A 56,826-nucleotide genomic window follows, 5' to 3' on the forward strand; every position below is an offset into this window, starting at 1 on the left:
GGTGTAAGGGGAACGGAGGGGTGAATGTTGCGGATGCGCTTCGGTCTCTCGCTGGGCTCGGGTTCGGTTGCGAACATGGCCAGTTGGGTGTTGCTCACGCTTCCTCCTGCTTGGGTGTGGAGGTGGGGTAAGCGCACGCTGGCCTGCGTGTCCTCAAGCGCCGCAACTGTGCTGGCATGGGGAGGAAGGGCTAATAGGGGCTGGCCTTCTCAGGCCCGTTCTGACGGGATCCCCGTGCCGCGTCGCCGAGGCGGTGGGGGCCGAAACGAGCAGCAGCCCGCCGCTGGGTGGGGGCGGGCTGCGTGCTCTGCTGCGTTCGATGGGTCAGTCGGTGTCTGCGCCGCTGTTGGTGCCCACGGCGTCGAGGAGCGCCTGGAGGCGCTCTGCGGTCGGTTGCGGGGACAGGTGCCAGGTGCCGGTTGCCACCTGGGTTCCTTCGTTGAGTACGGCCCAGTCGTACCCGTAGCTGGATCCGAGTGGGTTGTGGAGTTGGAGGATGAAGTCGTTCAGGAGGGGGACTTCGACGTAGTGGCCGGCGCTGTCTGCTGAGGTGGTGTGGGGTACCTGAAGGCTGGCCAGTTCTGCCGCGAGGTTGTCGTGGGTCGCCTGGGAAGGTGCGGTGAAGGGCGCCTCGATGGGCGGGGGGCTGAGCAAGCTAAGAACGGCTGCCATGCTGCCCGGTGCGGGGTCCGGAGCTACGTGGCGGAGGAAGTCGGCGAGGGCTGATTCCGCGGTCTGCTTCGCCGCCGCGACTGTCTCGCAAACGCCGTGGCTGGGCAGTCGAAGTGGAAGCGTTGAGGTGAGGCTGTATCCCTCGCCGCGGTGGACAGACCGGCAGATCGTGAACAGTGGGCCGAACCATGTGCCTGCGTAGCCGTGTTCGGAAATGCGGGACTTACCGTTGCGACGCCAGGCGAGGCGTGGTGGGCGCGATTGCACGGGTGGCCTTTCGTGGGTTGGAGCCTGTTGGTGGGGCGGTAATGCCCTGGGACCGGGCCGGATCCTCTGGACCGTGTGTCGCCGTGGGCTGCGGCCCGGTCCGTTGGGGACTCTTCATGTGCGGTGGCCAAACCGCGCAAGCGTGCTTTCAACTTCGCTGCCCGCACTGAATTCCAGATCTGGGCGCAGTTGCTGCGGGTAGGAGTTCGCAACCATCCGCTTTGTGGCTTGCTGGATGTTGATCAGGCCCCACATGACGCCATCTCCCCGCGCGGGGTGATCTGTGGGGGCCTGGTAGTCGCGGATGTTACGGGACGGGGAGGCGAGCCGTGTTCCGCCGGGCAGGTCGTAGGTGATGAGGGCTTCGGCTGCGTCGGTGGCGTTTGGCCAGATGAGGGCTCGTGCTGCCCACGGTGCTTCACCGCAGTTCTGGGCTGCGGTCAGGAGGTGCTCGAGGTCGGTCCAGTGGAGGGGCGGCGGCGTCCTCGAGCCTGGGTGGCTGCCGCGGAATCGGGGCGGCGGGTGGAGCGTGCCCTGGGGCTTTCCCAACCGGTCAAGGCCGCTCTGGGGTGTCTGGAGGCGGGCGAACCCTCGTCGGCGTGGTGGATATGGATGGGCTGGTCGAAGCATGAGGGGAGGTACCCGCGGAGCCGACCGTGGTTCGCCGGCGCTGCGGTGCCTGGAAGGCAGCATGAGTTGGGGGGCTCACCGCTTCGGTGAGCCCCCCCAACGGCGGGCCTAGTTGCTCTCCCGGCGGCCGGTTCGGGCTGCCTGGTCAGCCTGCCGTAGTCGCCTTCGGGCTGCCTCGGCGTCGTGCATCTGCTGCAACCCACCGAATGAGAGACGCTTGAGCGCCCGGCGGCGCCGGTTAGCGACCATTCCCACGCGGGGTGGTCCGTCAACAGCCAGGGTGTCGGCGGCCGCCTGCGAGGAGTAGCCCGCCTCGTTCATGTGGTCCTGGCTTGGGAAGACGTCTGCGTGCCGTTCCGATGCGAGGTTGATGAGGTGGTCCTGCTTGCCTCCGAGGCTGTAGACCCATCGAAAATTTGTCGGCGGATTCGGTTCCACCATGCGACGGAATCTTGCGACTGACTTGGTGTACGCATAGAACGAGATTCCCTCCGGCGCGCCTCGCATGATGTCCAGCCATATGGCCAAGTAGGAATCAGAGAAGAAATCCCCAGAATCATGTATGCGAATTCTTGCATTCTTGTACCGGGGATGCTTCAGCTCGTCGGCCATCTGTGCCGCCCACAGCAGCGGCGTATCCATGACGAGTTGCAGGTTCCGAATGTGCGCGGCCCTTACGTTTGCGTAGCGGTACGCGCCTTCTAGGGCGTAGCAGAGGTGCTTGCTCTGGGTGCCGTCGCCCTGGTCGGCGCCAAGAGCACACACCCCGGCTTCGGGGCAAACGTTGATTGTGCGCCCGTCCGGCAATTTCACTATCCAAGCTGGAAGGGTCCAATTCCAGATTCCCTGGCTGCGCATTTTCGAGTTTTGGGTTAGCAGAAACCTTGTAGCCATCGAGCACTCCACTGTGAGAGGAATCTGGGTGGGGTGCGATGCAGGAGGCCGTCGATGAGTACGCGGTGCGTCTCGGGGCCGTACCAACGCCCGGCCGCATCGGGGCGGCGGGCTTCGCAAGATGCCGGGAATTGACGGTGGCGTCGTCCGGCATACGTAGCTTGGTGGAAGGGGCGTCAAGACGCGCAAGTCCGCTACCTGTTGTCTAGGAAATGCTGGTTGCGTAGCAAAGGCCCGCGCCCCGAGGAGGGCACGGGCCGGCGGATCTGTGGTGGTAGTCGCGCTGCGCTAGCGGCTGAGAGGGGCCATCGGAGGGGCACGGGGCGGGATGGACGGCGCGGTCGTGCGTAGTTCATGCTTGACCTATGAGGAGTCTTGTGGTGCGATGAAGTACATGACGAGTGCTGCAATTCGCATGACACGCCCGACGGTTGAGGTGCTGCGCCTGCTGCTCCCAGCTGCAGTCGATGACCCACTGTGGGCGGCGAGGATCGGCGAGGAGGCCGACCTCGGCAAGAGCACGGTCTCGCAGATCCTGGCCAGACTCGTCGAGCTGGAGTGGGTCACCACTAGCCAGGAAGAGAAGGGCTCACACCCTGGACGACCGCCGCGTACCTTCTATGTGCTGACTGACACCGGCCGTCGTGAGGCACACGTCGCCCTCACTGCGCGCACCATGAAGCTGCAGGTGGAACGGGGAGGCGCAGGGAAGACTTCCATGCAGGGCACGCCGTCCGTCCTCGGCGAGGCATCGGACCGGGACCTTGTCGAGATCCTTGCTCGCTCGGGCGCAGGTGATGCCCTGGGCTACGGCATCGTGCTGGTCGACTCTCCCGGATTCGGCAGCAGCTTGCCCGCATCGCCTGAGCAGCTCCGCGCGTTTGGACTGAACACGCCTGAGCTGCCACGCCCCGGTCAGGACCAGCAGCCCGAGTGACCGGCGGCCTCACCCGACACAGCAGACAACGGGATAAGGTCAGGCGCGGCATCGGGCCCGGACGCACGCCCACATGTGCGGGAGCGAAGGCAGACGACCCCGGGGCGGTTCTGCGGGGGTGGGGCCGCCGGCCTGAACTGTGACGGCGGCCCGGGCAGCACCCGCAACCCCCGCCCCCGACGGTGACGGGGCGGTCGGGAAACGTCCGGACATGACAACGGCCCGCGCCCGAAAGGGAGCGGGCTGCGAACGAGGCCGGGCCGGGTCAGACGGTGAAGGGGTTGGGCTTGCCGTTGTGGTAGGTGATCTCACCCGTGGTCAGGTTGACCGTGAGCAGCGAGTCCCAGCGGATGTCGGCTTGCAGCTCGGACAGCTCCGTGAGGACCTCGGCAGCGCCGGTGTTGTCGATGTTGATGCGCGTGACCGTGCCGTCGGCGTGGAGCAGCCGGGCGTCCCCGCTGTCGTAGGAGTAGCCGCCGTCGTACGCGGTGGTGTCGAACCGGGCGTGCGTGACGGGATCGGTACTCTCCACGGCTTCGGCATTGACCCAATCGGTGATCTCCTCACGCAGGCAGTCGATGAACGCCTGCCGCTGTATGGGCGTCACCGCGCGGTCGCATGCCTCAGCCAGGGTGTGGATGCCGTCGGCGTCGAGCGTGGCCAGGGCGGCGTCACGGGCCTCCTGGTCGGTGGTGCTGAACGTCTCCACGTGGACCGGGGCAGGGTCCGGGTACTGCTCGCCGGGCATACGGGAGACAACGACCAAACTCGGATGGCGTGCGGCGAGGTCCTCGGCAACCTGCCGCTCGGTGCAGTCGATGAGCGTCGGGGCCGGGTAGGCCCAGCATGCCCATTCGCGGCGGTCATCGGAGGCGCTGGGCTGCAGGGCTGGGGCGGTGTCGGTGGTGCCGTTCACGGTGGGGTGCCTTCCTGGACAGTGATGTGGTGTGGGGCCCGCCGCATCGCAACAGCTGGCCCGTGGACCAGGGACTGTGGCGGGGGCGCTGCCAAGCCCCGCAACCTCGTCAAGGCCGGGCCGGTGGCGGGCAGAACTCCCCCGGCCCGCGCCCACCCGGGCATGACAACAGGCCGCCCCCGAAAGGGAGCGGGCCGTGAACAGCTGAGTCCCATTGGGTGGGCGTGCAGTCGGCGGACGAGAGGCGGGACAGGGTCCGGTCGGGTAGCACCCGCAGGACAGCGGGTGCCGCGGCTCGGGCCGCTCGGGAGGTGCTCGGTGTGGCTGTGACGGACATAGATGGTCTCTTCGGGAATCTGGAGGTGGATCACGCACGCCAGGGTTGTGGTGCTCTGGGGCGTGCGTGCAGGGGAAGCTGCAGGCTGGGCGCAGAAGCGGCAGCGCGGCCGGCGACAGCACCATCGGCGGTTGGTTGTCAAAGGGGCGCAACTCTTGGTGTCGCCCGCCATAAGGTCGCCGGAGGCAGAAAACGGCCCGTGCCCCTGCTGGAGCGCGGGCCGTTGTTGGCGGGTTTGCCGCCGCTGGCCTTATGTGCTGGCCGGGCGGCTCACTCTGGGGCCCACTCGTGGGCGCGTGCCGTGAGGGAGGTGGCGCGGTCCATCGTGGCCTTCAGGACGTCGTCACAGACGCGGCCAGCCTGGGTGACGAGTTGGGCGCTGGCAACTTCGACAACCCCGCTCCGGTCGGAGGGCACGTGGCGCACGCGCTGTCCGATGGTAAAAGCCAGCTCATCGGTGCTGAGGCGGCGCAGGCTGATGCGGCGCAGGTTCAGCTTCGCGGACCGCACGGCGGGGTGGTGTTCGTACTCCCTGATGGCCTCGAGCGGATCAGAGGACTCGAAGCGGTGTACGTCGCGGCCGTCGGCGTCGGTGACCGCCCAGTACGGCGCTTCCTGGCCCACGGCGCCCTGCTGGCTCGGCGACTGATGTCCGTCTTGATGATGGGAGGCTGTGACGACTACGTCGCCGGTGGTGTCCACGAGCCAGGCATCCGTGCGGAGCAGTCGGGCGACCGCGGCGTGGAGGTGAGCGGTGTGGGGGCGGCTCCGGGTGTCACGGATGCGGCCTTGTGCTGCCCAGTAGAGGCAGATTCGGCCGTCGGGCCGGGGGGCGACGATGATTCCGGTGACAGCGGGGTTGCAGGTCCAGCCGCTGTCCGGAACGTTCGCCAAGAGCTTGTCGTCCAGGGACGCGAGTGCTGCACGCACTTGGGGGTAGCCGGCGTGCCGTGGGGCGGCGCCCGGGTTGGTGGGGTGTTGGGTCATGAGGAGTTCCTAGGTCGTCAGGTTCGAGCCGTCGCAGGCGACGGGCGTGCGCGTTGACGCACTCTGGGCGACGTTGAGGGAGGAGCGCCTAAGCCTCGCAACTCCAACAGACGGAGTCGCTGGGATGAGCACGGCCTGGCCGAGGGGCGTTTCGGCGAGGCCGGGAGGATGTCGGGCCTCGGAACTGGAGTGGAATCTACGCACGCGGCGGGCCCTACCCCCCGGTGCGCTTGCCTCGCCGGGGCTACTCCGGGAGCTGCCAGAAGTGCTGGAGCTTGCTCCACAGCTCCGGAGGGTCCACAGGGGCCGCGACCACCGTGTCACCGTCCTGAGGAGTCCGTGGCTGGTAGTACCAACCGTGCGTCGGGTCGTAGGCCAGCACCGCGCCGCGCAGGCGCTCCACCCACTGATCGACTAGCCGTCGCTGGAAGTCGCTGAGCCGGTCCCCGTCCCGCATCAGCGTGTAAGCCATCAGCATCTGGGCGGGGTGGTCGGTGAGGTGGCTGTGATTCTCGGGGATGCCCCAGATGTGGCCGACGTACATCCGTACCTGGCCCTCGCGCACCGTGCGGCGGTCGGGGAAGCCGAGCTGATCCATCTGGTGAACGACCCACGTCGTGGTGACCCCCAGCTCCTTGGCGATCTCCTCATCGGTGAAGCCGTCAATGCGTAGCCTGGCGACGTCGTGGCGGGACGGGAGCGGGGCATTCATGGTGCTGGCCTTGCTGTGGTGCTGTGCTCGACCAAGTGACCCTACGCGACTCGCCCGTCAGGGCCGCGTAAGGTAGGGCCACCCGCGGGGGGTCAGTGCAGTGCCCCCGCTGTCGCTGCTGTCAGAGTGCAGTGCCCGGCCCAGAGTCACGGCGAGCGCGCCTGTATTCAGCCGCACCGAATAGAGCGACCCGTCATCGTCCGCGCCCTTCACCTGCACGAAGATCACCGCTGCTTCCCTTATACGTGTTCGCTCGGATGCCTAGGGTGGCGATTCGGTGGGCTGTCAGTGGCTGGAGTTAGGGTGCGCGACATGGCCACTCCCATCCCCATTCCTGCAGCTCCGAAGATCGCAAACGGTTCGTGCCGACGGTGCTTCGACCCGTGCGTCCGCTACGGCGTGGGTGGCAATCCGTTGTGCGACAAGTGCCTGTCCGCGCAGATGGAGCTGTGGGGGCCGGGTGTGCGGCTGGCTGGCCGCGGGGCTGCCGTGCCGGTCGGGAGTTCAGAGCAATAGGGCAGATGGCCCCGCCGCGACAAGCGAGCCAGTTGGGCGAGGCCGCGTAGGGCGCCCGCCCGTTACTCACCACGCAACCGGGCGGGCTGTTGTGGGTCTACGGGCTGCGCTCCGCGCGGGCGGGCATTAGCAGGTTCCAGCCGACCCCAGAACACTCCTGCGGGACTGGCGGGAAGGTATGTCCCTGCACGTCCGTACTGGTGAAGCGGTGGCCCTGGCCGCAGGTGCATTCGCAGATGCCGCTGGCGAGGACTTTCTCGCCCGGGCTATGCATGCGGGTCGTCGCGTCCATCGTGACCTCCTCGCCGACCGGAGCCTGGGTGGAGCAGGCCCCGGCCTGCAGGGCGTGACCGCCGAGAGGGGGCGGCTCCCGGGGAACGAACCGCCCGGTCGGTGGGCGAAACGGGCGGCGGGTCGCCTTACCTGGGACGCGATGCCGAAACCCCCGTGCCTTCAGGTCGCGTCCAACTCCGGCGGCGCGACGACGCGCATGCGGCACCGGACTAGGCCGTCGGGTCGGTCGTCGAGCATGCTGCTCCCGTCGCCGGCGCGGGCCTCGATCCAGGCGCGGACGCGGGCGACCTGGTCGACGGGGCCTGTGAGGACGATGTCGACAGCGTCGCGGTCGGGCGGAGGGAAGAGGTCGTCTTCGACTGTGCTCATGGAATGTGAACGTTCGACGGGTGTGGGCCGGGCACGCGGGGGGCGGTGACCACTCGAAGGAGTGAGCGTGGGCGGCCGGGGTTGGCTGTGCCGCTCCCCCGCCATAGAGTCGAACGCATGAACGATTGGCGTGATGCAGTGGAGGCGCCGCCCTGGGAACCCGGGGAACCTCCTGCGTGCGTCGAACCCATCCCGGAGTACCCGCGGCAGCGTGTGCACTTCCAGCTCGACGGCCGGCTCTACCGGGCGGCGGTGATGGAGCGCCGCGAGCACGCGGACGGCCGGAAGGCCGTGCACCTGATGCTGTGGCCAACGCTGTCGGACGGCCAGCGGAAGGCGTGGTTCTGGTGGGACCCAGAGGTGTTCGAAGTGCGGGCGCCGGTAACCGCGCTCAGCCCGGTGGAGGGGCAGCTCCTCGATGGAGACGTGGTCCGCGTCCCCCGCGGCAAGGTGCCGCATGACCAAATCCCGAAATACGAGAGCTTCCAGCCCGGGCAGCAGCCACAGGTCCAGGTCCGTGTGGGCGGCCATTGGCACGATGGCGTCGTATGGCACAAAATCCGGTACCGGGACGGGCGGCACGCGGTCCAGGTGAAAGTGACGTTCCTCGAGGGAGACGGCTTCCGCGTCGTCTACTGGCGCACCTACTGGTGGAACCCAGACGCGATCCGCGTCGTGCCTTGATCGCTGGTTTCGGGCCACATGCGCCGCGGTGGCGGGCTGCCATGCGAACGGAGTGGCTCGGCGTCAGCGAGGGACCAGGACTACGACCTTCTGCTTCCAAGCGCGACGTCGTCTCTCATTCACCCCGTGCGCTTCGAAAAGATCGGGGCCGCGACCACGACGACGTTCGTCTTGCCCTCCGCCTCCAGGGCCGCCTTCCGATTCTCGGCGGCGCTGCCTCCGTAGGACACCACCGACGTGACGCGACCGCTCGGCCCGTCCCACTGCACCCTGAAGTTCTTAACCCCGCCACTTTCTCATCAGGGTGTGACAAGGCCCGGCCCGCGTTCCGAGCAGGCGGCCGTGATCATGGGCACTCGCCCCCAAGATGCGATCGACAGTTCGTGACGGCCGCCGGGTTATCCCCAGAGCACGCAGCTACTGCAGGACCGCAATCAGCGCTCGTTCCGGCCGACATACCGGGCACTGCGCAGCGTCAGGCTGTTGCAGCACCTCCCAGGCCCTATGCGGGTCTACCTCCTCCCGGCTGCTGCGTACGCTGCCGCAGTCGCCGCGGTGTACCAGGAGCTGCGGGCCCTCCTGGCCCGGCGCCTGGACGCGCCGCTCGACCAGCCACCGCGCGATGTGCCCGGCGCGCGTCGTCGGCACGAGGACGTAGTCCTCTCCCTCAATCGGGCTGCAGGTCGCGGATGGTGCCCAAAAGGACACCGGTGCTGGCACCGCCTTCATCACGCCGTGCACGTCGTTCTTCTCCAGCAACGTGATCACGACCTGGTACCACCACGAACCGTCGTGTTCTTGGCGCCGCTCCAGCACCATCGCGCGTAGGTCCTGACCGTCGGGCAGCCGGACTATCGCCCACGGCCCGACTCCGTCGCCGCTGTCATCTGCGCTGGTCACCGCCCTACGCTACCCGGCGACCTCCCGCAGTCCGGCAGGTTCGGCTCGGCTGTGGCGTGTCCGCCGGCGTTGTGGCGATCGGAAGGCCCGGGCAGGCCTCCGCCTCCCGCACCAGGGCGTCGCGTTCGATGTCGTCGACCGCCTCATACCGGTGGGCCTTCACCGTCACCCAGTCGACCAGGTATCCGCAGCGCGCGGCTGCACCAGGTGCCCTGCTGCTGCGCGCGAGTAGGTCGTCTCCCCGTTTGACTCTCCCGTTATGGGAGGGCTGAGGGTCGAGCGTATCGGCGGCCATGCACCGCTGACCTGCAGGAATCCCTCGAAGGTAAGGAGAAATGGCGTGGCTGTACAACTGCACGCAATCACGTTCGACTGCGTCGACCCCCAGGCGCTGGCGCGGTTCTGGGCCGCGGCCCTGGGCCAGGACGTCGACCCGTCGGACTACCCGGGCATCGTCACGATCGGCATGGGCCAAGGCAACCCCTTCTACGTCTTCCAGAAGCTCGACGCTCTGCCCTCCGGTCGGAACCGCGCTCACCCCGACTTCTCCACGGACGACTACGAGAGGGACTGTGCGCGCCTGGTTGGCCTCGGCGCGAGCGTCGTGGCCGAGGTGAAGGAGAACGGGATCCGGTTCACCACCTTCACCGACCCGGAGGGCAACAAGTTCGACCTCACTGACGAGTAGCCTGCCTCGTCACGCCCTGCTCGCGTCTGTCTCGCGGCGGGCGGGGCGTGGCGAAAGGACTCTCCCCAGGGGGAAGGAAGAGCAGAGGATGCCTGCCATGGGAACGGTCTTGCTGAGCATCGGCGACTTCGCGCGGATGACATACCTGAGCGTGAAGTCGCTGCGCCACTACCACGACATTGGGCTGCTGGAGCCAGCAGACGTCGACCCCGCGACCGGATACCGGCGGTACTCGCCGGACCAGGTTCCCCTGGCGCAGGTAGTCCGCCGCTTCCGGGATCTGGGAATGCCCTTGGAGGAACTTTCCGCAGTGGTGCACGCCCCTGACGTGGCCTCCCGTAAAGCGGTGATCTTGCAGCATCTGGAGAGGGTGGAGGAGCAGCTGCGCCAGACACAGGAGACGGTGACGTCGCTGCGTAATCTGCTGGACAATCCTCCGTCTCGGGTGCCGGTGGAGTTTCGTTCGACCCCGCCCACGGCTGTGTTGGCGGTTCGGGCCGTGCTGGATCAGGAGCTGGTGCCCCGGTGGCTGTCGCAGGCACTGGCTGAGATCCACGAGGCTATTGTCGCTTGCCCGCAGGTCGCGGCGGCTGGGTCAGAGGGGGCTCTGTACGCTCCCGCTTTGTTCGAGACTGAGCGCGGTGAGGTCACCGCCTTCGTGCCGGTAACCGGGGCGATGCAGACAGCGGTGGCAGGCCGTGTGGAGGCGTTGGTGTTGCCGGCCGCGGAGTATGCGGTCGCCGTCCACATCGGCCCTGCGCAGGACCTGGACCAGACGTTCGCCGCGCTGGGCACCTTCGTGGCCGAGCACGCCATCAGCGTCGAAGCGCCCCTGCGTGAGCACTATCTTCGCGGTGGGCTTGACGCCCGTACTGAGAGCAAGACGTACATCGAAGTCTGCTGGCCCGTCTTCCGCACCAGTGATGCCGGCGGGGGCCCGGTAAGCCTCACCCCTAGAGTCTGAAGACAGGCCAGCCGATGGGGGGATGCTGGCCTAGGCGTCGCATCGTCGGGTATGCATGGGCTGCGGCCCAGACGGGGGTCCGCCGGCGCGCCCTGCCGGAGCGCCGCATCAGCAGTATGTGAGGGACGAACACCGTGGCATCTGGCGTCGTGAAGTGGTTCAACTCGGAAAAGGGCTTCGGCTTCATCGCCCAGGACGGGGGCGGCCCGGACGTGTTCGCCCACTACTCCAACATCGCCGGCAACGGCTACCGCGAGTTGGTGGAGGGTGAGCACGTCAGCTTCGATGTGACGCAGGGGCAGAAGGGCCCGCAGGCGGAGAACATCGTCCGCGGCTGACTGTCTGCCGTCGGCGTGTCCGCATTTTGAGCGGGGTCGCCCTCTCCTGGAGGGCAACCCCGCTTTGCGTTTCCCTGGAAGCCGAGGCTGCTGACCGACGGGCCACTGGAGCAGGTGCGGTGCGGGAGCACGATCTCGCACCGCCGCTCAGGACCTATCGGCGACGCAACATCGCCCGCACCAGGGGAACCAGCTCTCGCAGTACGGAGGACACCTCCTCCGGACGGGCGCGGCGAATCGCGGTGAGCGCGATCGCGACGAAGCCAGCAGATACAACCGTGAGTACGACGACGCCACCGACAATGGCGTAGGACATGTGGGGCCGCATTCTTGAGAGAGCCAGTCACTGGGCCTGTCGGCCTAGTGAGGCTCTGCGTGGCAGGCGCACCGCACTCGTCCTCGCTGCTGCAGAGTTCTCTCAGCGAGGACCTTTGAACGGACGCTGAACCAAGGTAGCGCGCGAAACACGCAGCGAGTGGCAGGTCGTTCATTATTCGCCCGTTTGGGCTGGCCGGGGTGTGAATGCCATCCGCCCCAGGTCCGATGGAGTGCATGTCACCCGCCATCAGCCGCCTCGCGATCACCTTCGGACTCGTGTCGATTCCCGTGACGGTCCACTCGGTTATCGAGGAGCAAGGCGTGTCGCTGCACCAGGTCCACGCGGAGGACGGCGGACGCATCAAGCTCCGTCGCCGGTGTGAAGTCTGTGGCCGGGAGGTGCCCTTTCAGCAGGTCGCCCGCGGCTACACCGATCCTCACGGCCGGACGGTGGTGCTGACGGAGGACGATCTGGCCGACCTCCCGCTCCCCTCCATCAAGGCCGTCGACGTCGTGGCATTCGTCGACGCAGCGTCAGTGGATCCCCTGCAGCTGTCGCGCTCATACTTCCTAGGCTTCGACACTTCGGCGGCCAAGCCGTACGTTCTGTTGCGCGACGCGATGCGCGAGGCCGGTCGGGTCGCCATCACCAAGGTCACGATGCGCACTGGCAGCAAGGAGCAGCTGGCGTTGCTCCGGGTCAGGGATGATCTGCTGGTTCTCCAGACGATGAACTGGGCTGACGAGGTCCGGTCCGCCGAGGGCCTCGCGCCGGCTGCTGACGTCACTGTGCGGCCGCAGGAGGTGCAGATGGCCATGGGTCTGATGGACGCGCTCTCTGCCGACTTCGACCTGGCGGTGCTGCGCGACCGGTACCGCGATGCCATGACGGAGCTGGTGACCGCGAAGTTGGAGGGCGAGCCTCTACCGAAGACCGCTGGGGTGGCGCCGGCACCCGGGGACGTCGTCGACCTGATGGCGGCTCTGCAGGCCAGCATCGAAGCGCACCGGCACGAACCGGCGGAGGAGGAGGGACGCCCCGAGAAGTAGACGAGCTGAGCACACCGGACTGGTACGCTGCCGTTCGGCTAGACGCGTACTGCCTCCCGCCGTCTGCTCCCACGCAGCGGACGACCACGGGTGAAGGTCCCAGAGTGGCCCGCGTTCCCGTCGATCAGTGTGTGCATCGAGCAACGGGGCGGGCAGGGCGTGGGCGGATCCCGCCGGATTCCGAGGCCACGATGCCCAAGCACCTCAGCCGCGCGGCAGCCCTTGCCCGCCAGATCCACGCCGCCACCGGCATCATTCGGTACACCGACGCCTTGGCCCTGGTCACCCCGAACACGCGGTGGCTGTCTCTGGCCGCAGAGCTCCGTACGGCAGGCTGTTCCGAGGCCGCAAACAATCTCACGGGCATCGCCTACGTCTGCGCCGAGGCCGGCGCTTGGTTCGAGGCCTGCGGGCTGGTCGAGCAGGCGTTCAAGGAGAAGGACTACCCGAAAGTCCAGGAGATCGGTGACCCGTGTCTACAGGCCGCCGAGGCAGCGTTGCGGCGGGCCGGGTTCGAGTCAGCCACCTGGGACACCGATGCGGAGGCCTATCACGCAGCGTTCCTCGCCTTCTCTGCCGCGGGGACCGGAGTCGGCAATGGGCAGAGCTTGGCGCGTGCCGGGCTTCTTGTACTCGACTCCGACCCGCTGATGTGCTCGGACATCATCCGAACCCGCGGACGGGCCCCCTTCACTTACCGGACTGTGAACGCCCTCACCGGTCCCGACACGCCCGTGGCCGTGGCCGCCAGGAAGGCCGCCCGGTTCATGGCCGCAGCCTCCACGGTGGGGCACGGCGGAGACGAAGACTGGGATGAGGCTGCTGCGCTCATGGTGGAGGCCGCCTGGCACGCCTGCCTTGCCTCCGGCCGCATGCCGCTGCAGGGACTGCGCGGGTTCCGGCTCTACTTCAAGGACGTCATGCGCAGCCGGCACCGCGAGTTGGTCCGCGACTGAGAGGGCAGTTCGAGGTGGCCGCTCAGACCTGAGCGGCGTCGTTGCGCAGCTCCACACGGCGGGGTAGTCGTAGGGACGTAGCCGGCTGACCGTGTCCTGAGCGAGGGCGAAGCAGCCGGCTGCGTTGGTGCCGGTCGCGGTGCGAGCCGTCCTCAGTTCGTACCTGCACATCGACTCGCGGGGTGGCGTTGCTAGGGTCCGGGACGTGAGCGTTGAAGTGAGTTGGACGTGCCGGTGGTGCGACCGGGAAATCGACTGGTCGGCATGGTGGAGGCCTCGCGGCTACTGCTCTCGTTCTCACCGTTGGAAAGCTCGTGCCGCCTTCGTCCTCGACCTGTTCAGCTTCTGACCGTGGACCCGCAGCCAGACCGGCCGAGAGAGGCCCACCTTTACGTATGGACCCTCACGGCCTTGGCGTTCCCGCCGTCCAGCTCCCCGCGTGGGCGATCCTCCAAGGCCATGGCCTCAGCTCTTGCGCAAGTGACCCACTTTTTGCCGACTGTCCCGTGGGGCGCGGACTATCAGCGGCGTCCGATCGGTGGGCCGTCTCGATGTCAGTCTGCTGGTCGGCACTGGGGCTCCTTTCATGCCGAACCACCGCGCGCTCCGAGACGTCCCTGGCACGGGCCTTTGACGGAGATCTGGCCGTTTGAAGGTCGCGTTCCCCGCTGGTACGTGTGGTGGCGTCTGTTCGCCGAGCAAGACGGCCACTGCGCTACCTGCCCGGGCCCTGCAGAGGTCGTCGACCACAACCACCACAGTGGCCTGGTGCGCGGGCTTCTCTGCTACGACTGCAACCACACCGAATCTCTCCACGCCCGCGAGGTCGCACTCGGCATACACCGCGTCGACCGCTGCTGGTTTCAGGACTACTGGGACACCCCGCCCGGCAGAGCATTCGGCTGGTACTGGCCTCATGCGGCCCGATCCACGACCAGTTACGTCCTTCCCAGCCCTCCGCCATGGAGTACCCGCACGCCGGCGCCCCGCGCGTGCCGAAGCAGTTGCCCGGAGCGAACTCGGACCCTGCTCAGCGGAGGCGTGTTCGTCAGGCCTCGTCGAGGAGTTCCGGCCGGTTGTTCCGCACGTTGTTGACTTGCAAAGACACGGGCCGGGCCGACAGGCGACCGTCGGCAGGTGCGGTCAGAAGGGCGCGGAGTTCGTCGGGGTCCTGGTGCTCGGGGTCGAGCCAGGCGTCGTAGTCGGCGGCCGCGATGGTCAGCGGCATCCGGGGGTGGACCCGGCCGGCGGCGTCGGTGGCTTCGGTGGTGATGATCGTGCACGTGGCGAGCCAGGCGCCCGGGGCGTCGTCGCCGGCGACCTCCTTGTTCCGCCACCATTCGTACAGTCCCGCGAAGGCCATGCCCTGGTCCCCCGCCTCGGGGCTGATGAAGTAGGGCTGCTTGTAGGCCTTCCGGTCCTCGGTGGCCGGGACCGGGACCCACTCGTAGAAGCCGTCGGCAGGCAGCAGGCAGCGTCGCCGGGTGAACGCGCGGCGGTAGGCCGGCTTCTCGTGGACGGTCTCCATCCGGGCGTTGATCATCTTGGATCCGATTGCCGGGTCCTTAGCCCAGGACGGGACCAAGCCCCATCGCAACGGACGCAGCTGCCGCTCCAGCGCCCCGGTCTCCCGGTCGACGCCTTCCAGAACCGACCACACCTGGTTGGTCGGGGCGACGTTCCAGTTCGGCGCCAGCAGGGTTTCCGGGTTCCATTCGGTGACCCGGAACTGTTGCGCCAGGTCCTCGGGGCGTCGGGCGGAGACGTAGCGACCGCACATGCCTACCAGCCTGCCACGTGAGCCTCCGGTGACCGCAGCAGGTCCGGTTCGGCGCTGTCACCTGCGCTTTCCCGCACCACCCTCCCGAGTGAAACGCGGCGCCAGCCATCGCCGACAAAATCGAACATGTGTACAGTGGAGTGGTGAGGAGGCGGTGACCATGGACGACGAGGCTGCCTGCGCCGAGCGCGGCGCGCATATCCTGCACGTGCGGATCATGGACCGCCGCGTCCCAGACACACCCTTCCGGGAGCTTCTGGCGCTGCTTGGGGATGTCACACCGGTGGTGCAACCCCTTCCGCCGGCCGCGGCGCTCGCCAACGTCCGGGGCGCCATGCGGTACTGGGACCGCACCCCGTACGAGCTCGCGCTGCGGATCCGCACCCGCGCCCTCGGGGTGATGGGCCTGCCCCTTCAGGTAGGGGTCGGGCCGACCTGGGCAGTAGCCGCAATGGCTTCCGCCCACCCCGGCCACGGTGGCATCCGCGTCATCCCCGACGACCACAAGGCGATGCGGGCCTTCCTCGATCCGCTGCCGGTCGCAGACCTATACGGGGTCGGCCCGGCGCAGGCCGCGACGCTTGACCGGTATGGGCTGCGTACGGTCGGCCAGGTGGCGCGCCTGCCGCTGGAGACGCTGCAGAGGGTCCTTGAAGGCCGTGTGCAGGCGCGGCTGGTCCATGAACGGGCCCGTGGCATCGACCTGAGGCCGGTGGTCGCGACCGCGTTGCCGCAGAGCATCAGCAGCCAGCGTTCCTTGGACGGCGACACGCTGGACCCAAACCTGGTCCACACCGAGATCCTCCACGCGGTGGTCGACGTCGCGCACCAGCTCCGTGAACGTGAGCAAGTGGCCCGCGTGCTCACCCTCGGGGTGGCGTTCGCCGGCGGCAGCAGCGTGAACCGCTCCCGGACGCTGACCGAGGCCACCGCTTACACCGACGACCTGCGCGCGGTGGCGGTCGAGGTGTTCGAGCGCATGGGACTGCAGCGGGCTCGCGTACGCGGAGTCTCGGTCCGTGTCGAGCAGCTGACCAGTGCCGACGATGCGCCGATGCAGCTCAGTCTCGACCCTCAGCGGGAGAACGGGCATCGCCTCGACCCCGTCGTCGACGCGGTGAACGCCCGGTTCGGGCCGGGCACCGTCACCTGGGCGCCGCTCGCCCACCGTCGCCGCAGCGCCTAGCCAGGCAGGCGACGTGTACGACGACCTTCCCAGCGATTCAGACGAGCTCCGTATCGTCGAAGGCCACCTGGTCCGCCAACTCGCCCGGATCCGCGAACAGCTCGACTCGATGGCCCCGCTGTACCCGGACCTGCCAGCCGATCCGCGCCGACTGAGCGTGCTCGAGGCGCACATCACTGGGCAGCTCCGCCGCGTGTGGGAGAACCTGTACGAAGTCGAGACAGGTGATCAGCCTTGGGCGTCTGGGCCTGCGCTCGGCTGGCGGCTGCAGCAGCTACCCACTGCAGTGAACCAAGCTCCGCGCCAGGTGCTGCACCGGGAGGACTGCTGGATCGACAGTGGCGACGCTCTCACTGCCGCGGAAGCCGTTGACTACGCGGGCCGGCCTCACGTTGAGCTATGCCGTCTGTGCCGCCCACGTCCGCTGCCGGGGCCCTTACCAAGCCGTAAGTCTGCCGCGTCGGCCGAAGGCAGCCGGCCAGCGTCCCTTCTCGGGCACTGCCGCGACCCAGGCCGAAGCTCTACCACCCGATATTCTCGCCATTGTCGTGAACCGTCGAGACCTACCGCGGCCGCGAGGTCCATCGGCAAACCCTCGCCCGCAAGGATGTCGGCAGGCGTGCGATCCGCGAGCTGAATGGAGAGAGCCTCATGGCCCGGCTTGTTCTCACCACTGACCACGTTCACGATCACGCGGCCGACTGGCGGGGGTTCGTCCCGCCTGATGAGAATGAGGAGAACCAGACCGCCGCCATCGTTGGCCTGGTGGCGCAGCTCTACGACGCAGTCCTTGACGACTGCCAACCGTGTCGGCAGGGGCTGCTGGCGCTCCTCGCAGAAGACCCTGCGACAACAGGCATTCTGGTTCACTGGGCGTGCCTGATCACTGCCGAGACATACGGTGACCTGCCCGAAGTTCTTGTGGAAGGTAGCGAGCCAGCCGACGCGCCTTTCCATCCTTCGGCACCGTTCCGGACCCTGGCCCAGGTGTACGAGGACAACTGGGGCACGCGGAGCGTTCACGAGGCAATGCGCTCCGCCTGCGCAGTGCGTTCGCCTCAACAGCGGCTGGAAGCAGCCGAGACTGCCCTGGAACTGGTCATCGGGCTCGCCAATGGGAACGTTGACTTTCTCTATCAGTGAGCCTTTCAGCGTTGCCTCTCCAGGGTGAGGATGACGCTGCCCCGATCGTCGCGAAGATCCTCGGCTAACGCCCGCACCGCGCTGTCAGTGGCATGCGTTCTGCTTGCTGTACGACCGCCCACGCCCGGAGGTACCCGTGACTGCGCCCGCGACCACTACGGACGAGCCGCCCGTCTACAAGGCGGACGAGGTCCCCGAAGGCCTGCGCACCATGACGCAGCTCAAGGCGGACCGGCTCAAGCCCACCGAGGGCCAGCAGCCTGTCGGCTACCTGCGGAAGTACCGGCGTGGTCACGGCTGGGGCCAGTTCCCGCTGTACCACCCGGCCGAGGCGGCGCCGATGAAGCCCCTCTCCGAGAAGCAGCAGGCAGCAAAGGACCAGCGGCGGACCTGCCCGCGGTGCGGCGTCGTCGGCAAGCACATCGTCTACGACGGTGCATGCAGGACCTGCCGAGAGGCCGACGAACAGGCTAGCCGCGAGCTCCAAGCTCGCACCTGCGTGTGGTGCCGCCGCGTGTCGCTCGCCGCGCACGCCGAGGAGCGCCACGGCGCCTGTGAGCCCTGCTGGATTCGTCGCGCCATCACGCGACAGCTCGAGGCCGAACGACGCGCCGTATGGGCCCGTACGTGCCCACACCGGGACTGCAGCAAGGTCACGGCTACCGACGAGGAGATCGCCGCCGTGCGCGCCGCTGGGGACCACTGGGTGCCGCGCTGGTGCCCGCCCTGCCGCGAGGCCGACGAGCTGAAGCGCGCGGAACGCCAGCGCGCCTACGAGGAGCTGCGGGCCCGTGCCGCGGAGGCACGCCGCCGGCAGGTCGCCGACCTTGAGGCGTGGGCCCGCGCAGCGCTGGCCGACCCGGACGTGACCGTGCTGGACACCGAGACGACCGGCCTCGACGACGAAGCGCGGATCGTCGACCTCGGCGTCACCACGACCGCCGGCGACGCTCTCCTCGACACCCTCGTCGACCCGGGCCAGCCGATCCCCGTCGACGCGACCGATGTTCACGGCGTTACCGACGCCATGGTCCAGGGGGCGCCCACCTTCGGGGCGGTGCTCGACATGCTGACCGCAGTCCTCGCTGGGAAGCGCTGCCTGATCTACAACGCCCCGTACGACCGCGGGCGCCTGCGCCACGAACTGGCCGAGCACTACCGCCACGCCGGTCACGCCGACCCGGCCGCCGCGGCGCAGGCCTGGCTGGACACGGTGCGGTTCGAGGACGTGATGGAGCGCTACTCGGACTGGTACGGCGAAGAGGACTTCGACCACGGCGGGTACCGGTGGCAGCCGCTGTACGGCGGCGACCACCGCGCGGTCTCGGACTGCCGCGCGGTGGGTGACCGCCTGCGAGACATGGCCCGCGGCATGGACGAGTAGCCCGAGGGCTCAGCGGTCGGGGGATCTCAGCTGGTACGGCTGGGCGCGGTCGTCCCCGCCGACGCAGCGCCGTCGAAGCCCTGTCGAGCGAAGGTTGTTTAGACCCCTGCAGGTGGGTATCTTGCTCATGCGCGAGTGAGGGTGCTCGCGATGTTCCACCAGAGGGGTAGAGGGAACGGCCCGTTGAAGCCCCGGCAACCCTCCCGCCGACCGTGAGGTCCAGGTGGGGAAGGTGCCAATTCCGACTCGCGGCGAACCCGTCGCGAGGTGCCGCTTTATGGCGACGGATGGTGCCTTCGCGATGCTTCAAGACATCTTCTCGTGGATCTCTTCTCGCACGATCGTCCCCCTGTGCCTCGTGCTGTGCGCTCTCGTAGGCATGGCACCGCTCCTGGTCGTCGCTGTGGGCTTGCTGCCCGCCTGGCTGACGTGGCCATGGATGGCCGACGAAAGGCAGAAGAACACGCTGGCGTTGATTCAAGCGCTGGCAAAGTGGTCGACGGGCCTTCTGGCGGCGGCTGCACGAGGGTTCAGCGGGAAGGGTCCAAGGCAGTGATTCCCGTAGTGGCCTGCCCTCGAACGTGACCCCTACGTGCGGCACTTCCGTGTCAAGTGAGGTGCAGCGAGTACGGCTGACCATCCGACGCTGCCTGGTTGGGGTGCTGCGTCCCACCGAAGGTTCAGCAATTCACATCGAGGGGTAAGTGAGTGCACGTGGGCGCCCTGGACTACGGCGCTGTCCAGCTACCGGCCGCCGAGGCGGCCGACCTGCCAGTGCCCCCGGCCCGTGACATCCACGAACATTGCGTGGGCGGTCAGCACGTCCAGTACGGCCGCCATCCGCTCGGTGTGCCCGACACCGGGGATGGCTTCGCCCAGGCGGTCCACGATCATCTTTCGGGTCAGGGGCTGCCGGGAGCTGACCAGCGTCCGGGCAACCCGGTGCAGCAGCGTGTCCCCGGGCGTTCCCAACTCCGCCTGCCGCCACCGGTCCTCACCGCGGGCGTGCCGCTCGGTGAGTGCGTCCACCTGCGTCGAGACCTGCTCCAGCACCACGCGCGCCGCCCGTTGCCGCTGCGAGGGGACTCCCGGGCGCTTCCGCCGCCGCCAGCAGTACAGTGCCCCGGCCGCTGCCGCGCCCACCGCCGCCGCGACCGCCAGCCGCATAGGATCTTTTCTGAACTCCACCGCCGCGCGAACCAGGCTGCTGGTGAGGACCAGCAGGGCTTCGGCCTGCCGCTCCAGGTCAGCCATCCGGCCCTCCGTCACCCCGACGTCCCCCAGGGCGGCGCGTAGGTCCGCCCAGTCGCCGACCACGAGCCCGCTATCGACCAGGTCGGCGTCGGTCCCGAGGGTGACCGCCGGGGCGATCACCCCGGCCAGCAGCAGCATCGGCACATCGGAAGCATCACGTTCGGCAAGAACCTGAGCCTGCGGGGTCATCGGCAAGCCAGCGCTGTCCACGACGTATAGGACGGGCGCGTACCGCGACTGCCATAGCTCCAGTGCCCGCCCCAGGTCGAACCGGCCGCCCTCGTGGTGCCGGTCGGCCAGCACCCGCGGCACTTCCTCCCACACGTGGATCGGGATCAGGCACCGCACCGTTCCGGCCCGCGCTCCGGCGACGAACGACGACGGGGCCGGCCGCCGGGTGGCCGCGATGATGTCCGTGGTCAGTACGGAGGTGTCCAGCAGCGCGCGGCGCAGCGGCTCGGGCTGGTACAGGGTGCGTCGGCCGGACGGCGCGAACTCGTTCATCCGCGCATCGTAGTGCGGGCGTTGACCAGCCGGTACGGGATTTCGGTGCCCTGCGCGGGGTGAGCTGACCGCACCGGAGACCACTGAGTCCTGCGCTAGGACCGGTCATCGCGCGCTCAGCTTCGCGCGAAGGACCTCTTCGGTCCGACCTTGGGTGAGAACGCTCAGCCTTCGTCGCGAAGGGACACGAATGGGCTCCGCATCGTGGCAGTTCAAGGCGATCAATGATCACCAATGTGCGTTTCGATACCCGATCAGATATCTGATTCGGGACTCGATCCGATGTGCTATTGGGATAGGATTGGTGCAGGAGGTGGAGGAAGTGTCCACGGAAAACGAGTTGTTCAATGCGGTCGATTCGCTCCTGCAGCAGGTCGACAGGGGAGATCTGCCTGCCCCTGCAGAGCGTCGGCGGCTCCGCGAGGAAGCTGGGCTGACGCAGCAGCAGATTGCGCAGGCGCTGGCGACCCGCACGCAGTCGGTAGGAGACTGGGAGGCAGGCCGCAGAGAACCGCGGCCGCCGAAGCGGGACGCCTACGCGCGACTGCTGGAGGGCCTGGCCGCACGGTTCCCGGCCCCAGCCGAGACCGCGGAACCGGTGGCGGCGCCAGTCCCGGAAACGTTCACCACCCCGACGGCGCCCGAACAGGTTCCCCCCGCTCCACGCCTAGAGCGACCGACAGAAGTAGCGGCTACGCCCGCACCTCGTGTTCCGGCACCCTCCACATCGCGACGCCCCGGTGCGCAGAAGGCGGCGCAAGCCTCTTCCAGTGCAACACGCAGAAGTGCCGGGGACTTCGTCAACGGGCCGCTGGCTGTGATCGACGTCGGCTCCGACGGGAAGGTGTCGGCCTACTGCGTGGGCGGCCTGGTCCTCGACGTCCCCGCCAAGTCGCTGATGTCCCTGGTGCAGTGGACCCTGAGCGAGGCGAAGCTCGGCGCTGCGCGACTGAACGCGAACGGCAAGGACGCCGACCCCCTGGTAGTCCTCACCGACGCCGCCGCCGAACGATTCGGCCTGCCGACCCGCCTCTCGGATGAGGAACGTCGTGCTGGGCGTCTCCCTGAGGGGCACAAGATCGTGAAGCAAGTGGCCCAGACGGACTATCGGCTGACGAAGCGCGGTTTCGGGCCCTGGGCCCGGATCTACCGGCCAGCTGAAGGCAACAAGCGCTTTTGTGTCCAGCTGTGCATCCTCGGATGGGACGCTCTCGACTCCCGATCGTGGGGTAACGCGGCCCTCCTGGAACCGCCTGCGCTGGCTCACCTGCTCGGGGTGTACGCATCTCGGGTGATGACGCCGCGGGGGTCGACGGCTGTGATCGGCCAGGAGCTCATGACAGCCATGCGTCCGCCGACCCGAGCGGTCGAAGGCGAGCAGAGCGGGGAGTGGGTCTCTGGCCACAACCCTGGCTCCCTGGGAAGCGAGCCGGTCGAGGCGGCACCTCCGGAGGTTCCCGACGGGCACCCGCTGCTCGCGCATCTCCCACGCTTCTATCAGCGGACCCCCGCTGAGGTTTTGATCGAGGAGGCGTACGACTGGTCGCGGCCGCTGACCGATGCAGAGTGTCGAAAGCGTTTCGTGGTGGGCATCGATGTGAACATGGCCTTCGCCGCCGGCGCCAACGGCACGTACGTCGGTCTCGGTGCGCCCGTACACGTCCATAAGCCCAAATTCGACAAGGCGCTTCCGGGCTCCTGGCTGGTCGACCTGTCGCACATCGAACTGGACCCGCGCCTGCCGTCGCCGTTCACGCCCCATGGGGAGCGTCCCGAGGGCCCGGCCTGGTACGCGACTCCCACCGTTGCGTACGCCGTCGAACTCGGCTACGACGTCCACCCCATCGAGGCCTATGTGCGCCCGGAGAACGGCCGGTACCTGGATGACTGGTACAAGCGGCTGCGCAACGCCTATGTCGCCACCATGGCCGACCTCGGCGTCACCGCCTCCATGAGCCCTGAAGCGTTCCTCGAGGCCATGGCGGTCCACAAGCAGGCCAATCCGGAGATGGCGATCGTGCTGTCGGCCGTAAAGGCGACGGTCAAGGGCGGCATCGGCAAGCTCCGCGAGCGGCCGCACGGCGGTGGATGGCGCCCCGGGGAGCCATGGAACGCGCTGAAGCGCCCGACCTGGCGCCCAGACATCCGTGCCGCAGTCATCGCCACGACTCGGATCAACATGCACCGCAAGATGCTGAACCTCGCCAACGCCACCGGCCAGTTCCCGGTGGCGGTGCTCTCGGACTGCGCGGTCTACCCCTCGGACGGGCAGAGCCCGCTGGACGTGCTGCCCTACACCCCGGATGGCAAAACGGTGCCTGGCAGCTTCCGGCTCGGCGTGAGCCCGGGAATGGTCAAGCACGAGGGCACGCAAAGCACCTTCTGGGCTGAGAGCCAGCGGGAAGAGTACGGAGCCGACCTCAACCTCGCCCGCTACATCAAGGACGGCGTCGTGTCCCCGGCGAAGGACGGAGAGGAGTGACCCATGGGCATGATCGGTGACAGCCTCGACCGCGCCCTGCACGGCACCTTCACCCAGCCCATCCCCAAGAGCGGCCCGGCCCAGATGCGCTACCTGGTCAAGCAACTCAAGGGCACCAAGCGCGTTGCCGACGCCCTGGCGATCTCGCAGCGAACGGTAGAACGGTACGTCAGGAACCAGATCAAGCGGCCCCGCGCCGAGTTGGCTGCGCGTCTGGAAAGCGAAGTGAAGAAGCGCTGGCAGCCGCAGGTCCGTGCGCGGGCGAAGCGAGCCGCGACCACTACCGGCGGCATCGTCATCGACACACGAGCACGCTTCGGCTTCACCGCGGCTCCCGGGTCCACTGACGACGCCAGGCTCCGCTTGATCACGCAGGCTCTGCCGCCGACGTACGCGGCTCGCCTCTTCGACGCTCACGATGCCGGCGCCAACGAAGCTCAACTGCAGGCGATCGCTGCTGAGGGCCTGCAGGAGATCTACTTCAAGGACCGAGGCCGCCGCGCCGCCGGACTGGCAGTGGAGTTCACCGACATCGACTACCTCGACTTCGAGCTGTAGAGCTGTTGCCATGAGCGCAAAATCAAACCTAGGTTCTATTTATTGGATCGGTCCGCGCCGTGAAGGGACCGATGGTTGGATGTCGGTGTCCGGCGACGTCACGCCTCGTTGGACGGATAGCAGACCGCGGGCGCGAGGATGGGCGACCGTGGCGTACGGAGGGGTGCCCGGTGAGTGACCGCAGCTCGATCGAGTGGACCGAGGCGACCTGGAATCCGACGACGGGATGTGACCGGGTGTCGGCCGGCTGCGACAACTGCTATGCCCTGACGTTGGCCAAGCGGCTGAAGGCGATGGGGGCGGCGAAGTACCAGAACGATGGCGACCCGCGCACATCCGGGCCGGGCTTCGACGTCACCCTCCACCCGGACGCCCTGGACATCCCCTACAGCTGGAAGAGTCCGCGGACCGTGTTCGTCAACTCTATGTCGGACCTCTTCCACGCCCGGGTTCCGCTGGACTTCGTGCAGCAGGTCTTCCAGGTCATGGCCGACACCCCACAGCACACCTACCAGGTGCTCACCAAGAGGGCACGACGGCTGCGACTGGTCGCCCCGAAGCTGGACTGGCCAGCCAATGTGTGGATGGGCGTATCTGTCGAATCCGAAGCGGAGCTGTCGCGCGTGGACGACCTGCGCCAAGTTCCCGCCGCCGTGCGATTCCTGTCCTGCGAACCGCTGCTGGGCCCGTTGGACGGCCTCGACCTGGAGGGCATCCACTGGGTCATCGCCGGCGGCGAGTCCGGCCCACGTCACCGCCCGCTGGAAGAAGCCTGGGTCACCGCGATCCGCGATGCCTGTCAAAGCGCCCACGTGGCCTTCTTCTTCAAGCAGTGGGGAGGGCGCACGCCGAAAGCCGGCGGCCGCCAACTGGCAGGCCGTACGTGGGACGAACTACCCCAGACGGTCGTGGCATAGCCAACACCGCCTGGGCGGTCACCGGTGTACACGACACCACCGGTGACCGTCACCGCCTCACGATCGTGTCTCAGGGTGCACGATCAGCTCACGGATCCGCCTCTCACCGACGCCCGTGGTCGGGGTCTTGCCCTGACGGTGCAGGTACTTCACTGCCCTGCGCACCACCGGGTCGGTGACCTGCCCGTAGTAGGTGCCGAAAAGCTCCAACGTGTGATCGACCAGCTTCACGGGGCGCCGGGCGTGCTGCAGCACCCTCTCCAGATTGGCCGCCATGGCCGGGACCGCGGCCGCCTCGAGCTCCCCAGGGTCCGGACGCCACACCTCGACTGTCGAGAACAACGTGTCGGGGTTCTGCTCGCCGTCACGCAGCTCCAGCGTCTTCCACCACTCGTCCCGCGCGCGGGCCAGGGCGTCACCGAACACCCACAGCCCATAGGGGCTGCGCGTGGCGAAGACAAGGTGATACACCGGCTTGAGGTGCGGTGCCTTTGCGACCGGAACCGACTGCACGGACATCCCGGTGCGCTCCTTCAAGCGCCGGGCGTACTCGGCCGCAACCGCCTCGGTCGCGTTGTGCTCGCTCGCGGTGGAATCGACGAAGTACTCCCGCCACCAGTCTCCGCCGCACACGGCGTCGAACCGCTCCAGGCTCTTCTCGTTGCCCTTCGGGGACCGCACGTGACCGCCCAGACGCCACACAGCCATCATGCTGAAGTTCATCAGCAGCTCCGTAGCCGGCCTGCGCTCTGGACGCCGGCGCGCCAGGACATCCACCAGGCGCTCCATAGGAAGACACAAACCGCATGGATCCAGGAACAAGAACAGCGGCACCCCGCGGGCCTGCCGTACCACGTCATCCAAGACTCCGTCGACCTCGCCGCGGTGCGCTTGCGCGTTGACCCCACGGGCCCGATAGCCGTTCACCACCTCCTGCAGCCGCTGGAACGACTTGGGCTGCTGCTCCACGAAGAAGCAGGACAGGTTCAGGCCCATGGCCCGGTGATGCTCGGCCACCTGAAGCGCGATCTCAGCCGACGCCGGCTCGCCGTTTTCGTAGCGGCCCTCACCCGCGTACCCGTCCAGGTACACCACGCGCCGATCGTGCGACTGCGTGCCGGTCATGCCGCCAAACGGCGGGATGTACCGGCGCAGCAGCTCGTGCTTGAACACGCTCGGCAGAGCCTTGCCCTGCCAGTAACTCCCACTCGTTCCCGTCGACACGATCCCCCCAATGCGATCGATCAACAACTCCCCAACACTGATGCTGAATGACCCGGCGATGCTCGGCAAGACCTGGCGGCTATCCCCGACGCACAACAGAAGGCGTCCCGCCGGGGTCTGCAAGAGCCGCACACAGCACGCAAGCTGCACCCCACGCGGAACAGCGCCAGACTGGCCCGGCGCCCATTCCGAAGGCAAACGAGGCGCTTCGTACAGGTGTGCTGTCCGTGGATCCATGGCCACCCTTTGGGCGGCTTGCTAGCATGGCGGGATGACTGACGAGTCAGGCACCACGCACCTTGTCTTTGAGGGCGACCAGTCGGCGACCGCGGGGTCGTCGTCGCAGGCCTTGCGCCCTGACGCTTTCGTGCCGCCGTCGGTGCGTGCAGACCAGCAGCCCACCCACAGGCGCTTCGTCGACGGCGTTGCGGAGAGCATGGGCGCCTTGCTGCACGAGTTCGAGGGGCGTTTCGCCGCAGGCATGCGCTGATGTATCTGAGCATCGATCCTCGCTGGGTCGCGGAGTCCTTGACCCAGTTCGAGCAGCAGTTCGGGCGTGAAACTTACATCGAGGACTGGGGCGCGCTGGCAGCGGCCGTGTTCCGCCACAGCTACGAACTCACGGCAGGTGAGCCGTTCTATGAGGAGGTCCCTACCCGGGCAGCCATCCTCCTGCAGATGTTCGTTGTGACCGCCCCGCTGAAGGACTACAACGCGCTGTTGGGCAGTGCGCTCGCCATTCGCTACATGCACGAGTCTGGGCAGCCGATCAAGCCGTCCGGGCAGGCGATGGCGGATCTGGCGGCTGGGTTCCGGGAGGGCCGGGTCTCGCTGCGTGCAGGCGCCGCACAGTTGCGTTCATGGGTAGTCAGCTAGCACTAGGCAGTTCCTAGGTGCCTGGCAATTCACTGTCCGCTATGCCACCATCCGGCGCGTGGCCGTCCCCTTGCACCAGTCCCCCCCGATCTGGTCGTGGCAGCACGACCGGACAGACCCTGCAGGCAGCACAAGGCACTGGGGACACAACCCGCCCCCGCTTCGCCCTCAACATCGACGTCTTCCTGGATACCCCGGCTGGGTGAGCCGTTCAATGGCCCTTAGCCACGACGCTCCTCGGGCTGGCCGGCAGGCCAAAAGCTGCGCTATCCAGGCGCCCCGTGTCAGAGGATGTTCCACTGGGCTTGCGAGTCCTGGCGATGTAGGCCCTCGACCCGACGCTGCACTTCTTGCAGACTGCTCGGGTTGTGGTGGACCTTCCGCGCGTTTGTGGTGATCATCCGTAGCTCGCGGATCGCCGTCAGCGTGCGGAACCCCGACCAGCGGGTCACGTCCCAACCGTATGCGTCTGCAAATGCTGCGTAGTGGGCTTGTCCGTGGCCGAAGCGCCTGCAGTGGACCTCGACGGTGACCAGGTCCCACTCCGGTTGGCCAATGGCTGCGGTGTCCCAGTCGCAGAGGACGGTTTCGCCCGCGCCAGCGTGTAGGGCGTTGCGGTGTTGTGGGTCGCCTTGGATCGCTCCCTGCGGTAGTGCAAATTCCACCTTGCTCAAGTCTGACTGGAGCCGATCGGCGAGTTCAGTGAGGAAGAGGATTTCCTGGTCGGGAAGACATGTGATGGCGGTTAGGGATCGGTGGATGGCTGCGATGTTGTCGTGTGCGGGGAGGTCTATGGGCGGAGTTGGCAGCGTGTGCAGAGCGTAGAGGGGCTTGGCCAACTGGGCGGCAGCGACGGGATGCTTGGGTTGGGGGAGGTACGTCCAGAAGGTGATCGCGTGTTGATCGACGACGACAGGCTGATCGACTGGGTGCAGGGGGGCAGTAGGGAAGCCAGCGTCGGTAAGCCAGCGGACAAATCTGACTGTGCGCGTGACGTGGTCGATAGGCGAGCCGTTCCGGGCGATCTTGACGACGACGCGCTCTGCTTCCAGGTGGACAACTGCGTTGGTGTGTCCGCGCAACAGGCGTGCGTCGGCGGTGTTGAGGCCGACGATCGAACAGCCTCGGTCTAGCACGCGGCGCATCTCAAACTCGTCAAACCCGCCGGGAGCCGGCGTCGTGTCTGTCATGGCACCCAGGCTCGCCGACTTTCCGCGCCGGTGTCACACCTGACCGGCAGGAAGCGCCAAGATGTCACGAAGCTCACGTACCGCGCGCCCGTCCCGTATGCCTGGGGGCAAGGTCTGGATCACCTCGTGAGCGCGTTGCTCCACGATGGGCGTGCGATGCGCTGGGGTGATCCGCAGGATCGCGGTCCCGGCGAGCTGACAGGCCTCGGTTGCGCTGCGCTCTCGCGCCAGGCAGATGGCCGTTTCCAGGCTGAGGAGGGCTGGGTCGATGCCAGTTCTGGCTGGGTAGAGGCGCAGTGCCGCGTCTTGCGTTCGCCGAGCTCGACTTGTGTGGCCCAGGGAGGTGAGTGTTCCGCTTTCGTAGAGCAAGAAGCGTCGCTCGGGGAAGCCGAATGCGTCGTTGTCGGCCGGGCCGCCAGCTCCGCTTTGTTCGAATGCTGCAGCTGCGTGGCGCAGTGCTACGTTCGCCCCGACAGCGTCGCCCATTTTCGCCAGGGCCCGGGCTTCGGCCGCGGCAGCGAACGCCGCGGTGGCAGAGGGTCTGCCTCTGCAGATGATTCGGGCCTCACGGGCCAGGTTCACGGCGGCCTCGAGGGGGCCGTAGTAGAAGGGAAGCATGGCGGCCTGTGCCCTGACCCGTGCTCGCAGCTCTGCGTTGCCGCTGTCGTCTGCGGCATTGCGGGCCGTCGCGTACCAGGACTGCGATCTGGACAGTTGTCCGAGCTTCATGAGGGCATCGGCGACCAAGGTGGCGAGCATGGCCAGCAACTCCGAGAGTCGGACCTGTACTGCTGCTGGCTGCCGGTGGGCGGAGAGCTCGTCGACCTCTGCCAGGTGTCGGAGCAAGATTTCGATCATGGGTGCCGGCGGAGTGTAGACGTACTGCTCGCGGGCCCAGAGCACCTGCTCATCCAGCAAGTCGAGTTGAGTTGCGCTGACGGTCCCGGCTGTGAGGGTGCGGTCCACGGACCACCTGGCTGCGTCAACCTGCTGTGCAAGGGTGTCGGAGTCAGCTCGCGCTTTCCAGGGTGAGCACGGAATCAGGTCCTTTGTGGCGGCCACGTTTGTGGGCGACATGGCGCTGCGTACGAACCCTATGTCCGCCGCAGTGCAGTCGTAGAACACGCAGAGCAGATCAATGGTGTTCTTGCGCGGTCGGCGGCCTGACTCCCAGTGTCCCAGTTGATCGCCATCGGTCCGTGGAGCGTCGACGCGGCCTTCCCCGAGGCGGTTGAGACCTTCGGCGGCCTGCTTCAAGGTGAGGCCGCGTGCGAGGCGCTGTGCGCGAAGTTCAGACACCCCGCAATGCACATGGATGATTCGAGCGATTTGCTGGTTGGAAGCTCCCCGTCGGCTGGATGCCTGCCGGAGCTGCTTGGCGCAGGATGGTGGGTGCGCCGCCTGCGGCATCAGCCCTCCCTCGCTCGATGGTCCTGTTGGCAAAAAGCGTAGTGACGGGTCGTCATAGGCGCTGCCAAACAGTGAGTGTTTTCCCGCCCCGGCCAGGAATCAGTGACTTCTTTCCTGCGAAGCAACTGATCAGTGACTAGCGCTGCTTGCCTGCTTGGTCCTCATGGGAGCACCTTTCTGGTCTCGCAACGCAGAGCTTCTCCTCGGACGACCTCATCTTCAGTCAGCGACGCCGTCGTCCCTCGCATACGACCGGGGGCCTGCCCCCTGTCAGGCCACAACCCAGGAGGTGGACAGCATGACGGCGCCGACCAGCAGAGAGTTCCTGACAGCGCTGGCATCCGGGAAGGGGGTCGATCGTGTCTCGGTTCACCTGGCAAGCACGGCGAGTTCCGTCGGCGAGGCCCGCCGGTTCGTCGAGAAGCAACTCGTCTCTTGGGGGTTTCCACCGGGCGAGGACTTAGTCCAGCGGGTCGTGCTCACGGTCAGCGAGCTGGCGACCAATGCAGTGCTCCACGGTAGGGCAAACCCGTCGGCCGAGGATGAACTGATCGAAGTGGCCCTCGTGCTCAAGCCGGACTTCGCGCTGGGTGTCGCGGTCACCGATGACTCCAATGCAGTGCCCCTGACCCCAGCCAGCCCTTCCGTGACCGCAACACACGGGCGTGGGCTGGTCCTCGTCAGTGCCCTCGCGGACAGCTGGATGACCGCACCTCGCCGGCGCCACGAAGTCTCCCGAGGAAAGGACGTATGGGCGTTCTTCCGGTGTCGCGAGACCAGCGTCGCGCTGTCGCGGACAGCGTGAGCACGGTTAGCGACCTCCCCCTCTAGAAGCAGCCCATCGTCCTGGACCTCAGCGGCCGAAAGCGAGCCCATGATCACACCGCCTCGGAGTTCTCCTCTGTTGTTGCCGATAATCCCTCCGCTGCGTGCGCTCGAGTTTCCCGGACCACGCCCCATGACGGGCCCGTCGCGCGGCTCTGCAATGACTCGTGTACGGAGTCATCGTCAGCCAACGGCCATGTCGTCCTCGGAACCCGGAGCGATGTCATGACGCCGACGACGCTCCGCAGCAATGGGCTGCGTGTCCCCTATGTGGTTGCGTGGACAGCCGAGACACCGCAGGTGGCACCGGTGACAATTCGTCCGGGTCGCAACGGAGCGCGTCTTGGTTACGTGCACGAGGATCCCGTGGCCGACCTGTGCAACGAGGTGCTGTGGGTCCGGCAGCCGATCGCGCCGGGCCGCGGGCGGCCCCACTTCGCCGGCATCCATTCGCGGCGCCAGCGCCGATGCCTGCAGTACATGCTGTGCCAGGTCTGTGGCGTGAGTACCTTCGCGAGGGCAGACGGCCGGCATCTGTTTCTGTTGCGATCGCATGGCGAGCAGCCGATCGCGGAGGGCGAGAGGACCACTGCCGGACCGGTGTGTGTGCCGTGTGCTGTGCAGTCCGTGACTTACTGCCCCCACCTGCGAGGCTCCTACGCGGCGGCGCTCGTCAGCTACTGCCCAACGTGGGGCGTAGCGGGTGTGGTCTACGACCCCGACACCCTGCAGCCGCTCCTCCCTGCGGGGCCTGACGAGGGCCTGGAACTCGTGGGTCATGACGACCCGCGGATCTCGTGGACGTTGGCCGCGCGATACGTCGTGAGCTTGCATGAGTGTGAAGCAGTCGACCTTGCGGAACTCGCTGCAGCCGAACCCGACACGCTTCACCGTCCGAGCGGCGGCTCGACGCCAGGCGTGGCACTCATGAGGGACATCCACCCGGTGCATCGTGACGGGCCGCCCGCTCTGCTGCCCCGAGGGCGAGCCGGGACGCCCTCTCCCTAGACCGCTGCCCGCCCCACCGGGCAGCTAGGACGCATCGCCGACAGCGTCCGACTCGTCACGGCTCCGTTACCCCCTGACGGATCCGGGACGTGGCAAGACCCCGTGCCGACGGCGCGCCCCCATCTTGTGCGTCGTCGGCACGGGGACACCCCCCACCGCAGTCCCGCCCAGGAGATGCCAGTCGTGAACGCGAAACAGGTGAGGGTTCTTCGCATCGTGGTGTTCGCGCTCGCGCTCGTGATGATCTTCCTGGCCACGTGGCTGCCGCACCACTGAGAGAACCTCCTCCCTACCCACCATGGACGACCGTGTTCGTCCCGACCGGAGTTTCGATGACATCCCCTTCCAGCACGATCCAGCCCTGGCAACTCGCGCTGTCCGAGCTGCCACGTCCGGCAGGGCTGCCCCCACAGCACGACATCGTGGCCACGGCGATGGGCGTCGGCCTGCCCGCCGTTGAGGCCTTACGTGTCCAGCCGGCGACGATAGGACCAATCCTGTGCTGCCCGCTGCACAGGTTCTTGCTGATCCCCGTACCTGCGGGGACCGCCGAGGTGTGGCAAGCGCCGCACTCGCGGTGCTTGCCGGGGTGGCGCTGGGACTGCGCCGAACTCCTGGGGTCCGGCCCGGCCCGTTGCGGCAGCCGCTTCTGGCTCTTCGACGACCTCCCGGCACAGGCTGCGGTCACCAACGCCGGCGACCTACACGACAGCCTGAGTCGGACCCGCTCGCGCCTGCGTACGCACATCCCCAGGTGTTCCGGTCACACGGTTCGCGAGGTGTCCGGTGTCTGATCACACCCTTCGCCCGAGCGCGGCGTCTGGTCGACGCCGCCGAGCACACAGCGCGGGGTCCCCGGGTATCGCTGCAGTGCCAGGAGTCGCGGTCGCTGCTTTGACGAGCGCCGCGGTGGGTGGCGGATGGCTGGCGGACAGCCTCAGCATCGCCCCAACGCCCGTAGCAGCGGGCGCCTCGGGCTCACTGGTCCTGGCCGTAGGCGTCTGGGCGGGCGCACGCCGCCTCAATGCCCGGAGGCGGACTGCCGCCCAGATAGGCCAGCTCACCCACGAGAGAGACCGGCTGCAGCAGGCCTTGCAGGACGTCTCTGACATGGTCGCCGTGGGCAGGAAGCAGGTCGCCTGGGCGGTAGAGCAGGCCTCCCAGGGACAGTTCGCCAGCGGCGAGCCCGCGACTGCGCCGATGGGCGCGGGGGACCCGTGCACGGACGTCATGGCACATCTGCAGTTCACCCTCGCCGAGGGTTGGCAGGCGGTGTTGCGGGCTGCCGAGCAACAGCACCAGGTGCTGGCAGCCGAAGCAGAACTGGCCGATCTTGCACGCTCCATCACCCCCCGCATGCAGAGCCTGGTCAACCGCGGCATTGCTCTGATCGAGCGGGTCGAGCGCAGTGTGGAGGACCCGGACCTTCTTCACGAGCTGTTCCAGGTCGATCATCTGCTCACGCAGATGCGACGGGCAGGGGAAAGCCTCGCGGTCCTGGGCGGCAGTACTCCCCCTCAGCACGCGCAGCCGCTCCTGGTCGCCACCGCGCTGCGGCGGGCGGTGGCCGAGATCGAGCACTACCCCCGCGTCCGCATCGCGCAGCAGCATCAGCCAAGCCGGCCGTTCGCCCTGCCGGGCTACGTGAGCCCGAGCGTGGTGCACCTGCTGGCCGAGATCATGGACAACGCGGCACGCTATTCCACCGACAAGGTGGAGGTGTACACCACCGAGGTACGCGGCGGGTTGCTCATCGAGGTCCTGGACCGCGGCGGCGGCATACCAGATCAGAAACGCAGCGCGCTCAATGACCTCTTGGCCAGACCGGAAGCAGTGGACCGGCGCGCCAGGGTCAAGGAGGGGCAGATCGGGCTGCTCGTCGCTGCTCTGCTGGCCAGGCAGTACCGCATCAATGTCCAACTGCGGCCCAGCCTTTGGGGCGGCGTCCAAGCAATCGTTGCCATACCCGAAGCCCTGCTGCTGCAGCATGAGGCCAGGCCGGTAGAAGCCACCGCAGAGCTGCGCCTTCCGGCCTCGGCGGCTCCTCAGCCGTCATTGCTGGGCGTCTCCCCTCCCGGGCAGGCTGCGGCAGGACCTCCTCGCCGGCATAGTGCCTCGTCTTCGCGTATCGCCTCGGAGCCCCCTTCCGCCCCTGAGACCCCAGAAGCGACGGGGCGCGACGGGCGCCGACCGCCGCTGGTCCGGCGTAGCTCTGTCCCGCAGGAGCGGGTGCCCCTGCGTCCGGCACCTGCGCCTGAGGGGACCGCGGGCGCTCCCGCACACGACTTCATGGCGCGGTTCGCTGCGCGCGAGACCCCCGGCCCGACGCCGAGCGACCACTGACTCTCCATCCCCCACGACCTGGCAGGAGACTTTCGATGGACACCACCCTGAGGGGTTCAGCTCGCAATGAGGCGGGCGGGCTTCTGACTGACCTGATGAACCGGGTGCCGGGAACGCAGCGTGTGCTGCTGGCCACCGGTGATGGCCTGAAGATCGCGTGGACCGACCAGGATGCCTCGGAGGCGGACAAACTGGCTGCGCTAATGACGGGTCTCCACTCGCTGGCGCGGGGCGCCTTCGAAACCACTCCGGGAGGGGTGCGACAGGTCGCGGTGGAGCATGACGCCGGGGGTCTGTTCGTGATGAGCGCGGAAGGCGACGCCGCGAACCCCCGCCTGGTCGGGACTCTGCTGGGCGTCGTGACCACCCGGGAGGCATCCCCAGGGCAGGTGGGTTTCGAGATGGCGAGGGTCATCAAGGGCCTAGGGACGCAGCTGGCGGTTCAGGCCCGAGACAGCCAGCCGGCAGAGCAGGGGCAGTGACGTGCCGGCGGTGCCCAGCGACGCTTGGGCCGGCAGCCGCTTAGGCGATGTCCGCCCCTACGCCGTCACCGGGGGCCGCACCCAGTCGCGGTATGACCTCAGCCTGACCTCCTTGCTTTGCAGCAGGCCGGCTGCTGTGGGCGCGGCGCTTGCACCGGAGTGTGAGGCCCTGCTGCTCCACTGCAGTGGCCACCCGCGCTCGGTCGCCGAGCTTGCTGCTCGATCAGGCCATCCGGTGCAGGTGACCAAGATCCTCATTGGCGATCTTCTCGACGCCCGTGCTGTGACCCTCAACGCCCCTATGCCCCGCAACAACCCGGGCACCGACCCGCAGCTCCTGGAGGCCGTCCTTGCCGGACTCAAGTCCCTCGTCTGACCGTCTGCTGGGGCCTGACGAGTTGAAGATCGTGATCGCCGGGGGCTTCGGCGTTGGAAAGACCACCTTTGTCGGGGCTCTCAGCGAGATCCCCCCGCTCGTCACGGAAGAGGTCTTGACCGACGTCAGCCAGGGCACCGACAGCCTTCAGGGCATCAGCGACAAGACGACCACCACGGTGGCCATGGACTTCGGAAGGATCACCTTTACCCACCCCCAGTCGATGATCTTGTTCCTGTTCGGGACCCCAGGCCAGCAGCGCTTCTGGTTCATGTGGGACGACCTGTGCCTCGGTGCCATCGGCGCCGTGGTCCTGGTCGACACCCGCCACGTGGAGAAATCCTTTGCGGCCATCGGCTACTTCGAGGAGCGCAGCATCCCCTTCGTCGTCGCCGTCAACCAGTTCGCCGACGGCGACCGGTACGGCGCCGACGAGGTCCGCGACGCACTGGAAATCGCCGCGACCGTGCCCGTCCTCATGTGCGATGCCCGCAACCGGCACTCGGTCCTCAACGTGGTCATCGCCCTGGTCACACATGCCCTCACTGCTGCCACTCCCCGTTCCCTCACCCGCCACGGAGCACACGCATGAGCCACACCGAGCACCAGCACGCCAGCACAGAACAGCGCCGTACCGAAGTGCAGCGGGAACTCGGCCTCACCGGAGACGCCGATCCCGAACTCGACGCATTCGCTGCGCGGCTCGCCCAAGAGGCGGGCGTGCCCTTCGCCATGGTCAACGTCTTCACGCCGGACCGGCAGCAGTTCGTCGGCCTGCACGCACCCGACGGCCCCGATGCCGCACCGGTGGGCCGCACGATGCCCCTCCACCACGGCTTCTGCCGTGCCGTGGTCGACCGGGCGCGGCCGCTGGTCCTGCCGGACGTTTTCGCCGCCCCGCGGTTCGCCGGCGACCCCGTGGTCGACTTGCTCGGAATCCGCACGTACGCCGGTGCCCCCCTGATCCACGACGGCGTCGTGCTGGGGACTGTGTGCGCGGTCGGCCCCGACGAGAAGCCGCAGGAAACGGGCCAGGACTCGTTGGCCCTGGTCAACCGGATCCGCGACGAGGTCATGGCCCACCTCTACCAGCGGGCCGGACACCAGCAGCCGCACACCCCCTAGCCCTGTCTCCAGCTATTTCATCCGTCACCGCGCTGCTGTCGCCGAGGCCACGTCACGGCGCCGGCGACAGCAACGGCCTATCCATCCGGCGCCCACGTGCTGTCGAACGCCACGACCCATGCCCCTGAACAGTGAAGGGAGCCCCACGATGTCCGACTGGTACCTGACCCCGGAACACCAGCGACTGCGCCGCGAAGTCCGAGCCTTCGGCGAGACCGAGATCGCACCCCGCATTGCCGCCATGGAACGCTCCGGGGCGGTCGAGCACGACCTGGCTCACGCCATCGCACGTCAGGGCTGGATCGGCGCCACCATCGACACCAGCTACGGCGGTATGGGCGCCGGCCACCTCGCCAAGACGATCATCATCGAAGAGCTCTCCCGCATCAGCGCCGCAATGGGCGCCATGGTCCAGGCCTCCCAGCTCGGCGTAGCCAAGGTCAATCACTTCGGCACCCAGCAGCAGAAACGATTTTGGCTGCCGCGGTTCGCCGACGGCTCCTGCCTGCCCACCATCGCGGTCACCGAACCCGTCTCCGGGAGCCATGTTCTGGGCATGGAAACGACCGCAGTCCGCGACGGCGACGCTTACGTCCTCAGCGGCCGTAAGACCTTCGTCGGAAACTCCCACATCGGCCACGTGCACGGGGTCGTCGCCCGCACTGGGCCCGGATCACGTGGACTGAGCGCGTTCCTCGTTGAAGCCGACAGGCCCGGGCTGACGCTGCTCCCCCACCGGGGCACGCTGGGGCTGCGCGGCTTCAGCTTCGGGGAACTCGTCTTCGAGCAGTGCCGCATCCCTGCGGGGAACCGTCTGGGAGACGAAGGCGACGGCCGGGACGTCGCCTACTCCTCCAGCGTCCTGTACGGCCGCCCGAACCTGACGGCCGTCTCCCTCGGCATCCACCAGGCCATCCTCGACGAGGTCGTCCGCTTCTCCTCCGACCGTGTTCGCTACGGCAAGGCCCTGCATCACCTGACCAACATCAAACTGAAGATCGGCCAGATCAACTCGCGTCTGATGACCGCACGTCTCGCGGCGTACCACGCTGCGCACCTCCTGGATACCGGTGTGGCCTGCGACAGCGACCTTATGAACGCCAAGCTCATCAACGCCGAGTCCGCGATGGATTCCGCGCGCGCAGCCATGGAGATCGAGGCAGCTGCCGGACTGACGACCGACAGGCCGTTGGAGCGGTACCTCCGAGACGCGCACCACATCTACGCTCCCGCTGGCACATCCGACATACAGCTTCTCAGGCTGGCCGAGGCTGCCCTGGGCCTGGACAAAGGCCAGTGGTCCAGGCGCTGGCCGCACCCCTACCTCCCGCTCACTACGAACCCCCGCTTCTGAGGTGACACGCCCCATGGCACGTGCGCCCACGGCTCCCTCGCGGCCCCGCTCCCCGCAAGGCCAAGGCATTCCGGCCCGCGACGGATGTCAGCAGGTACTGCTACAGCTCCACTCCCGCCTTCTGACGTTTCGTAGTCCCGCAAACCCTCAGCCCACGGATGGGTAAGCATGCTCGACGACCTCCATCGTCTCCGGCCAGCCGAGATACGCGTGGCCCAGCAGCTCGTGCGCGGCCTGACAAACCTGGAGATCGCGGCAGAGCTCGGCACCAGCCTGGCGACGGTCAACGGACACCTCGGCACGATCGGGCGCCGGTTCCGCGTGAGCTCGCGCCCGGCGCGGGCTCACGCCGTGTTGGCCAGCGGACAGGTCAGCCCACCGGCCGCCACGGTCACGTCAGCTGTGTTCACCGAGGCAGACAGAAGACTCCTGAGCGCGCTCGCCATCTACGACGACACGTACGCCATCGCCCATGCAGCCGGCATTGCTCCCGCATCCATCAGGAGGTGCATCCGGGACCTCGTCACCAAGGCCGGCGCGAACAACGACACCCACCTCATTGGCTTGGCCCACACATGGGGCATGCTCCTGCGCGCCGAAGGCGGCGGCCCGGTCGTATCGGGGGGCAGGCGGTGAGCCCGCCTGCCGTCGCTCAGCGGGGGCAAGGACATCTGAGCGGCTGTTCCGTCGACGCGGATCGGAGCCGGCAGGGTCCGGGAGCGCCATGCCGTTCCGGTTGCCGATGTGGCCGTCGAGGTGTCGAGCAGGCGTCCAAGCCGCCTCGGTCAGTCCCGGGCGATTGCCCGCAGCCGCGACGGCGGGATCAGGTCGAGTACGCCGAGCGCGCGACCGGCGGCCTGATTCGGGGAGTCGCGGGATTCGTCCAGCGCAACGACGAGGGTGGCCGCCGCCCGCCCCGGAGTCTCAGCGAATGCGGCATCGATGGAATCGCGGGCAACTTCGGCATCTGGCCCCCACGGTCAGCGTGGGCATCACCATGAGCGCCCGCGGCTACCAGAAGCCGTTCAGTCGTGAGGAGCGCCGTGACGACAAATGAGATCAGAGGAAACACCCGACCGTCCGGCCTCGTCATTCAGAGCGGCGACGTGCCCGAGACCGCTGGGGACGTCGTTACGATGTCTGATCCGCGAGTCGCGGCCGTGCGGGTCGCCGATTGCGGAGAACCGCTAGTGTCCCTGCGCGACGACGACCGGTTCCTGATTGATGAGCGCAAGGCCAATGTCAACCAGGCATTCGCGATGATTCGCTCAGGCTTGGTGGACCGATTGTGGATGGCTGAGGAGTACCTGCGCGAGCGCGGCCACAGGTTGCGGGTCTTCGAGTGTTACCGTCCCCAGGCGCAGCAGAACCAGTATTTCCAGGAGGAGATGTCGAGGCTGGCCACCGAACACTCGGACTTGACCACGGCACGGCTCGTAGACCTGGCGGGCCGGTACGTGGCCCCGGCGTGGATCGCCCCTCACAGTTGCGGAGGTGCGGTCGACGTCACCCTAGCGGCCCTAGACGGAACCGAGTTGAATGTCGACTGCCGAATCAACACTACTCCCAGGGAACCCAGCGATATGTCATTCCTGGATACGCAGGGCGTTCTCGAGCATGCGCGCTCAAGTAGAACACTGCTGCTTTCCGCGATGACTCACGGCGGTTGGGTGCCCCATCGGTACAAGAGCTGGCATTTCGAGATCGGCACAAGGTTCGCGGCACTGATGACCGGCCTGGATGAAGCCGTATACGGGGTGATCCCCGATCCACATGCAGACGTCCTCTGAATCTCCGACGTGCGTCAGAGACGTCTCATGCCGAGCTACGGCCCCGCCGTCCCGGGCTGACAGGGGCTCGCCCGTCCGGGATAGGGCCTCCTTTACTCACGGTTGTCAACTCTGCACCAACGACTGCAGGCTCCTCACGGGGACGATCACAATGCGCCTCGTTGCCACTGGTCGTGCTCCGCCGCGAGAAGCTCCTCGTCAACACTCCCTAGGCGCAGCGACTCGACCCACGCCACGACGAGTCCGCCGAAAGTATCAACGTTCTCGAGACTCATCTTTTCGTCTACCGCGAAGAGTGCAATCAGCTCGGCAGCGGCCGAATTTTGGCGAGAGCACTGGGGACATAAGAGGGTCTCACGAATACCTGGAACATCGTCACCGATGTGGTTTTTCCATGAGTGCTTGTAACGGACGAGCAGCAGTCCAGGAGTACCGCATGCCAAACAATCTGACACATCGACAACCTTGATGACTAACTCGTCATCACTGAGCAGGGCAGGGTCGGTCATGCCACACCTTGCCAAGTATCGGGTCCGAACGTTCCCTTGATGTCGGATGCCAGCGAGGAAGCATCGACTTGTGCTGCCAAGGCGTACACCACCGTCTTCCGCGGTCCACGCACCGTCAAGTGGACGGGGCTGTCGCCAGGGTGCGCATGCAGGATGCGCTTCAGGTCCGCGACGGTCTGGTCGGAGACACGATGAAGGGGTAGTGCTAGCCGTACGGGGGGTTTGCCGCCGTGTTCGGCGCTAGATACGTCCAAGACTGAGAGCTCCCTACCGAAGATGTTCAGAGTGCCGTCACGATCCTCGATCTTTCCCTTGACTGAAATGACGTTGTCCTCAGTCAGAGCGTGAGCTACGAGTTGGTAGGCGGCGGGGAAGAAGAGCACTTCGATGGACCCATCGCGGTCTGCGAGGTTGACGATGGCCCAGTTGTTGCCTTGCTTGGTCATTTTCCGCTGAACGCCCGTGATCAGGCCGGCGAGCTGAACGTCACCTTGAGTCCGTCCGGACGCCAAAAGTTCGGCAATCGTAGTGTCTCTCGCGGCAGAGAGGATGTGCTCGGCACCATCCAGAGGGTGCGCCGACACGTACAGACCAAGCATCTCCCGCTCGGTAGCCAGGAGTTGCCGCCGCGACCATTCCTGCTCGTCTACAGGGAAGTCGAGACCGAACCCTGCACCAGAGTCTTCGGCCTCAGTGCCCCCCATCCCGGCAAACAGATCGTCCTGCCCATAGGAGGCCGCCTTCTTGACGGGCACGACGGCGTCGATTGCGTCCTCGTGGATCGCGCACAGGCCGCGACGTGAGTGGCCGAGAGAGTCGAAGGCGCCGGCCTTGATCAGCGACTCGATAGCCCGCTTGTTCAGGGCTGGGAGTTCACACTTGTCGAGCATGTCCGCGAACGAGGTGAACTTGCCCTTGGAACGTCGGGCAGAAACGATGGCCTCGATCACCGCATCACCAACGTTGCGAACGGCCCGCATGCCGAATCGCACGTCATCGCCGATGGCGGTGAACTCGGCAGTGGATTCGTTGGCGTCTGGCTGTAGAACGCGGACGCCGTTCGCTCGCGCATCGGCCAAGTAGACAGCTGCCTTGTCCTTGTCGTCTCCGACTGACGTCAGCAGTGCGGCCATGTACTCGGCGGGGTAGTTCGCTTTGAGGTATGCCGTCCAGTAGGAGACCAGGCCGTAGCCTGCGGTGTGGGACTTGTTGAATGCGTAGCCAGAGAACGGCAGCATGACGTCCCAGATGGCTTTGATCGCCTCGTCCGAGTAGCCATTGCTTCGCATGCCACCCGCGAACTTGTCCCATTCGGCGGCCAGGACCTCGGGCTTCTTCTTACCCATGGCCCGTCGCAGCATGTCAGCGCCGCCCAGGGTGTATCCGGCAAGCTGTCGGGCGATGGCCATGATCTGCTCTTGGTAGACCAGCAGGTGGTGGGTGGAACCCAGGATGGGGTCGAGGGCTTCCTTCAGGTCCGGGTGGATCGGGTCAGGTTCCTGCTTACCGCTCTGCCGCAGTGCGTAGTTGGTGTGGGCGTTGGCGGCCATCGGGCCAGGTCGGTAGAGCGCGAGCGCTACGGCGATGTCTTCGAATCGTGTGGGCTGCATCAGCTTCAGCAGGGTGCGCATGCCTCCGCCGTCGAGCTGGAACACCCCGAACGTGTTGCCGTCGGAGAGAAGCTGGTAGGTCTTGGTGTCGTCCAAAGGGATGACGACTGTCTCTGTGTCGCCGTCCATCGGATCTACTGTGGCCAGCTTGGTCCCACGGTTTTCCCGGATGTTCTTGATCGCCTGATCGATGACACCGAGGTTCCGCAGCCCCAGGAAGTCCATCTTGACCAGCCCCATGTTTTCGCAACTGGGGTAGTCAAATCCCGTGATCTTCACGCCATCCGAGGCGCGCATGTGCAGAGGAATACGGTCCGTCAGGCGAGTCTTGGACAGGATCACCGCGGCGGCGTGCACACCAGTGCCGCGCATCAGGCCTTCGACACCCTTCGCGGTGTCCATGACCTTCTTCACATCCGGTTCGTTGTCGTACAGCGCCCGGATCTCGCCGGCCTCTCCATACCGGGGGTGCTCTGAGTTCCAGATGCCCGACAGGGTGATGGTCTTGCCCTGCTGGTCGGGCGGTAGAGCCTTCACGATCCGCTCACCGTGAGAGAACGGGTAACCGAGGATGCGCGAGGAATCCTTGATCGCGTTCTTCGCCTTGATCCGGCCGAAGGTGTTGACCATGGCGGTGTACTCGTCACCGTACTTCTCGGTGACGTACCGGACCATCCGGTCGCGCTGGCGGTCGTCGAAGTCGAGGTCGACGTCCGGCGGGTTGATGCGCTCCGGGTTGAGGAACCGCTCGAACAGGAGACCGTGCTCAAGAGGACACAGTTCGGTGATTCGAGTGGCATAGGCGACGATGGAGCCGGTGGCCGAGCCACGGCCCGGACCGACCGGAATTCCGTTGTCGCGCGCGTACCGGCAGATGTCCGCGACGACAAGGAAGTAAGAAGAGAAGCCCATCGGACCGATGATTTTCATCTCGGTCTCGAATCGATCCATCACGTGCTCGGGGATAGGGTCCCCGTAGCGCATGGAGAGCCCCTTGAGGACGTCCCTGCGCAGGTGTTCCTCCTGCGTCGTCCCTTCAGGGACATCCGGGAACTGCGGCATCTCATCGACGTTGTCGAATACGTCGTCATATGAGCCGATGCGCTCGGCGATCAGCAATGTGTTATCGCAGGCTTCCGGCAGTTCCGAGAACAGTTCTCGCATCTCGGCCGCGGTCTTGAGGTAGTAGCCGGTTCCTTGGAATTTGAATCGGTTGGGGTCGTCCTTGTTCTTGCCTACCCCGATGCACAACAGGTTGTCGTGCGCCTCAGCGTCGGTTGGATGGACGTAGTGCGCGTCATTGGTCGCCAGCAAGGGAATGTTCAGTTCTTTTGCAAGGCGAAGCAGTCCGTCTCGCACCTCGCGTTCGATGGGCAGGCCGTGATCCATCAACTCGAGGAAGTAGTTGTCTTTACCGAAGATCTCCTGGTATGCACCGGCAGTCTCGCGCGCTTCCTCGTATTGCCCCAGACGCAGACGGGTCTGGATGGCGCCCGAGGGGCAGCCGGTGGTGGCGATGATCCCCTGGGAGTGCTCGCTGATCAGTTCCATGTCCATACGCGGCTTACCGGACGGGAACTGGCCCGTGTAGGAGGCCTGCGTGGAGAGATAGAAAAGGTTTCGGAGGCCTTGGACGTCTTCTGCCCACATCGTCATGTGAGTGAATCGACCACCGCCTGAGACGTCCTTTGAACCCTCGCCATCATCACTCATCGCACGCCGACCACCAGGTCCCCAGAATTCCTGCTTTTTATGCCTGCGAGACGAAGGGGCAACGTATGCCTCAATGCCAATAATCGGCTTTACGTCACCAAACCCTTTAGCTACCGACTGAAATTCGTAAGCACCGAACATGTTGCCGTGATCGCTCATGGCGATGGCCGGCATCCCCTGGCGCGCCACCTCCTCGAACATGGGCTTCATTCGCTGCGCTCCGTCGAGCATTGAATACTCGGTGTGATTATGCAGGTGAACGAAGCTGTTACTCACGGTGCAGTGGCTCCCTTGCGCATTGGCTGGCCCGAGCAAGGGTCCTAAGCCTAGCGGGATTTGGCGATCCATCAGAGCGTGACGCACGCATCCACGCGACCAGAAGGCGCGACATCCGTGGATGTGGTGATCGCGCAAATCGGCCAGGGCTCCTCCGGCCTGGAGGGATGCCGGCGCCACCGCTCCATCGGTGGGGCCGCAGCCGAGTAGATGCGGAGTCGACACTATTCAGATTGCGCCATAATTCCGATTTGCCGGATGATAGGACTATCTGTCGTTTATGTTCTGTGCCCCTCGCGTCTAGGAAGGCAACCGTGCTCCGTCCCACCGTCAGCCCGTCCGCGCCACCCACACCAGCGTGGGATCTGCCGCACCACGCGGATGCGGTCCGTCGTCTGCGTCTGGCTGTGGCGCAGACCATCGTCCCGGAAGACCCGTCCGACCCAGCGCTTCTTCGGGCGAGTGGGGCTCAGATCCGCTCGCTGATGCGTGATGCTGCTGTTGCTGGAGCCAGGCTGGTCCAGTTCCCCGAGGGGGCAATCGTCTACCCCGACCCAGATGCCATGCCGAAAGGGGACCAAGGGAGGGCAAGCTGGACGAAGACAGCGTGGGATGTCATCGGAGAAGAGGAGGAGTCGATCCGGTTACTCGCTGGCGAGCTCGGCGTGTGGGTGGCATTCGGCACCATCCGTCCTCTGTCCGTAGCCGCGCCCCCACGGAACTCCCTGCTGGTCGTGTCCGAACGGGGAGAGATTGCTGCCAGGTACGACAAGCGGATTCTCTCGCACACTGAGGCCACTCGCCTCTACTCCCCCGGCAGCGAGCCAGTGGTGTTCGAGATCGATGGGCTGAGGGTCGGCTGTGCGTTGTGTATAGAGGCAAATTTCCCCGAAATTTTCGCCCAATACGAGGCGCTCGATGTGGACCTGGTCCTGCTGTCGGTGATGGTGGACGACGCCGCCCGCGCACTCGTCGCCCAGGCATACGGAACACTCTTCAACTACTGGATCGGCTACTCGGTGCCTGCACAGTTCGGCCGCACAGCCCCCGCTGGGATCATCGGTCCGGGCGGCCGATGGCTTGCACGCTGCCCGGCAGCGAACCGTCCAAGCCTGGCGGTGATGGACCTAGACCTGGACGCCGCAGACGATGACATCGCAGTTGGCCTGCGACTGGCACGGCCCTGGCGCCGGCTGGCACGAATGCAGAGCCGCAAGGCCGGACTGATCGACTGACCTGCCCGTGACCGATCGCCCACCACCGACCGTCGCTGGCCACCGCTCTAAGGGGTCCGCTGCGGCTACTCCCAGGGACTGCGGTCCGCCCCGGCTGCGTACTGCCGCACGCTCTCCCCTGCGCGCTGGAGCAGAGCAGCAGCGGATGCGCCGTCGAGCGTGCACAGGCGGAGGTCAAGCTGGTCGTCTTCACGGATGACCGCGGTGATCTGCCGGGGCCAGTGGAACCGGTCCCGGGACTGCAAGACCGCGAGTTGAGTTCGGTTGCGTGCAGGGCGCGGTGCGGCGACGAAGTTGAAGGAGACTGCCGAGGCGGGGTCCCACTGCCGCCAGCCCGAGGCTGTTCTGCGGAGGACGGCAAGCGAGGCAGCCTCGCTCGTGTACACGCGCTGCTGGAGCTGGGCGGGCTCGTCGGCGGCTAACGGGACGGGACTGAAGTACCAGAGCATGCCCCAGGCGTCGTTGGCATGGGCGATCTGGTTGTCGCGCCCGTTGGCTACGAGGTAGAGCGTCGTGGTCTCGTCTGCGGCGACGGCCTGACCAGTTAGCGCGGCCAGGCAGGCTCGGAGGTTGGTGTGCTGAGCCGCGGCTCGGGCGCGGCAGGCGCGTACGGTCTGCGCGGGAATCACGAGGTGATGTTCGTCTGGCTGCTTCAAAGCCCCGGTGAGCGGCGGAGAGGGGCGTGCGACGGCGCTGGCGGCTGCCTCGCGTCCCAGATGCCGTAGCACGGGGGCGGAAGTCGGGCCTGGCGGGAGAGGGCTGCCGTCTGCCAGCAGAGCGAGCTGGTGGAGGAGATGCCGGTTGCTGTGTCCGTCAAGCAGCGCGTGATGGGTCTCCATGCAGAGAAACAGACCGGCGTCGCCTGTGAAGGCGGTCATCGTGGCAAGCGGAGCTCCGTGACTGGCTTGCTGCACATCGATGTGGGGAGGTGCTGCCATCCATGCGTGGGCCGTCTTCCGGTCTCCGGGTTCGATCCGCAGGCACGTCCTGGTGTCGGGTATCCATCGCTGGATGATCGTGGCGGTCCTGGTGTCGGTGTGGAAGCGGCGGTGGAGGACATCAAGACCGTCCAGCCAGTGTTCGAGCCGTTTGAGGAACCGTCCCTGCTCGCTGGGCGGCACAGAGAGGTGGATCATCTGGCGTGGGAGATAGACCCCGGCCTGCGAGCCGCAGCCTGCGAAGTGGAGCATCAGTTGCTGCATGGCGCTGGCGTGGGCCTGCAGCGCTCGCTGCTGCCGTCTCGTCGGGCGCGTGGGCTTCAGATCCTCCGGCGTACCGATTGCTGTGGTGACGGATTTGAGGATGCTCGCGGCCTCCTGGGGGGATGTGGTGTCGCCGTGGCTTAGCGTTGCGGTGGTGCCCTCCTCGCCTGCGCGGAAGGTCAGAGCGAGGGGGTACGGGGTGAGCGGCGCGGGGTTGGCCGGAGCTAGCGCTTGGATGCGCTGTTCCAGGGCGTCCGGCGATGCGCCGGTGTCCTGGATGTCGACGGCGACGCGCCCTACTGTCGATCCGAGGTCGGCTCGCCCGCTCCAACGCAGCGCTCCATAGCCGGCGCCCTGGTCCGGGACGTCAGCCAACTCCGAGGCCAGGTGCGCGATCGCCTCAGCCGTGGGCAGGTAGGGGGCGAGGACTGGGTGGTGGAGTCCGAACCAGCCGACGGCGTCGCTCAGGTCCAGTTCCGGGTGGCTGCGCCCGTTGCGTTCCAGGTCAATGACTGTGGGCTGGCCGCCGCTGTAATGGCCCAGCGCTTGCCCGGTCGCCGCGAGCAGGACTGCGGCCGGGCTGTGCTGCCAGCGCCGAGTGAGCTCGTTCAGGGATGGCAAAGTGATGCTGGTCTGCCGCAGCCGGGAGGTGAGCGGGTTCTGGGGCGTGGTGAGGCCGCCACCCAATATCGTGCGCCATAGGCCAGCCTCGGCGTCGTAATGACCGGCCGCGGTCTGGTGCTCGGTCAGCTCGGCGAGTTCCTGATAGGCCTGGTCCTCGGGAAAATTGGCTCCATCTAGCGCGAGCGCTAGCCGTCGGCGAATCGCGGTCCAGGACCAGGGGTCGACGGCCAGATGGTGGCCAAACAGGACGAGGCGTGCCGATCCGTCGTCTCGTTGGACGGCAAGCACGGCGAGCATGCGCCCGGTAACCGGGTTTACGCTGTGCTGGGTCTTGGCCAGCGCCTGTCGCAGCTGCTCGGGGGCAGGGTCGCTCTCGGCCACGGTGACGACCAGAGGCTGATACGGGGACACCACGGTGAGGAACTGGTCGCGCCGGTCACTGCGGCAGCGCAGCGCCGGAGTGCTCTCAACGAGGCGTTCGAGTGCTGAGGCGAGCTGCGCTGCGGGGGGCATGCGGTCGAAGTCGATGCTGTGGCGCAGGGTCCACCGCCGCCAGGCGGGGATGTTCAGTTGGTGCATCCACCGGCCGGTGGGGGTGAGTGGAAAGCGCGGGCTCCTGTGCCGGGCAGAGCCCTGAGCGCGGCCGCGGGAGAGCCGGCCTTCGAGGTCGCGGTAGCAGGGGTACTGATAAACGTCGGCGGAGGTGAGTTGGAGTCCGGCCTGGCGCAACCGGGTCAGCAGGTGCAGGACGGTGAGCGAGTCTCCCCCGTCCTGGAAGAAGTGGCTGCCCGGGCCTGGCGTGGTCCGTAGCAGATGGCGCCAGAGGCGGCCAAGCACCGTGCCATCGCTACCTGGCTGGGGAGACTGTGGCATCGGCTGTGGGAGGAGACCAACGAGTGCGTCGTCGTCGGGCTTGCCGGAGGGGTGGGCGGGGACACTGTCGACCTGGATCACCTGGTGAGGCCAGTGGGACGGAGGCAGTAGCTGCCGGAGTCTGGCCGTCAGTTCCTCGGTGTCGGGACAGCTCTCGGCGAAGAGCAGGAGCCGCACGGAGTCGTCATGGCGGTTTGCCAGAGCACGCGCAGCCGTGCACAGCCCGGTGCGGGTGGCTTGGTTCTCGAGGGCATCGAGCTCCACCCGGTGGCCGCGGATCTTGACCTGGCGGTCGATGCGGCCGAGATGGACCAGTCCGGCGGGCGTGTGTACGGCGCGGTCGCCGGTGAAGTACCAGAGGCCGGCGGTGCCCGGTAGGGCATGGAAGGCGCCGGCGGTGAGTTCGGGCTGGTTTAGGTAGCCATCGGCGAGGCCTGCGCCGGTCAACGCCAGCTCTCCGGGGGTTCCGGGAGGGGCAGTGGCGGCCCGGTCGATGACGACCCGGGTGGCCAGCCCGCGTATGGGCCAGCCGATGGGCACCGGGTCGCCGGCCCCGGGAATCGACTCGTGGACGGTGGCGGTGACTGTCGCCTCGGTGGGTCCGTAGATGTTGAACGTGCGTGCCGGGGCGAAGCGGTCGAGGTCGGTGCGGCGGCAGCTGTCCCCGGCCGAGGCGATCATCTTGAGGTCGGGCAGGCGCATATCGGGGTCGAGGCTTCGGAGTAGGCCGGCTGGGAGGAAGCAGTGGGTGATGCGGTGGTGCCGCAGTTGCTCGGTCAGCGGCATGGTTCCGATGGGGTCGCCCTGGATGAGGGTCGCTCCTAGGACCAGCGCCGTGGTGACGTGGCAGATCCAGGGGTCGACGGTCGGCGGGGCCACCAGCAGCACCCGGCTGTTGCTGTCGAGGCTGAAGCGGTCCTGTTCTCCGTGGATGAGGTTGGTGAGGGCGGCCAGGCCGACTGCGACGCCTTTCGGGCGGCCGGTGGACCCAGAGGTGTGGATCACGTAGGCAGGCGGGGCTGGCAGGACGTCCTGATCCTCGGTGGGAGGGACCATCGTGGGGTGGACGCCGGCACGGTCCAGACGCAGCGCCGCGGGCCGGGCGGGTGGCTTGTCGTCGTAGGGGATGTAGGTACAGCCCAGTCGCAGACAGGCCAGCCAGGCCGCGGCTCGGTCGGCGAGACGGAGTCCGCCGACGAGGACCTCGCTTCCCCTCCGCGCGCCCGCGTGCTGCAGCGCCTCAGCGGTAGCGCTGGCCAGCTTGAGAAGCTGCGGGCCGGTGCACGCGGTGTCCGTGTCCAGGATGACGGTCCGGTCTGTCCGGCTCAGTTGCCGGACAGCGGATTCGTATAGCGGCGGACCTGTGAAGCTGGGTGTTGGGATGGCCATGGCCTGGACGCTGGCGCGATCCGTCGGGCTGAGTAGTTGGTCGGAGCAGAGCGGGGTGTCCGGCTCATCGGCGAGTGTGTGGAGGAACTGGCGGAAGGTGCCGGCCCACCGGCCGAGGTCGGTCGCGAGCGGGTCGGTGGCGCGGCCGGTTACCTCGACGGTGGTGGAGCCGTCATCCAGCGGGCGCACGACGGTGCTGAGCGCCGCGCCTTGGGGCGTGCTGTCGGCTGTGATCGGGGAGATGGTGATGCCGGGCAGGGACGGGGCACCGGGTGGGACGACCGCCTGCATGACGAAAGCGGTGGCTCCGGGTGCGGCCAGAGTGGGGGCTCCGGCGTCGTGCAGCTGGTCGGGGGCCACCATGACATGGTCGCGTGCCTCCAGGATGGCACGGTGAGTCACACGGATGTATTCCGGCAATCGGGAGTTCCAGGGTATGGCCAGCCGGAGCGGGAGCACGTGAGCGAACTGGCCGACGGTGTCGAGGTGCTCGTCGGTGCGGGTGTCGACGGCCACGTGGATGCTCAAGTCGCCGGTTCCCTGGAGTCGAGCCGTGGTGTGGGCGTGGGCCGCCATCAGGATGGCGGGCACGGTTGCGTGCGATGCTCGCGCGGCGCGGGCCAGGACGGCCGTCTGAGCGGGTGTCAGGTGCAGACGGAGCCGGGGCACAGTGTGCACCGGCTCCTGATCGGGTAAGAGCCGGGCCTGCGGAGCAGCGGTGAAGTCTGCGTACCGCCGGCGCCAGTAGGCGCCGGCCGCTTCGTCGGCCACCTGGGCGGCGAGGGCCTGGGCGAAGGAACCGGGTCGGTCGTGTCGGTCGCCCCGGTAGATCGCGGCCACGGTATTGAAGAGCAGCGGCATGGAGCGGCCGTCCGCGAGGGCGTGGTCGATGATCTCGGTGACCACCCAGGCGCGGTCGGCGACGCGATGCACGGTGATGTGGCCGATCAGGCCGTGAGCAAGGTCGTAGAGGCGGCCGAGTTCTTGGTGAAAGTCGTCGAGGATGGCCTGCATCGTCGACGTGACGGGCAGTCTGCTCGGCCGGTGGTCGAGGAGCCGTACGTCGATGCGGGCCTGGTCGCCGGTTTGCCAGGTGTCTCGGTCGGTCAGGTGCAGTCGCAACGCGTCGTGTTCTTGGGCGGCGGCGCGGTATGCCTCGGCGAGCCGGTCCGGGTCTAGGGGCCCGTCCAGGCGGAAGATCCGACCGGAGTTCGCCGTCAAATTACCGAGCCGCCGGGCCGCGAGCAGAGACATCTGCGCCGGGTGGGGCACGAGCTCAGACACCGGGCTCCTTCCGGCTCGCGATCATCGCGGACAGTTGTGTGACGGTGGGGTGATCGAGGAGATCGACGGCGCCCAGGCGCATGCCGTGACGGCGCTGGATCGCGCCTGCGAGCCTGACCACGCCGAGGCTGGTCAGGCCCTGTTCAAACAGGTTGGCATTTACGTCGACAGGCTGGTCGGTGATGGCCGCACAGGCGTCCAGCAGCCACGCGAGGTCGTCTATGGGCGGATCCTGCCGCGGTTCGGTCCGGTCCATGTGCGTGCTCTCATCCCTTCGCAGTCAGGCGGTTCAGGTGGTCCGTGGCACGTTCCAGCAGATCACTGGCCTGCTCATGAGTAAGGGTGGTGGGTGTCCAGGACGCCCGAAGGCGTCCTGGGCCGGTAGCCGAGGCAGACAGTTGCAGGCTCAGCGGGTGTTTCGGTCCCGCGTTCGGTGCGGCAAGTCGGCTCCAGATCACCGGTCCCAGTCTGCGGGCCCTGTCTGGTTGTTCGATGGCCAGGGAGATCTGCGGCCGTCTGACGGAGCGGCTGAGCAGTCCCGCTCGAGCGTGGGCGTGCTGGGAGGCGAAGTCGAGAGCATGTTGGCAGTGCTGAACGAGGCGGTCGCCGGAGGGTTCGACACGAATGGGCAGGAGTGCGGAGGCGACGAAGCAGCCGACGATGCCAGCCTCAGCGGCTGTCCGTCGCAGGCTCATCGGCATGTGCAGCACGATGCGTCCGTGCCCGGTTTGCTCGGACACGGCTTGGGCGACGGCTGCGACGTAGACCGCGGCTGGGCCGACGCTCAGCCGCGCGGACACCTTCGCGGTGTCCACGGGGCCAAGGGCGCGGACCTGTTGGCCGTAGGCGTCGGGGGCCGGCGGTTGCTCGAGATACTCGCTGTAGGGGCGGGTTTCGTGCCCTTCGCAGCGCTGTGCGACGGCTTCGGCGGCCGTGCGCGCGCTGGTGGACGCGGCGGGACTGGTGCTGGCCTCGGCCCAGCGGCTGTAGCGCAGGTCGGGGCTGTTGGGGGTCGAGATTGGCGGGCTACTGGCGCGGCGAACGACCTCGGTCCACAGCAGTTGGAGTGAATGCTCATCGGTGTACAAGTGATGTGTCGTCAGGGCGCAGACTGTGCTGGGGCCGGCGGGGGTGTCGGGGAGGCGGAAGAGGTGGAATCCGAGGCGGGGGCCGTTGCCCCAGAGGTCGTACGCGGCGCCCCGCTGGGTGGCCATCCATGCTTCGACCGTCGCGATGGCGCTGGCAGGGGCGAAGGAGCGCAGGTCGGTCTCTTCGGCGGGTACAAGCGCCGGACTGGGCCCCGCGCTGGCGCTGATTCGGTAGCGGTCGTCGAGGTCGAGGGTCCAGTGCAGGGCATCGTGCCGGGCGGCGGTGTCAGTCGCGGCTTGCCGCAGCGACTTCGCTGGGACAGCATCGACAATGATCGCGTTGACCATGGTGTAGGCAGCGGGGTCCGGATTGATGGTGCCGGCTTCGAGGATGGCCTGCTGCGGAGCTGAGAGTGTGCGTTGCTGTGTCACCTGGGTCCTCGCTCCCGCGCTGGTAGGCAGTGGTTTGCTCCGGCAGATGCCCGGGGTGCCGCGAGCGGCGGCCCCAGAGCCGCCGATGGGATCACCGCCTGTTGGCCCAGTAGCCGGTCATCAAGGTCTTGCGCAGGACGCCGTCCTGGCTGCCGGCGACGCCGTGGAGCGAGACGGGCGAGTTGGGCATGATGAACGCCCGGTTCGGGGCGAACTGCACCTGGTGGGCCATGCGGTGCGCGGCGTTGGAGCTGAAGTTCAAAAACTCTTGTTCCCCGGCGCGGCACTCGTACAGTGCGGTCCCGTAGCGGTTGACGCTGGTCTCGTCGGTGGCGCCCTCAAGCTGGAGGTAGACCACGATCGTCAGGAGCTTCGGTGCGGCGTCCAGGTGCGCGCCGAGCGCCTCGGTGGCGCCGGTGTCCTGGTTGGCGTAGAGCTTGAAGTTGGGCTGGTCCCGGTCCTGAAGTCGGTCCAGGCCCAGGTGTTCCTCCAGGGGGCCGGCGAATCGCTCGAACAGCGACTGGACGAATTCGGGGTGGCGCAGCGCCAGGCGGGTCCGGTTCCACGTTGCGGTGGCCATCGGCGCGTCGCTGCCCGCGAAGTTCTCGATGATGCGTTCCTTGCGGGTGCCGAGGTAGCCCTTGGGCTGGCCTTCCACGAAGCGGGCAACTGGGTCGAAGCCGGACTGCGAGGGCCAGTTCGCCAGGACGCTGCGGTAGAGGTCCTCGGGTAGGAAGTCGTCGATGGTGGCGAACGGGAACGGTTCGTCGTGCAAGGTCAGGCGGTCGAGGGTGGGGAGGAGCTCCGCGACGCTGACCGGGACGTCGGCGCCGATAACCCGCTGGTAGCCGTCAAGGTAGCGGGTCAGGCGCGGGTGGGCGGTGGTGGTCTTTCCGGTGGTGGTCACGGTGTTCCCTTCGTCAGCGCTGGCCCGGCGTCGCCGGTGCGGTGTGGTTGTCGATGAGGGCCGCGAGGGTTCGCAGGGTGGGTGCCTGGTAGAGGTCGCGGGGGTGGATCTGCGCGGTGAAGGTCTCCCTGATGGCTGCGACCAAGAGCGCCGCGAGCAGGGAGCTTCCTCCGATGTTGAAGAAGTGGCTGTCGGCGCTGATGTCGTCGGTGCCCAGCAGTTCGGTCCACACCCCTGCCAGGCGCTTCTCGGTGGGAGTGAGGTTGTCCGACACCACCTGGCTGGCGGGCTGTCGGCTGTGGGGGAGGGCGGGGCTCGGAAGCTGGTTGATGGTGGTATCCGGTTCGCTGAGCACCGTGGTGAGGACGGTCTGGAAATGGTCGAGGAGGCGGTGTGCCGTGGCGGCGGTGAGCTGATCGGCTCGGTAGGTGGCCCGGCACGCGATCATCTGGTTGCTGGGCCGCAGGTGCAGCTCGAACGGGTACCTGGTGTCGGCGCGCTCGATGGGCCAGGGCGTCGCGCTGAGGGCGTGGAGGCTGAGGTCGGCGGCGGGGAGATTGTCGTAGGCGAAGGAGATGTGGGTCAGCGGGCCGATACGGCCGGCATGGTCGATGGCGAGTTGCGCGGCGATCTCGGCGATGGGTGCGTCTGCGTGGTCGAGCGCGTCGATGACCTCTTCGCGGACTTGCCTGATCAGGGCGGTGATGGTGGTGGTGGGGTCGATGCGGCTGCGGATCGGCAGGACGTTGACGAAGAATCCGACGAGGTTCTCGAAGTCGGCTGTGGGACGGTCGCCTCGCGGTGTGTTGACGATCAGGTCCTGACGGCCCAGGAGGGTGCACATGGCAGCGGCGAAGGCCGCGTGCAGCACGATGAACTCGGTGGAGCCGGTGCGTTGGGCGAGCCCGAGCAGCTGACTGTGGGACACGCCGACGGACGGGATCTGGATCTCTCGGGCGCTGCCCGGCGGATCGTCGGTCTCCTCGGCCGCCAGTAACGGGGGCTGGTCTGCGACGCCGCGCAGTTGCTCGCGCCAGTAGGCCAGATCCGTGGCGTTGCGCGGCAGGTCTCGGGTCTCGGTTACGTAGTCGCCGAAGTTCACGGACAGTTTCGGGATGTCTGCGGTGGTTCCGGTGATGTGGGCGGTGTAGAGAGCGGACAGTTCCCGGGCGAATACGGACTTCGACCAGCCATCGCACACCAGGTGGCTCATCAGCCAGAACAGCACGTGTTCGTCAGCTCTCAGGCGCAGCAGCATGACTTTGAATCCGGGCTCGCTGGCGACGTCGAAGGGGCGCGCGGCCTCGGCTTCGATGATGCTGCGGGCCGCTGCGGGTCTCTCGGCGGGTGGGACAGGCTCGAGGTCGACCACGGGCAGCGGCACCGGGCTCGCCGGGTGGACCAGCTGCGCGGGCAGTCGGTTCGGTTCGAGCGATGACGGATCGGTGGCGGGAAAGGTGGTGCGCAGCACGTCGTGCCGCTCGACGATGCAGTCCAGGGCAAGCTGGAGAGCGGGTACGTCAAGAACTCCTGACAGGTGTACGGCGGTCGGCACGTTGAGGGCGACCGGTCCGCTCGCGGCGGTCTGCAGCAGCATGCCTTGCTGGCCGGCGGTGAGAGGGCGGCTCCTGGTATGCGGCGGGCTGGTGGCTGAGGCCGTCATGGGGCGGTGTCCTCCTGGGAACGGGTGAGCGCGGCGCAGAACGCGTCGAGGACGGGGTGGTCGAACAGGGCGCGCACGCTCAGCTGCGGGTGCCCGCTGCGGCGCAGCCGATTGACGACACGGGCCGCGGACAGAGAGGTGCCGCCGCTGAGGAAGAAGTGCTGCCCCGGGGCAACCGGGCGGCCGAGGATCTCGGACCACAGGGCGGCAACTGCCTGGAACTGCGGTTCGTCGGCGTTGTGGTGACCGGCCGCGCTCTGTCCGGAAGCGGGAGAGGAGGCGAGCAGACGTGCCACCGCCCGGCGGTCGGGCTTTCCGCTGGCGGTGCGCGGCATCCGGGCCAGCCCGGTGACGGCGGCTGGGCGATGGGTGTGCGGCAGGCGGCTGTTCACCCAGGCGAGCAGGTCGCGCTCGTCGATGAGGACGGTCTCTCGGACCGTGCCCGGGGTGGCAGCCGGTGAGGCGGGGCTTCTGGCGTAGCCGGGGCGGCGAGCGTACAGGTAGTGCAGGCCGGCGCCCTGTGACATGGGGTCGGCTTCGGTGACCGTGTGGAAGCCGCGGGTGTGGAGCTGGTGTACGAGGTCAGCGAGCCGGCCGTCGATGTCGTGGACCTCGGCGACGATCTGGTGGATGCCCGGCCAGTGGCGCTCGTCGATGCCGGCGAGGACGTCGGCCTCGGCCTTCTGCACGTCGATCTTCAGCAGGTCGACGTCGTTCACCCCGGCCGTGTCGAGCACGTCGGACAGACGCAGGACCCGGCAGGGGAACAGGTGACCGCGCAGCTTCCCCTCGATGATGTCGGTGGCTTGCTCGTGCCAGGCTTCGGCGTCGTCCACGGCGCCCGTCTCGATTTCGCGGCGGGCGATGGCGTGCAAGGTGTCGGCATCGGCGACGGGGTCGGGGTGGAGGGTGGACAGCCCGGTCGCCCCCGGGTACCAGGTGATCTCGGCGGTCCCGGTGTGGCTGCCAAGGGCCGCTTCGAGGAGCTGCACGGTGGCGGCCGAGTTCATCTGCAGGTTCGCAGCGCACAACTGGTAGGTGGGCGGGCATGGTTCGAAGGCGATGACCCGGGCGGCACGCTGGGCCAGGGATAGGGAGAACAACCCGATGTTGGCCCCGGCATCGATGACCGTGGCGTCACTCGGTACGACGATGCCGTGCCGTTCGTACACGCGGTGCTGGTAGATCTCCTCGTGCATGTGAGTGGTTTCGGGCGGGTTGGCCTCGAGGACGCGCAGTTGCGCGTCGACGTGGCGCAGCGGGTGGGCGCTGTCGTCGATCAGGTGTCCGGGACGCAGCTGGACGGCGACGTGAATGCGCGGGTCCTGGTTGGGGGCGGTGAGCGGGACTGCGACGGCTTCCAGAACGGCCGGGTGGGTACGCAGAGCTGTCTCGACCGCGTTCAGGTCGACTAGTTTCCCGGCCACCTTGACCTGGCGGTCGGCGCGGCCGGTCAGCACGATCCGGCCGGCCTCGTCGACGCGAGCGAGGTCGCCGGTGAGATGCCAGCGGCGGCCCTCCCGGGTCACGAACCGGGTGTCCTGTTCGCCCTGCTGATAGCGGTAGCCGCGTGCCAGGCCGGGGCCGGACACGGCCAGCACCTCGCTTCGTCCATCGCCGGGCTCCTCCTGCTGCGGGTGGAGCGCGACGTGGGTGCCGGGCAGCGGGGCGCCGATCGGGAGGTAGCCGTCTGCCGGCAGGGCCGACGTGGTCACCAGATGGGCGGCGACGATGCCAGCAGTCTCGGTCAGCCCGTACATCGCGAAGAACCGCGACTCGGGCAGCAGCGTGGTCCAGCGCCGGGCGAGGGCGGCGGGGATGGGTTCGCTGGCAGCCATGATCCGGCGCAGGCCCGTGGCAGCGAGCGCGGCCGGCGTCTGGGTGTCGGCCAGCAAGGCAAGAAGAGACGGGACAGTGTCGAGGCTGGTGACGTGCTCGGTGGTGATGAGCGCGAGCAGGGCGTCGGGGTCCTGGCGCTGTGTCTCGTCGGCGACGACGACGCACGCGCCGTAGAGCAGGGGCAGGAACAGTTGCCGGACCGAGGAGGAGAAGCTGAGGGGTGCCAGGAGCAGGCAGTCGTCCTCGGGGGTGATCTCGGTGAGCTGGTTCAGGGCTGCGAGGTTGTGCAAGACCGCTTGGTGTGGGACTTCCACCAGTTTCGAGGCCGCGGCGGTACCGGATGTCGGCATGACGTAGGCGATGCCGTCGGTGACCGGGGCCTCGTCGGGCGAGAACGGGACGAGGGTGGCGTCGTGGAGGAGGAAGTGCGGCTTGGCCCGGTCGGTGATCTGTTCCGGGTCGTGCGCGGGGTCGAGCGGGAGGTAGGCGCACCCGCAAGCCATGACGGCCAGCAGATCCAGGAGCGCGGGCACGGACCGTGCGACGTCCACGCCGACCAGGGCACCTGGGGCCAAGCCCTGCCGGCGCAGTGTATCGGTGTGTTCGTGGATGCGGTCGGTCAGATGGCGGTAGGTCAGTTGGTCGCCGGGCAACCGCAGCGCGGAGGCATCGGGCTGGGCGCAGGCGACGATCTGCAACGCGGCGATCAGGTCGGCGGGGGCCCGGTCAGGCATGGAACGTCACCGCCTTGACGTCGGAGACGGTGACCGGCCCGCCCATCGCGACCAGGATGGTGCGCTCGCCGTGGAAGGCGCGGCGGCCGTGGGCGGTCAGCATGTTGTCCAGCAGCAGGACATCGCCGAGCTGCCAGTCGAACTGGTGGGTCTCCTCGCGCAAGACGGTGCGGGTCAGGGTGAGCAGCTCAGCGGGGATCTCCGCGCCGACGCCGGTGCGCGCGTGCATCGGCATCTGGTCGCCGAACAGGTCGCGCCACAGCTCCTCGCGGTCGGGCCCGCCGTGGGAGGCGTGCCACAGGTGCATCTGGTTGAACCACACCGGCTCGCCGGTGACCGGGTGGTGGATCGCGGTCGGCAGGGTCTGGGCGGTGCGCAGGGTGTCGTCGGGCAGCCAGGCGTGGTCGATGCCGTGCTCGGCGCAGTAGCGGCTGACCTCGTCCTTGTCGTCGGTGCCGAACGACTGCCGCCAGCTGATGCCCGGCCCGTCTGCGCCTGTCTGGTGCCGGATGTAGGTGACCTGGTCGGGGATCTGGCCCGCAGAGGCGGTGGCGCGGGCGAAGACGGTTCGCCCGTCGACGAGCGGGGTTTGTCCACCATGCCCGAGGGCCGGCGGCTGCGCGCAGTAGAACGCGATCCGGGCCGGCCACAACGGGCTGTAAGCGAGCTCGTGGTGCGGCGGAATGTCCTGGGTGCTGTCCCATTCGGTGCTGGTGTAGACGCCGTCGGTGACGGGCGTGCGCGGGGAGGCGCCGTGGACGTAGGGCAGGAGGTCGCCGAGGAAGGGGCGGACGGCGTGCCGGAACTC

At 67.4% G+C, this 56,826-nt stretch carries 52 protein-coding genes and 1 riboswitch (2 of these 53 only partly in view); of the genes, 28 read left to right on the forward strand and 24 right to left on the reverse strand.

The genetic code is table 11. The features are described 5' to 3' along the window. The 4 genes from OIE69_RS43505 to OIE69_RS43520 form a co-directional block, all read right to left on the reverse strand. On the reverse strand, window positions 1–98 hold the 5' end (the start) of the coding sequence (locus tag OIE69_RS43505; RefSeq protein ID WP_326581640.1) for a phosphoadenosine phosphosulfate reductase family protein. The gene continues 955 nt to the left of window position 1, outside the view; 98 of the gene's 1,053 nt are visible here — the first part of the coding sequence; it begins with the start codon at window positions 96–98; its stop codon lies beyond the left edge, outside the window. A gap of 226 nt (window positions 99–324) precedes the next feature. After that, entirely contained in the window at window positions 325–654 is a 330-nt protein-coding gene (locus OIE69_RS43510) for a hypothetical protein (protein WP_326581641.1), read from the reverse strand. 399 nt (window positions 655–1,053) lie between these two features. Continuing rightward, window positions 1,054–1,194, reverse strand: a complete 141-nt coding sequence (locus OIE69_RS43515; RefSeq protein WP_326581642.1) for a hypothetical protein — start codon at window positions 1,192–1,194, stop codon at window positions 1,054–1,056. A 483-nt stretch (window positions 1,195–1,677) separates the two neighbouring features. Continuing rightward, complete coding sequence (locus OIE69_RS43520; protein ID WP_326581643.1) at window positions 1,678–2,463, reverse strand: GP88 family protein; 786 nt, start codon at window positions 2,461–2,463, stop codon at window positions 1,678–1,680. Between the two features lie 385 nt (window positions 2,464–2,848). Between OIE69_RS43520 and OIE69_RS43525 the strand changes: the two genes are divergently transcribed. After that, the gene (locus OIE69_RS43525) at window positions 2,849–3,400 is read left to right on the forward strand and encodes a PadR family transcriptional regulator (RefSeq protein ID WP_326581644.1); all 552 of its coding nucleotides are present in this window, start codon (window positions 2,849–2,851) and stop codon (window positions 3,398–3,400) included. A gap of 265 nt (window positions 3,401–3,665) precedes the next feature. Here OIE69_RS43525 and OIE69_RS43530 read toward each other — a convergent pair whose 3' ends face one another. From OIE69_RS43530 to OIE69_RS43545, 4 genes are all read right to left on the reverse strand, one after another. After that, window positions 3,666–4,316 (reverse strand): hypothetical protein, encoded by a 651-nt coding sequence (locus OIE69_RS43530; protein WP_326581645.1) that lies wholly within the window; start codon window positions 4,314–4,316, stop codon window positions 3,666–3,668. Between the two features lie 607 nt (window positions 4,317–4,923). Further along, window positions 4,924–5,640 carry a hypothetical protein gene (locus OIE69_RS43535; RefSeq protein WP_326581646.1) on the reverse strand — a complete coding sequence of 239 codons (717 nt, stop codon included), beginning with the start codon at window positions 5,638–5,640 and terminating at the stop codon, window positions 4,924–4,926. Between the two features lie 244 nt (window positions 5,641–5,884). Continuing rightward, window positions 5,885–6,352, reverse strand: a complete 468-nt coding sequence (locus OIE69_RS43540; RefSeq protein ID WP_326581647.1) for a hypothetical protein — start codon at window positions 6,350–6,352, stop codon at window positions 5,885–5,887. A 969-nt stretch (window positions 6,353–7,321) separates the two neighbouring features. After that, on the reverse strand, window positions 7,322–7,531 hold the full coding sequence (locus OIE69_RS43545; RefSeq protein ID WP_326581648.1) for a hypothetical protein: 210 nt from the start codon (window positions 7,529–7,531) through the stop codon (window positions 7,322–7,324). Between the two features lie 117 nt (window positions 7,532–7,648). On the opposite strand from OIE69_RS43545, the gene OIE69_RS43550 reads away from it, so the two are divergent. Continuing rightward, a complete protein-coding gene (locus tag OIE69_RS43550; protein WP_326581649.1) occupies window positions 7,649–8,215 on the forward strand; it encodes a hypothetical protein in 567 nt (188 codons plus the stop codon). Window positions 8,216–8,632: 417 nt separating this feature from the next. Here the strand turns inward: OIE69_RS43550 and OIE69_RS43555 are convergent, their stop codons facing one another. Beyond that, window positions 8,633–9,115 (reverse strand): DUF6233 domain-containing protein, encoded by a 483-nt coding sequence (locus tag OIE69_RS43555; RefSeq protein ID WP_326581650.1) that lies wholly within the window; start codon window positions 9,113–9,115, stop codon window positions 8,633–8,635. Window positions 9,116–9,455: 340 nt separating this feature from the next. Between OIE69_RS43555 and OIE69_RS43560 the strand changes: the two genes are divergently transcribed. The 3 genes from OIE69_RS43560 (at window position 9,456) to OIE69_RS43570 (ending at window position 11,105) form a co-directional block, all read left to right on the forward strand. Continuing rightward, the gene (locus tag OIE69_RS43560; protein WP_326581651.1) at window positions 9,456–9,803 is read left to right on the forward strand and encodes a VOC family protein; all 348 of its coding nucleotides are present in this window, start codon (window positions 9,456–9,458) and stop codon (window positions 9,801–9,803) included. A gap of 97 nt (window positions 9,804–9,900) precedes the next feature. Continuing rightward, window positions 9,901–10,767 carry a MerR family transcriptional regulator gene (locus tag OIE69_RS43565; RefSeq protein ID WP_326581652.1) on the forward strand — a complete coding sequence of 289 codons (867 nt, stop codon included), beginning with the start codon at window positions 9,901–9,903 and terminating at the stop codon, window positions 10,765–10,767. A 134-nt stretch (window positions 10,768–10,901) separates the two neighbouring features. Beyond that, window positions 10,902–11,105 (forward strand): cold-shock protein, encoded by a 204-nt coding sequence (locus tag OIE69_RS43570; RefSeq protein ID WP_326581653.1) that lies wholly within the window; start codon window positions 10,902–10,904, stop codon window positions 11,103–11,105. A gap of 154 nt (window positions 11,106–11,259) precedes the next feature. Here the strand turns inward: OIE69_RS43570 and OIE69_RS43575 are convergent, their stop codons facing one another. Continuing rightward, complete coding sequence (locus tag OIE69_RS43575) at window positions 11,260–11,421, reverse strand: hypothetical protein (protein ID WP_326581654.1); 162 nt, start codon at window positions 11,419–11,421, stop codon at window positions 11,260–11,262. Between the two features lie 236 nt (window positions 11,422–11,657). Here OIE69_RS43575 and ku point away from each other — a divergent pair, with 236 nt between their 5' ends. From ku to OIE69_RS43590, 3 genes are all read left to right on the forward strand, one after another. Continuing rightward, window positions 11,658–12,473, forward strand: a complete 816-nt coding sequence (gene ku, locus OIE69_RS43580; RefSeq protein ID WP_326581655.1) for a non-homologous end joining protein Ku — start codon at window positions 11,658–11,660, stop codon at window positions 12,471–12,473. A gap of 191 nt (window positions 12,474–12,664) precedes the next feature. After that, on the forward strand, window positions 12,665–13,429 hold the full coding sequence (locus tag OIE69_RS43585) for a hypothetical protein (RefSeq protein WP_326581656.1): 765 nt from the start codon (window positions 12,665–12,667) through the stop codon (window positions 13,427–13,429). A gap of 459 nt (window positions 13,430–13,888) precedes the next feature. Then, complete coding sequence (locus OIE69_RS43590; protein WP_326581657.1) at window positions 13,889–14,524, forward strand: endonuclease domain-containing protein; 636 nt, start codon at window positions 13,889–13,891, stop codon at window positions 14,522–14,524. On the opposite strand, the gene OIE69_RS43595 is transcribed toward OIE69_RS43590, so the two are convergent. After that, the gene (locus OIE69_RS43595) at window positions 14,478–15,209 is read right to left on the reverse strand and encodes an SOS response-associated peptidase (RefSeq protein WP_326581658.1); all 732 of its coding nucleotides are present in this window, start codon (window positions 15,207–15,209) and stop codon (window positions 14,478–14,480) included. The genes OIE69_RS43590 and OIE69_RS43595 overlap by 47 nt on opposite strands. A gap of 160 nt (window positions 15,210–15,369) precedes the next feature. Between OIE69_RS43595 and OIE69_RS43600 the strand changes: the two genes are divergently transcribed. From OIE69_RS43600 to OIE69_RS43615, 5 genes are all read left to right on the forward strand, one after another. After that, entirely contained in the window at window positions 15,370–16,395 is a 1,026-nt protein-coding gene (locus tag OIE69_RS43600) for a DNA polymerase Y family protein (protein WP_326581659.1), read from the forward strand. Window positions 16,396–16,504: 109 nt separating this feature from the next. Beyond that, window positions 16,505–17,032 (forward strand): DUF6233 domain-containing protein, encoded by a 528-nt coding sequence (locus OIE69_RS44915; RefSeq protein WP_392567711.1) that lies wholly within the window; start codon window positions 16,505–16,507, stop codon window positions 17,030–17,032. A 14-nt stretch (window positions 17,033–17,046) separates the two neighbouring features. After that, on the forward strand, window positions 17,047–17,538 hold the full coding sequence (locus tag OIE69_RS43605; RefSeq protein WP_326581660.1) for a hypothetical protein: 492 nt from the start codon (window positions 17,047–17,049) through the stop codon (window positions 17,536–17,538). Window positions 17,539–17,674: 136 nt separating this feature from the next. Continuing rightward, window positions 17,675–18,922: a 3'-5' exonuclease gene (locus tag OIE69_RS43610; protein ID WP_326581661.1), complete on the forward strand. Its 1,248-nt coding sequence runs from the start codon at window positions 17,675–17,677 to the stop codon at window positions 18,920–18,922. Window positions 18,923–19,074: 152 nt separating this feature from the next. Next, window positions 19,075–19,196, forward strand: a riboswitch (SAM riboswitch). 3 nt (window positions 19,197–19,199) lie between these two features. Then, complete coding sequence (locus tag OIE69_RS43615; protein ID WP_326581662.1) at window positions 19,200–19,478, forward strand: hypothetical protein; 279 nt, start codon at window positions 19,200–19,202, stop codon at window positions 19,476–19,478. Window positions 19,479–19,666: 188 nt separating this feature from the next. On the opposite strand, the gene OIE69_RS43620 is transcribed toward OIE69_RS43615, so the two are convergent. After that, complete coding sequence (locus tag OIE69_RS43620) at window positions 19,667–20,680, reverse strand: PIN domain-containing protein (protein WP_326581663.1); 1,014 nt, start codon at window positions 20,678–20,680, stop codon at window positions 19,667–19,669. Between the two features lie 322 nt (window positions 20,681–21,002). Here OIE69_RS43620 and tap point away from each other — a divergent pair, with 322 nt between their 5' ends. From tap to OIE69_RS43635, 3 genes are all read left to right on the forward strand, one after another. Next, window positions 21,003–23,162: a telomere-associated protein Tap gene (gene tap, locus OIE69_RS43625; protein ID WP_326581873.1), complete on the forward strand. Its 2,160-nt coding sequence runs from the start codon at window positions 21,003–21,005 to the stop codon at window positions 23,160–23,162. A gap of 3 nt (window positions 23,163–23,165) precedes the next feature. Beyond that, a complete protein-coding gene (gene tpg, locus OIE69_RS43630; protein WP_326581664.1) occupies window positions 23,166–23,720 on the forward strand; it encodes a telomere-protecting terminal protein Tpg in 555 nt (184 codons plus the stop codon). A gap of 170 nt (window positions 23,721–23,890) precedes the next feature. Then, window positions 23,891–24,637 carry a DUF5131 family protein gene (locus OIE69_RS43635; RefSeq protein WP_326581665.1) on the forward strand — a complete coding sequence of 249 codons (747 nt, stop codon included), beginning with the start codon at window positions 23,891–23,893 and terminating at the stop codon, window positions 24,635–24,637. Window positions 24,638–24,694: 57 nt separating this feature from the next. On the opposite strand, the gene tcmP is transcribed toward OIE69_RS43635, so the two are convergent. Beyond that, window positions 24,695–25,930, reverse strand: a complete 1,236-nt coding sequence (gene tcmP / locus OIE69_RS43640) for a three-Cys-motif partner protein TcmP (protein WP_326581666.1) — start codon at window positions 25,928–25,930, stop codon at window positions 24,695–24,697. 202 nt (window positions 25,931–26,132) lie between these two features. Here tcmP and OIE69_RS43645 point away from each other — a divergent pair, with 202 nt between their 5' ends. Beyond that, window positions 26,133–26,351 carry a hypothetical protein gene (locus OIE69_RS43645; RefSeq protein WP_326581667.1) on the forward strand — a complete coding sequence of 73 codons (219 nt, stop codon included), beginning with the start codon at window positions 26,133–26,135 and terminating at the stop codon, window positions 26,349–26,351. Further along, window positions 26,351–26,737 carry a hypothetical protein gene (locus OIE69_RS43650; RefSeq protein ID WP_326581668.1) on the forward strand — a complete coding sequence of 129 codons (387 nt, stop codon included), beginning with the start codon at window positions 26,351–26,353 and terminating at the stop codon, window positions 26,735–26,737. The genes OIE69_RS43645 and OIE69_RS43650 overlap by 1 nt, the downstream gene beginning before the upstream one ends. A 284-nt stretch (window positions 26,738–27,021) precedes the next feature. On the opposite strand, the gene OIE69_RS43655 is transcribed toward OIE69_RS43650, so the two are convergent. Together OIE69_RS43655 and OIE69_RS43660 are read right to left on the reverse strand one after the other, a co-directional pair. Next, window positions 27,022–27,927, reverse strand: a complete 906-nt coding sequence (locus OIE69_RS43655) for a phosphotransferase family protein (RefSeq protein WP_326581669.1) — start codon at window positions 27,925–27,927, stop codon at window positions 27,022–27,024. A gap of 33 nt (window positions 27,928–27,960) precedes the next feature. Beyond that, on the reverse strand, window positions 27,961–29,337 hold the full coding sequence (locus tag OIE69_RS43660; protein WP_326581670.1) for a helix-turn-helix domain-containing protein: 1,377 nt from the start codon (window positions 29,335–29,337) through the stop codon (window positions 27,961–27,963). A gap of 298 nt (window positions 29,338–29,635) precedes the next feature. On the opposite strand from OIE69_RS43660, the gene OIE69_RS43665 reads away from it, so the two are divergent. From OIE69_RS43665 to OIE69_RS43705, 9 genes are all read left to right on the forward strand, one after another. Further along, entirely contained in the window at window positions 29,636–30,142 is a 507-nt protein-coding gene (locus tag OIE69_RS43665; RefSeq protein WP_326581671.1) for an ATP-binding protein, read from the forward strand. 2,138 nt (window positions 30,143–32,280) lie between these two features. Then, window positions 32,281–33,513, forward strand: coding sequence for an ATP-binding protein (locus tag OIE69_RS43670; RefSeq protein ID WP_326581672.1), 1,233 nt, complete (start codon window positions 32,281–32,283; stop codon window positions 33,511–33,513). Window positions 33,514–33,548: 35 nt separating this feature from the next. Next, the gene (locus tag OIE69_RS43675; RefSeq protein WP_326581673.1) at window positions 33,549–33,995 is read left to right on the forward strand and encodes a roadblock/LC7 domain-containing protein; all 447 of its coding nucleotides are present in this window, start codon (window positions 33,549–33,551) and stop codon (window positions 33,993–33,995) included. A gap of 10 nt (window positions 33,996–34,005) precedes the next feature. Continuing rightward, a complete protein-coding gene (locus OIE69_RS43680) occupies window positions 34,006–34,371 on the forward strand; it encodes a DUF742 domain-containing protein (protein WP_326581674.1) in 366 nt (121 codons plus the stop codon). After that, window positions 34,346–34,963, forward strand: a complete 618-nt coding sequence (locus OIE69_RS43685) for a GTP-binding protein (protein WP_392567710.1) — start codon at window positions 34,346–34,348, stop codon at window positions 34,961–34,963. Before OIE69_RS43680 ends, OIE69_RS43685 begins: the two co-directional genes overlap by 26 nt. Then, window positions 34,960–35,496 carry a GAF domain-containing protein gene (locus tag OIE69_RS43690; RefSeq protein WP_326581675.1) on the forward strand — a complete coding sequence of 179 codons (537 nt, stop codon included), beginning with the start codon at window positions 34,960–34,962 and terminating at the stop codon, window positions 35,494–35,496. Before OIE69_RS43685 ends, OIE69_RS43690 begins: the two co-directional genes overlap by 4 nt. Window positions 35,497–35,644: 148 nt before the next feature. Further along, window positions 35,645–36,850: an acyl-CoA dehydrogenase family protein gene (locus OIE69_RS43695; protein ID WP_326581676.1), complete on the forward strand. Its 1,206-nt coding sequence runs from the start codon at window positions 35,645–35,647 to the stop codon at window positions 36,848–36,850. 168 nt (window positions 36,851–37,018) lie between these two features. Next, window positions 37,019–37,486 carry a helix-turn-helix domain-containing protein gene (locus OIE69_RS43700; protein ID WP_326581677.1) on the forward strand — a complete coding sequence of 156 codons (468 nt, stop codon included), beginning with the start codon at window positions 37,019–37,021 and terminating at the stop codon, window positions 37,484–37,486. A gap of 407 nt (window positions 37,487–37,893) precedes the next feature. Beyond that, window positions 37,894–38,640, forward strand: coding sequence for a M15 family metallopeptidase (locus tag OIE69_RS43705; RefSeq protein ID WP_326581678.1), 747 nt, complete (start codon window positions 37,894–37,896; stop codon window positions 38,638–38,640). A gap of 146 nt (window positions 38,641–38,786) precedes the next feature. Here the strand turns inward: OIE69_RS43705 and OIE69_RS43710 are convergent, their stop codons facing one another. Both OIE69_RS43710 and dnaE read right to left on the reverse strand, forming a co-directional pair. After that, window positions 38,787–39,149, reverse strand: a complete 363-nt coding sequence (locus OIE69_RS43710) for a DUF6300 family protein (RefSeq protein ID WP_326581679.1) — start codon at window positions 39,147–39,149, stop codon at window positions 38,787–38,789. Beyond that, the gene (gene dnaE, locus OIE69_RS43715; protein WP_326581680.1) at window positions 39,146–42,748 is read right to left on the reverse strand and encodes a DNA polymerase III subunit alpha; all 3,603 of its coding nucleotides are present in this window, start codon (window positions 42,746–42,748) and stop codon (window positions 39,146–39,148) included. Before dnaE ends, OIE69_RS43710 begins: the two co-directional genes overlap by 4 nt. Window positions 42,749–43,155: 407 nt before the next feature. Between dnaE and OIE69_RS43720 the strand changes: the two genes are divergently transcribed. Continuing rightward, window positions 43,156–43,983 (forward strand): carbon-nitrogen hydrolase family protein, encoded by an 828-nt coding sequence (locus OIE69_RS43720; RefSeq protein ID WP_326581681.1) that lies wholly within the window; start codon window positions 43,156–43,158, stop codon window positions 43,981–43,983. A gap of 65 nt (window positions 43,984–44,048) precedes the next feature. On the opposite strand, the gene OIE69_RS43725 is transcribed toward OIE69_RS43720, so the two are convergent. The 7 genes from OIE69_RS43725 to OIE69_RS43755 form a co-directional block, all read right to left on the reverse strand. Continuing rightward, entirely contained in the window at window positions 44,049–49,355 is a 5,307-nt protein-coding gene (locus tag OIE69_RS43725) for a condensation domain-containing protein (RefSeq protein WP_326581682.1), read from the reverse strand. Beyond that, on the reverse strand, window positions 49,348–49,611 hold the full coding sequence (locus OIE69_RS43730; RefSeq protein ID WP_326581683.1) for an acyl carrier protein: 264 nt from the start codon (window positions 49,609–49,611) through the stop codon (window positions 49,348–49,350). Before OIE69_RS43730 ends, OIE69_RS43725 begins: the two co-directional genes overlap by 8 nt. A gap of 10 nt (window positions 49,612–49,621) precedes the next feature. Then, complete coding sequence (locus OIE69_RS43735) at window positions 49,622–50,875, reverse strand: condensation domain-containing protein (RefSeq protein ID WP_326581684.1); 1,254 nt, start codon at window positions 50,873–50,875, stop codon at window positions 49,622–49,624. 91 nt (window positions 50,876–50,966) lie between these two features. Further along, on the reverse strand, window positions 50,967–51,782 hold the full coding sequence (locus OIE69_RS43740; RefSeq protein ID WP_326581685.1) for a hypothetical protein: 816 nt from the start codon (window positions 51,780–51,782) through the stop codon (window positions 50,967–50,969). A 13-nt stretch (window positions 51,783–51,795) separates the two neighbouring features. Further along, the gene (locus OIE69_RS43745) at window positions 51,796–53,445 is read right to left on the reverse strand and encodes a condensation domain-containing protein (RefSeq protein ID WP_326581686.1); all 1,650 of its coding nucleotides are present in this window, start codon (window positions 53,443–53,445) and stop codon (window positions 51,796–51,798) included. Next, the gene (locus OIE69_RS43750; RefSeq protein WP_326581687.1) at window positions 53,442–56,018 is read right to left on the reverse strand and encodes an FkbM family methyltransferase; all 2,577 of its coding nucleotides are present in this window, start codon (window positions 56,016–56,018) and stop codon (window positions 53,442–53,444) included. Before OIE69_RS43750 ends, OIE69_RS43745 begins: the two co-directional genes overlap by 4 nt. After that, a protein-coding gene (locus OIE69_RS43755; protein WP_326581688.1) for a TauD/TfdA family dioxygenase crosses the window boundary here: on the reverse strand, window positions 56,011–56,826 show its 3' portion. Its footprint extends 141 nt past the window's final position; the window shows 816 of its 957 coding nt (coding positions 142–957); its start codon lies beyond the right edge, outside the window; its stop codon occupies window positions 56,011–56,013. Before OIE69_RS43755 ends, OIE69_RS43750 begins: the two co-directional genes overlap by 8 nt.

The sequence above is a fragment of the Actinacidiphila glaucinigra genome, assembly GCF_035918135.1.
Taxonomy (GTDB): Bacteria; Actinomycetota; Actinomycetes; order Streptomycetales; family Streptomycetaceae; genus Actinacidiphila; species Actinacidiphila glaucinigra.

Coding starts and splice junctions, on each gene's coding strand:
- OIE69_RS43535 (WP_326581646.1), bottom strand. CDS start 5,640: ATGACCCAACACCCCACCAACCCGGGCGCCGCCCCACGGCACGCCGGC.
- OIE69_RS43745 (WP_326581686.1), bottom strand. CDS start 53,445: ATGACGGCCTCAGCCACCAGCCCGCCGCATACCAGGAGCCGCCCTCTC.
- OIE69_RS43600 (WP_326581659.1), top strand. CDS start 15,370: ATGGACGACGAGGCTGCCTGCGCCGAGCGCGGCGCGCATATCCTGCAC.
- OIE69_RS43660 (WP_326581670.1), bottom strand. CDS start 29,337: ATGCCGCAGGCGGCGCACCCACCATCCTGCGCCAAGCAGCTCCGGCAG.
- OIE69_RS43655 (WP_326581669.1), bottom strand. CDS start 27,927: ATGACAGACACGACGCCGGCTCCCGGCGGGTTTGACGAGTTTGAGATG.
- OIE69_RS43730 (WP_326581683.1), bottom strand. CDS start 49,611: ATGGACCGGACCGAACCGCGGCAGGATCCGCCCATAGACGACCTCGCG.
- OIE69_RS43615 (WP_326581662.1), top strand. CDS start 19,200: ATGGCGACGGATGGTGCCTTCGCGATGCTTCAAGACATCTTCTCGTGG.
- OIE69_RS43545 (WP_326581648.1), bottom strand. CDS start 7,531: ATGAGCACAGTCGAAGACGACCTCTTCCCTCCGCCCGACCGCGACGCT.
- OIE69_RS44915 (WP_392567711.1), top strand. CDS start 16,505: ATGGCCCCGCTGTACCCGGACCTGCCAGCCGATCCGCGCCGACTGAGC.
- tpg (WP_326581664.1), top strand. CDS start 23,166: ATGGGCATGATCGGTGACAGCCTCGACCGCGCCCTGCACGGCACCTTC.
- OIE69_RS43710 (WP_326581679.1), bottom strand. CDS start 39,149: ATGACCGACCCTGCCCTGCTCAGTGATGACGAGTTAGTCATCAAGGTT.
- OIE69_RS43515 (WP_326581642.1), bottom strand. CDS start 1,194: ATGTGGGGCCTGATCAACATCCAGCAAGCCACAAAGCGGATGGTTGCG.
- OIE69_RS43750 (WP_326581687.1), bottom strand. CDS start 56,018: ATGCCTGACCGGGCCCCCGCCGACCTGATCGCCGCGTTGCAGATCGTC.
- ku (WP_326581655.1), top strand. CDS start 11,658: ATGTCACCCGCCATCAGCCGCCTCGCGATCACCTTCGGACTCGTGTCG.
- OIE69_RS43520 (WP_326581643.1), bottom strand. CDS start 2,463: ATGGCTACAAGGTTTCTGCTAACCCAAAACTCGAAAATGCGCAGCCAG.
- OIE69_RS43550 (WP_326581649.1), top strand. CDS start 7,649: ATGAACGATTGGCGTGATGCAGTGGAGGCGCCGCCCTGGGAACCCGGG.
- OIE69_RS43525 (WP_326581644.1), top strand. CDS start 2,849: ATGAAGTACATGACGAGTGCTGCAATTCGCATGACACGCCCGACGGTT.
- OIE69_RS43575 (WP_326581654.1), bottom strand. CDS start 11,421: ATGTCCTACGCCATTGTCGGTGGCGTCGTCGTACTCACGGTTGTATCT.
- OIE69_RS43645 (WP_326581667.1), top strand. CDS start 26,133: ATGACTGACGAGTCAGGCACCACGCACCTTGTCTTTGAGGGCGACCAG.
- OIE69_RS43690 (WP_326581675.1), top strand. CDS start 34,960: ATGAGCCACACCGAGCACCAGCACGCCAGCACAGAACAGCGCCGTACC.
- OIE69_RS43675 (WP_326581673.1), top strand. CDS start 33,549: ATGGACACCACCCTGAGGGGTTCAGCTCGCAATGAGGCGGGCGGGCTT.
- OIE69_RS43595 (WP_326581658.1), bottom strand. CDS start 15,209: ATGTGCGGTCGCTACGTCTCCGCCCGACGCCCCGAGGACCTGGCGCAA.
- OIE69_RS43605 (WP_326581660.1), top strand. CDS start 17,047: ATGGCCCGGCTTGTTCTCACCACTGACCACGTTCACGATCACGCGGCC.
- OIE69_RS43590 (WP_326581657.1), top strand. CDS start 13,889: ATGGCCTCAGCTCTTGCGCAAGTGACCCACTTTTTGCCGACTGTCCCG.
- OIE69_RS43695 (WP_326581676.1), top strand. CDS start 35,645: ATGTCCGACTGGTACCTGACCCCGGAACACCAGCGACTGCGCCGCGAA.
- OIE69_RS43585 (WP_326581656.1), top strand. CDS start 12,665: ATGCCCAAGCACCTCAGCCGCGCGGCAGCCCTTGCCCGCCAGATCCAC.
- OIE69_RS43540 (WP_326581647.1), bottom strand. CDS start 6,352: ATGAATGCCCCGCTCCCGTCCCGCCACGACGTCGCCAGGCTACGCATT.
- OIE69_RS43670 (WP_326581672.1), top strand. CDS start 32,281: ATGGTCGCCGTGGGCAGGAAGCAGGTCGCCTGGGCGGTAGAGCAGGCC.
- OIE69_RS43650 (WP_326581668.1), top strand. CDS start 26,351: ATGTATCTGAGCATCGATCCTCGCTGGGTCGCGGAGTCCTTGACCCAG.
- OIE69_RS43565 (WP_326581652.1), top strand. CDS start 9,901: ATGGGAACGGTCTTGCTGAGCATCGGCGACTTCGCGCGGATGACATAC.
- OIE69_RS43665 (WP_326581671.1), top strand. CDS start 29,636: ATGACGGCGCCGACCAGCAGAGAGTTCCTGACAGCGCTGGCATCCGGG.
- OIE69_RS43700 (WP_326581677.1), top strand. CDS start 37,019: ATGCTCGACGACCTCCATCGTCTCCGGCCAGCCGAGATACGCGTGGCC.
- OIE69_RS43620 (WP_326581663.1), bottom strand. CDS start 20,680: ATGAACGAGTTCGCGCCGTCCGGCCGACGCACCCTGTACCAGCCCGAG.